Below are 57,267 nucleotides of genomic sequence, written 5' to 3'. Positions count from 1 at the left end.
CGTCTCTTGTACATCATGTACCCGCACTATCTGCGCACCCTGAGTCACCGCATACAAGGCCGCAGCCAGGCTACCGGCTAACCGCTCTTCGACTGGTCGGTCGAGCAGTTGACCTATCATAGACTTACGCGACATTCCTACCAGCAGGGGCAAATCGAAGCGGGCTAATTCGGCCAAGCGCCCTAAAAGTTGATAATTCTGCACCAGTGTCTTACCAAAGCCAAATCCTGGATCCAAAATAAGGTGTTCACGCGGAATTCCTCCCTCCAGACAAGCCCCTATGCGCTGTTCAAAGAAGCTACAGATATCTCCGACGAGATCATCATAATGAGGTTCCAGTTGCATGGTGCGTGGCTGTCCCTGCATATGCATCAGACAAACCGGCACCTGAGCAGCTGCCGCGCACGCTAATGCACCAGGTTCCAGCAGCGCTCGCACATCGTTGATAAGATGTGCCCCAGCGGCCACGCTCTCCCGCATCACAGCGGGTTTTGAGGTGTCCACCGAGATCCAGACATCCAGTTCGGCAGCAATCCGCTCTATGACCGGGATCACCCGAGCCATCTCCTCTTCACAACTAACATCGGCGGCACCCGGACGCGTTGATTCCCCCCCCACATCGATCAGCGTGGCGCCAGCCTGCGCCATGGCGGCGGCATGGGTTAAGGCTTGTTCCAACTGGCAGAAACGGGAACCATCCGAGAAAGAGTCTGGAGTAATATTCAGGATCCCCATCACCTGCGGGGTTGAAAGGTCCAGAGTGCGTCCCTTGCTACACAACATCATAGGAATTCGCTCCAAAGAAAAACCCCGAGACCAGCTCGGGGTTTGTGTCACAACACGAATTAATGCATTTGATTAGACGAGTCCGGCTCTACACCTTGACGAGCCTCGGAAGAGGTATCATCAGGAGTACTCTTGGTGTCATCACTCCGCTCATCGACCCGCGGTGGAGTCTGATCCGCTGAGGGGTTGTCATCCAGTGGCGTTTCGACTGGTGCTCTTACCTCACGGCGGGCCATCAGATCATCAATCTGCTTGGCATCTATGGTCTCGTACTTCATCAGGGCATCCTTCATGGCATGAAGAATGTCCATGTTCTCCATCAGAACATGTTTGGCCCTGTCGTAGTTGCGATTGATGATGTGCTTGATCTCGGCATCGATGACGCGAGCCGTATCTTCCGACATATGTTTAGCCTTGGCCATAGAGCGACCGAGGAAGACTTCCCCCTCCTCTTCGGCATAGAGCATGGGCCCCATCTGCTCGGACATACCCCATTGGGTCACCATTTTACGCGCTAGGTCAGTAGCCCGCTCAATATCGTTAGAGGCACCCGTGGTCATTTTCTCACGACCATAGATGATCTCTTCAGCCAAGCGCCCACCATACAGACTGGAGATCATCGATTCCAGATACTGCTTGGAATGGCTCCAACGCTCCTGCTCCGGCAGGTACATGGTCACCCCCAAGGCACGGCCACGGGGAATGATAGAGACCTTATAGACAGGATCGTGCTCCGGCACCATGCGGCCAACAATGGCATGACCCGCCTCATGATAGGCCGTCATCTCCTTCTCGCTCTCCGACATGACCATAGACTTGCGCTCAGCGCCCATCATGATCTTGTCCTTGGCCTTCTCAAACTCGTTCATGCCCACCAGGCGCTTGTTGCCCCGAGCTGCAAACAACGCGGCTTCGTTAACCAGGTTGGCCAAATCCGCCCCGGAGAAACCCGGTGTACCCCGAGCAATGACAGAGGCATCCACATCATCGCCCAAGGGAACCTTACGCATGTGGACTTTGAGGATCTGCTCCCGACCACGAACATCGGGTAAGCCGACGACCACCTGACGATCGAAGCGGCCAGGCCGCAACAGGGCCGGATCCAGCACATCGGGACGGTTGGTCGCAGCAATGACGATGATCGCTTCGTGACCTTCGAAACCATCCATTTCCACCAGCATCTGGTTGAGGGTCTGTTCACGCTCATCATGCCCGCCCCCCAGACCCGCACCACGTTGGCGACCTACGGCGTCGATTTCATCGATGAAGATGATGCAGGGTGCAGATTTCTTGGCTTGCTCGAACATGTCTCGCACCCGAGAGGCGCCGACACCCACAAACATTTCCACAAAATCAGAACCCGAGATGGAGAAGAATGGCACCTTGGCTTCACCGGCAATGGCCTTGGCCAGCAGGGTTTTACCCGTACCTGGCTGCCCCACCATCAGTATGCCCTTAGGGATTTTGCCACCTAACTTCTGGAAGCGGGAGGGATCCTTAAGGTAATCCACCAGCTCCTTGACCTCTTCTTTGGCCTCGTCGCAACCGGCGACATCGGCAAAGGTGGTCTTGATCTGATCCTCGCCCATCAGGCGAGCGCGGCTCTTGCCAAAGGACATAGCGCCCTTGCCACCACCACCTTGCATCTGGCGCATAAAGAAGACCCAGACGCCGATGAGCAACAGCATGGGGAACCAGGAGATGAAGATTGAGGCCAGCAGACTTGGCTCTTCCGGCTTCTCACCCAGCACGCGCACATTGTGGTTAAGCAGATCATTGATCAGCTGGTTATCCTGCACCGGTATTATGGTGAGGAACTTATCGCCATTACGCTTGACGCCATTGATGGTCTTGCCATCGATGCGAACTTCGCGTATCTGCTCCTGGGAGACATCTTTGACAAAACTGGAGTAGTCCAGCTGTCGGCTTGAGCTGTCGCCTGGGCTGAAGCTTTGGAACAGCGACATCAGCACCACTGCGATGACCAGCCAAAGGATCAGGTTTTTCGCCATATCACTCAAATCTATAACCTCGCAATTTGATGGCTAGGGTTCGAAAGCAGGTTACTACAGTTTAAAACCTGTAGCCACAATGTAGACTTCTCGTGAACGAGCTCGTGATGAATCAGGTTTGCGTACCTTGACCACCTTGAACTGCTCCCGAATAGCCTTGAGATACTCTTCTGACCCCACGCCCTGAAATACCTTCACCACTATGCTGCCGTTGGGTGCCAATACCTGGCTACACATCTCGAGTGCCAGCTCCACCAAGTACATGGAACGAGGTTGGTCCACCGCCAGGTTTCCCGACATGTTAGGCGCCATATCTGACATCACCACATCGACTTTGGCATCGCCAACACGTTCCAACAGCGCGGCCAGTACGGCCTCATCCCGAAAGTCACCTTGCAAAAAGTCGACGCCGGCTATGGGATCCATGGGCAGAAGATCACAGGCAATGACTCGCCCCTTATCCCCCACCTGCTCCACGGCAAACTGTGACCAGCCACCGGGGGCGGCCCCCAAATCGACGACCGTCATGCCGGGTTTGATCAACTTATCTTTTAACTGGATCTCGTCAATCTTGAAGACGGCACGGGAACGCAGCCCCAACTTCTGTGCTTTTTGCACATATTTGTCTTCAAAATGCTCTTTCAACCAGCGAGTAGAGCTGGGTGTACGCTTCTTTTTACTCATGATCAATTATTACTCTAACCATAAAGGCTATTAGTATTAGTCAGAATATGGGGGTAGAATATGCCCCTTTCAATCCTGACCAATGAAGAAATAGCCATGAATCTGACGACCAAACAGAAGCAATATCTGAAAGGTGTGGCCCATAGCCTCAAGCCCGTGGTACTGCTGGGCCAGCATGGTCTGACGGAAGGCGTGTTGGCCGAGATCGATGCCGCCCTGGCTCACCATGAACTGATCAAGGTGAGAGTGGCGGGTGAAGATCGTGAAACCAAACAGCTGATCGCTCAAGCCATTGTGCGCGAAACCCGCGCGGCACAGGTACAAATGATGGGTAATACCCTGACCCTGTTCCGCCAGGCTGAAGAGAGTAAATTCAACCTGCCGCGTAAATAAGCACTACCGTAAATAAGCACTACCACTTGTTTTAAAAGGGGGCCTTGGCCCCCTTTTGCTGTTGATGTTGCACAGACTAGAGGTATTTCACCTCAAGGATCTCATATTCGACATCACCAGCCGGGGTTTTGATCAACGCAACATCATCAACTTCTTTACCGATCAGCCCGCGAGCAATCGGTGAGTTCACCGAAATCAGCCCCTGTTTGAAATCCGCCTCATCGTCGCCGACGATGCGATAGGTGATCTCTTCCTCAGTATCCCCTTTCAGGGCCGTCACAGTAGCACCGAACACCACGCGCCCCGTATTGGGCAACTTGGTCACATCGATGACCTGAGCCTGAGATAGTTTACCTTCAATATCCTGAATGCGCCCTTCACAAAAACTTTGCTGCTCACGGGCCGCATGGTACTCGGCATTTTCCTTCAGATCGCCGTGGGCTCGAGCCTCGGCAATCGCTTCGATAATCTTGGGACGCAAGTCGCTCTTGAGATATTCCAACTCTTCACGCAGCTTTTCAGCGCCGCGAACCGTCATTGGGGTTTGATTCATACGCTAACCCTTGTCGCAATAGCATGATCTGGAAAAAATAAAGTCTGCCCGAGACCAGCTCAGGCAGACATTCACCAACCTTTTACTCATTCTAATATGAATGGCGCAGGAGGTCATCCCCTATGGGGATTGAGGCATCAACTGGTCAAATCATCGAAGAAGCGTTTAACGCCATCGAAGAAACCCTGTGCCTTGGGTTTATGCAGCTTGATCTCGGCCCCGTTCAGTGACTCATCCAACTGCCGCAACAGCTCTTTTTGCGGCTCGCTGAGATTGACTGGTGTCTCGACCACCGCCTTGCAGATGAGATCCCCCTCGGCCCCGGAGCGTAGGGAGCGCACCCCTTTGCCCCGCATGCGGAACATGCTGCCAGTCTGGGTTTCTGACGGAATCTTCAGCATCACGCGCCCTTCCAGCGTCGGCACCTCGACCTCGCCACCGAGTGCGGCTGAGGTAAAGCTGATCGGCACTTCGCAAAAGAGATTGTTGCCATCACGTACGAAGATGGGGTGATCTTTGACGTGCACCTGCACATAGAGATCCCCAGCCGGAGCACCATACTCTCCGGCCTCCCCTTCGCCCGCCAGACGGATGCGATCGCCTGTATCCACGCCAGCCGGGATCTTGACCGACAGGGTCTTGGTCTTCTGATAGCGCCCTTCACCATGGCACTTGCGGCAGGGATCTTTGATGATCTTGCCCTTGCCCCGGCAGTGGGGACAGGCCTGGCTCACGGCGAAGAAGCCCTGGCGCATCTGCACCTGACCTGTGCCATGACACGTCGGGCAGGTCTGGGGCTGAGTTCCGGCCTTAGCGCCTGAACCATGGCACTCATCGCAGCCAACCAGGGTGGGCACCTTGATCTCCTTGCTGACCCCACGAACTGCCTCCTCGAGGGAGAGCTCCATGTTGTAGCGCAGATCGGCGCCCCGGGCCGCACGTTGTTGCCGGCGACCCCCACCGAAGATGTCACCGAATACATCGCCAAAGATGTCACCAAAGTCAGCGTTGCCCGCACCGCCACCAAATCCGCCGCCACCCATGCTGGGATCAACGCCGGCATGGCCAAACTTGTCGTAAGCGGCCCGTTTTTGCGGGTCAGTCAGGATCTCGTAAGCCTCCTTGACCTCTTTGAACTTATCTTCCGCTTGGGGATCTTCCCGGTTACGGTCTGGGTGGAACTTCATCGCCAGGCGTTTGTACGCCTTCTTGATTTCGCGCTCATCCGCGCTACGTTCTACACCCAGTACTTCATAAAAATCGCGTTTTGACATGATTTCTCAAATCCGAGTCTGGTGAATACACAGACGGGCGTTGGTTGCCCAACGCCCGTTTTTGGCTACCGAACAACCCGGCAACTATTACTTTTTGTCGTCTTTAACTTCTTCAAACTCGGCATCGACCACATCATCCTGGCCCTTGCCAGAGGAGTGCTGCTGAGCACCCTCACCCTGGGCATGAGCCTGGTGTTGGGCCTGCTGCTGGGCGATCTCCATCAGCTTCTGTGCCACGCTCATCAGCTCCTGCTGCTTGGCTTCGATAGCTGACTTGTCGTCTCCCTTCAGGGCATCTTCCAACGCCTTGATGGCCGCTTCGATATTGTGCTTCTCATCGCTGGGTAGGGCTTCACCCGCATCGGTGATCTGCTTACGGGTAGCATGGATCAGGGCATCGGCCTGATTGCGAGCATGGACCAGCTCTTCGAACTTCTTGTCCTCAGCGGCGTTGGCTTCGGCTTCACGCACCATGCGCTCGATTTCGGCATCAGAGAGACCGGAAGAGGCCTGGATGGTGATCTTCTGCTCCTTGCCAGTATCTTTATCCTTGGCCGAGACGTGGAGAATACCATCCGCATCGATGTCAAACGTCACTTCTACCTGGGGCAGACCACGCGGCGCCGGACGGATACCTTCCAGATTAAACTGACCCAGAGACTTGTTGTCGCTGGCGCGCTTACGCTCACCCTGCAACACATGGATAGTCACCGCAGACTGATTGTCATCAGCCGTGGAGAAGACCTGGGACTTCTTGGTCGGAATGGTAGTGTTCTTCTCGATGAGCGCTGTCATCACGCTGCCCATGGTTTCAATACCCAAGGAGAGCGGGGTAACGTCCAGCAAAAGTACGTCATGCTTCTCACCCGCCAAGACACCACCCTGAATAGCAGCGCCCATGGCTACCGCTTCGTCGGGGTTAACATCTTTACGCGGCTCTTTACCGAAGAACTCGGAGACCACCTTCTGCACCATAGGCATACGGGTCTGACCACCCACCAAGATCACATCGTCAATCTCGGAGACCGACAGACCAGAATCCTTAAGGGCGATACGGACTGGTTCGAGCGAATCCTTAACCATGTCTTCTACCAGGGACTCCAGCTTGGAGCGAGTCACCTTGATGTTCATGTGCTTGGGACCGGTCTGATCGGCCGTAATATAGGGCAGATTGATATCGGTCTGCTGGGTAGAGGAGAGTTCGATCTTGGCCTTTTCTGCAGAGTCTTTCAGACGTTGCAGCGCCAGCATGTCGTTACGCAGGTCAATGCCTTGCTCACGCTTGAACTCGTCCACCAGATAGTTGATCAGACGGTTGTCAAAGTCTTCACCACCCAGGTGAGTGTTACCATTGGTGGCCAACACTTCAAAGGTCGTCTCACCCTCGACTTCATCAATTTCGATGATAGAGATATCGAAGGTACCCCCACCCAGATCGTAAACGGCAACCTTGCGCTCACCCTTAACCTTGTTGACGCCATAGGCAAACGCCGCGGCAGTCGGTTCGTTGATGATACGCTTGACTTCCAGACCGGCGATACGGCCAGCATCCTTGGTCGCCTGACGCTGAGCATCGGTGAAATAGGCAGGCACTGTGATAACCGCTTCGGTCACCGGCTCGCCCAGGAAATCTTCTGCGGTTTTCTTCATCTTCTTCAGCACTTCGGCTGAAATTTGCGGCGGGGCCATCTTCTTGCCCTTCACCTCAACCCAAGCATCACCGTTGTCGGCGCGGGTAATGCCATAAGGCATGATCTTCAGATCGCGCTGCACTTCTTCATCTTCGAAGCGGCGACCGATCAGGCGCTTGATGGCAAACAGGGTGTTCTTGGGGTTAGTAACGGCTTGGCGCTTGGCTGGTTGACCGACCAGGATTTCACCGTCATCAGCATATGCAATGATGGACGGAGTTGTACGGTCGCCTTCGGCGTTTTCAATCACGCGCGCGTGGTCACCATCGAGAATGGCAACACAAGAGTTGGTCGTACCCAGGTCAATACCAATGATTCTACCCATTTTAAATCTCCGTAAATCTGCAAAAAAATTGCGGCTAACTTCTCTTCTTAACCTGCTAAGTGGGGATGTAGTGCCACGCTTTCAACTGCTGCGGCTCATTTTTTTCATCCCGCCTCATGGCGTTATTCACGATATGGGGCTCTTATCTGCGGCCTTCAAGAGGCTGAGTACAAAAAACCCACCAAATTTTGGTGGGCTTGGTCAAAACAGCTCTGAAACTCAGGCCTGCACATCAATGCTCGGCGCCTTGGCCACCATCACCATGGCAGGGCGAATGACACGACCATTGAGTTCATACCCTTTTTGCATCACGGCCAGGACTGTGTTGGGCGCCACACTGGCGTTTTCCAGCATGCTCATGGCTTGATGGCGATTCGGATCGAAACTTTCACCTTGTGGATCGATGGCTGCCACCCCAAATTTACCCACAGTATTGAGCATGGAGCGCAACGTCAGCTCCACCCCTTCCAGCGTCGGCTTCAACACTTCATTCTCACGATCAGAGAGTTCCAGCGCACGTTCCAGGCTGTCGATCACCGGCAGCAATTCACTGGCAAACTTCTCCAGGGCAAACTTGTGGGCCTTCTCCACATCCATGGCGGCACGGCGGCGCAAGTTTTCCATTTCGGCAGCCACGCGCAGGGCCCGATCTCGTTCCTCTTGCGCCTTGGCCTCAGCCTCGCTCAGCTTTTGCTCTAATTCGGCCACACTCACCTCGGCTGCAGGCTCGGCCTGCTCAATTAGCATCTCGTCTGCACCCGGCTCTAGGGGCTGTTCAATAGGTTGTTCTTGGTTACTCATGACATCTCCGACACAGCAGTTCTTTACTTGCTGCTTATTATGGGGATGATGTGACAGCTTTCAAGAGCTCATCTTGTTGACGTGTGTTCGCAAGCCCGTGGGCAAAAGAGCGCAAGCCCGAGTTAGCACTCATCTCCATTAGCGTTATACTGCCCCCTCCCTTTGGTATGAGGACACTGGATGTCAACCCACTTTGCGACGGTTGCGCTGATTGGCAAGCCCAATCACCCTGGCACCAATCAGACCCTGAAGATACTGAATGACTTTCTGACCTCGCTCGGGATAGACACGCTAGTGGAAAGCCGTGTCGCGCAACAGTTAGGGGTTTCCCCAGCTCAGGCGCTCGACCTGGTCGATTTGGGCAAGGCCGCCGACTTGGCCATAGTGGTCGGTGGCGATGGCAATATGCTGGGTGCCGCCCGGGTACTGGCTCGCTACGATGTTCCGGTACTGGGTGTCAACCGCGGCAATCTTGGCTTTCTCACCGACCTCTCCCCCCAGGATTTTGAAGCGCCGCTGACCGAGGTGCTCAATGGCCACTACCAGACCGAACAGCGCTTTCTACTCAATACCAGCGTCTATCGCTATGGTGAGCTCAAGGCCTCCAATACGGCGCTGAACGAAGCGGTGCTGCACCCCGGCAAGATAGCGCACATGATCGATTTCGCTGTCCATATCGACGATGTCTTTATGTATAGCCAGCGGGCCGATGGCATCATAGTAGCCACACCCACGGGCTCCACCGCCTATGCGCTCTCGGCTGGCGGCCCCATCCTTACCCCGCAACTCAACGCCATCGCCCTGGTCCCCATGTTCCCCCATACCCTGAGCTGCCGCCCTATCGTCATCGATGCCGACAGCGAGGTGAAATTAGTGGTCTCGCCTGACAACATAGACGATCAGCTGCAGATCAGCTGCGATGGCCATGTCACCCTGGCCGTCCACCCTGGCGATGAGATCATCATTCGCAAATGCCAGTACAAGCTCAGGCTCATTCACCCCACAGGTCACAGCTATTTCAACGTATTGCGCAGCAAGTTGGGCTGGGGCAGCAAACTCTTCTAAAAAAATCGTATCGAACAATTATTCCGCACTTTACTGTATTGATAACCAGTATATACTGGTTATCAATACAGTATTTTTGGTGAGGGATATTCCATGCTGCTTCAGCTCTCAATACAGAATTTTGCCATCGTTAAATTCCTGGAACTGGAACTGCAAGGTGGCATGACCTGCATCACGGGTGAAACCGGCGCGGGTAAGTCGATTGCCATTGATGCCCTGGGTCTGTGCCTGGGTGAGCGCGCCGAAGCTAGCATGGTGCGTCCTGGCGCCGACAAGAGCGAACTCAGTGCCCGTTTCTTGCTGGCTGGCAACCCCACAGCCCGCCTCTGGCTCGAACAGCATGAGTTGGCCGATGAGGAGGAGTGCCTGCTGCGCCGGGTGATCACAGCCGAGGGACGCTCCCGCGCGTATATCAATGGCACGCCGGTTCCCTTAAGCCAGCTCAAGGCTCTAGGCCAACAGCTCATCAATATCCATGGCCAGCACGCTCATCAGTTACTACTTAAGCCTGAATACCAGCTCACCCTGCTGGACGCCTATGCTGGCCACCATGAGCTGCTCAGTAGCACGCGCGAGCAGTACCAACTCTGGCGCCAACTGCAAAATGAGATCCAGCGCTTACAGCAAGACAAGAGCCAACGCGAGGCCCGCCGCCAGTTGCTGGAGTACCAGGTTGAAGAGCTGGACTCATTTGCCCTGCAGCCTGGAGAATTTGCCGAGATAGAGCAGGAGCATACCCGGCTCGCCAACAGCGGTGAAATCGTCAGCGACTGCCAGATCTGCCTGGATCTGCTCTACGACAACGAAGAGGTGACGGCCGCCACCCTGTTAAAGAGTGCGGCCAGCCGTCTTGAAACCCTGTGTAGCCTGGATGAGAGCCTGCAGCCGGTGGCCCAGATGCTGCAAGAAGCGCTCATTCAGGTACAAGAGAGCCAGCACGAGCTGCGCAACTACCTGGAGCGGCTCGAAGTGGATCCCGAACGCTTCAACTGGCTCGAACAGCGGATCTCCCGAGCCATGGAACTGGCCCGCAAACACCACGTTAAAGCCACAGAGCTGGCAAACTGTCATCACAGCTTGCGTCAAGAGCTGGATGCCATCAGTGGCGACGATGCCCGTCTGGATGAGCTACAACAGCAACTCGGGCAGACCCGTGAAGGGTTTCAGCAGGCGGCCCAACGTCTGAGTGCCAGCCGCGCCCGTCATGCCAGTGAACTCTCCGGCCTCATCACCCAGAAGATCCAGAGCCTCTCCATGCCCGATGGCCAACTGCAGATTGCCGTGCATGCCCCCCAAGATGGCACCCCCTCCCCCCTGGGGCTCGATCAACTGGAGTTTCTTGTCACCACCAACCCGGGTCAGCCACTACAACCGCTGGCCAAGGTGGCCTCAGGTGGCGAGTTGTCACGGATCAGCCTGGCCATCCAGGTCATCACAGCCGAGCGGATCGCCACCCCGACCCTGATCTTTGATGAAGTGGATGTGGGCATCAGTGGCCCGACGGCGGCGGTTGTCGGCAAGCTACTGCGGGAACTGGGTAAAGCCACCCAGGTAATGGTGGTCACCCATCTGCCTCAGGTGGCAGGTCACGGTCACCAGCATCTGTTTGTCAGCAAGCAGAGCGATGGCAAGAGTACAGAGACCTGCATGGTGCCATTGACCCCCCAAGGCCGCCTGGATGAGCTGGCCCGTTTACTGGGCGGTGATCACATCACCAGCAACACCCTGGCCAATGCACGGGAACTATTGATCGCATAGGAGGCCAGACACACCAACCGACTTGCAAACAGGAAAGTGCGCCAATCAGTGACGGCGCACTTTTACTTCCCTGCCGTTCCCCGCTATCATCACCCCTGCTTATTGAATTGGATGAAGAATTGGCTCATGCGCAATAAATCCCTGGTGTTTGCCGCCATGACGGCCGCAATGCTGCTTTCCAGCGGCTGTGTCTATAGAATGGATATACCGCAAGGTAACTTTGTTGAACAAAAGCAGGTAGAACAACTGCGCTCAGGCATGAGTCGCGAACAAGTCGAGTATGTGCTGGGTAGCCCCATGCTGGTCGATCAGTTTGATAACAGTACCTGGCATTACCTCTACTACTTCAGACAAGGCTGGAATGATGCCGAGCGTAAAGAACTGCAAGCGCACTTCATGAATGATAAATTGGTCTCTATCAGCGGTGATTTCCCCGCACCTCACGTTTTTAACCGCGGCCTTTAATCTGCAATGCTTTCCGTAAAAAAAAGAGACCCCAGCCTGGGGTCTCTTTTTTTAATTCTCATCAATCCGGCAACTAGCCACTCTTGCGCTCTGGATTGACTCGGCCACCGGTCACTTTATCAGCTCGACCCTCATCCTTGGCTTTATCAGCACGCTTGCGCCGCATCTCGCGAGGATCGGCTGTCAGCGGACGGTAAATCTCAATCCGTTCACCACCGTGCAGCGGCGTATCCAGAGGCACCAAGCGGCTAAAAATCCCCACTTTGAGCTTATCCAGCTCCAATTCAGGGCAGCGATCCAAAATCCCCGACTGGACTATGGCCATGGCCAGGGTCATACCTGGCTCCACTCTCAATGGCACCACATGCTGCTTGAGCGGTAGGGCATAGACCACTTCAACTTTTGCGCTATCAACCACCGTAAACCTCCTTGGCGCGACAGGTAAACGCCTGGACCATAGAGCCCACCAGCTCCTTGAATATCCGGCCAAAGGCCATCTCGACCAATACCGAGCTGAACTCAAACTCCAGCGCCAACTCAACTTTGCAGGCCCGTTCATCCAAGGGCGTAAACTGCCAAATTCCACTCAAATGACGAAACGGCCCATCGATAAGCTGCATATCAATGACCCGGTTGGTCGATAGTGCGTTGCGCGTCGTAAACGCCTTGTGAATCCCCGCCTTGGCGACGACCACTGACGCGACCATCTCCTGATCGGAGTGACTGACCACGCGACTATCGACGCACCCAGGTAAAAACTTCGGATAGCTGGCCACATCATTGACCAATGAATACATCTGCTCGGCACTGAACATCACCAGAGCGCTGCGATTGATCTGAGCCATTGTCTCTCCTTTTCTGTTGAGGCGATTCTAGCATCCAAGACAAAAACCGCATCCGAAATCTAGCCCATCTCCCAACCACCGTGCGTCATGGTTTTACAGGGCCGCTCACCCACGTATAATGGTCGGCTTGATGTAGAGGAAGGTTTACCCGCATGAGTAAAAATAAAAGTAAAGGCACCGGGTCCGGCGGCACCATAGCCCTCAACAAGAAGGCTCGGCACGAATATTTTATTGAAGACAAATACGAGGCGGGTCTGGAGCTGCAGGGCTGGGAAGTCAAATCCCTGCGCGCCGGCAAGGCCAATATCAGCGATGGCTATGTGATAGTCCGTGATGGTCAGGTCTTCTTGTTTGGCGCTAGCTTTACCCCACTGAGCCTGGCCTCTACCCATGTGGTCTGTGACCCGACGCGAACCCGTAAAGCCCTGCTGCATAAGAGCCAAATTGAGCGGCTGATCGGTTTGGTCGAGCGTCAAGGTTATACCCTGATCCCGCTGGCGCTGTATTGGAAAAATGCCTGGGTCAAGATCGAGATCGGCCTGGCCAAGGGTAAAAAAGAACACGACAAGCGTGATGACCTCAAAGAACGCGAATGGCAACGCGACAAAGAGCGCATGATGAAGAACAAGGGGCGTTAAGCCCCAGAAAACTTGGACTTTGTTTCTAGTTTGGCGTACTATCAAATTACACATTGGGGCTGATTCTGGATTCGACGGGACACTCGAAACCCAAGGTGCATGCCGAGGTGCGGTAGGCCTCGTTAATAAACCGCAAAAAATAGTCGCAAACGACGAAACCTACGCTTTAGCAGCTTAATACCCTGCACGAAGCCCTTCTACCCTAGCTTGCCTATGTCCTAGGGGATTGGAAGGTCATCTTTCATAGGATCGCGTGGAAGTCCTGCCTGGGGCGGAAGCGTTAAAACCAATCAGGCTAGTCATTCGGTGGCGTGTCGGTCCGCAGCTGGATGGCGAATGTAAAGACTCGACTAAGCATGTAGTACTGAGGATGTAGGTTTTTCGGACGCGGGTTCAAATCCCGCCAGCTCCACCAATACGGAAGGCCCTGAGAAATCAGGGCCTTTTTCTTTGGTTCGGCGGGAAGTGTCACACTGAGGTGTGTCGAGACGCTCAATTGCTGACGCACTCCCGTAACTATAATTTGGCGGGTGGGATATACCCTATGAATGGTGACAAGTTCATTCCGATCCTGCAAAGCCGCGTCCCTGGACTCCTCGCCATCTATGCCTTTGGCAGCCAGGTACAAGGTTCAGCCGGTCCAGAAAGTGACCTCGACCTCGCGGTCCTGGTCGCCGGTTACGCCGATCCATTCACCCTGTTTTCGCTCGCCAGTGAGCTGGCGGAATTGGCGGGTTGCCCGGTTGATCTGCTCGACTTGCGGGCAGCATCGACTGTCATGCAGTATCAGGTCATTACCACAGGAGAACGTTGGTGGGCGCGCGATCTTCAGGCTGCGTTGTTTGAAACCGCCATTCTCAGTGAAAAAACTGCACTGGACAGCGCCCGAGCCGGATTGCTGGATGATATTCAACGAAGGGGAAGCGTGTATGGTGGATGACGTACTGATCAATAAGGCTGCGACCATTGAACGTTGCGTTGCGCGCGCTCGCGAAGAGTACGATGCTAACCCATCCAGTTTTGCCACCGACTATACCCGGCAAGATGCCGCTATTCTCAACATCCAACGCGCCTGCGAAGCCGCACTCGACATGGGGCAGCACCTCATTCGCCGCGAACGCCTCGGCGTGCCGCAAAGTGCCCGTGACGTATTCACTCTGCTGGCCCAAGCCGGTTGGATTGCGGCCCCTCTAGCCGATAACCTCAAACGCATGGTGGGCTTTCGCAATATCGCCGTACATGACTATCAGGCCCTGCAATTGCCGATAACCGTCAGCATCATCGAAAAACATCTTCACGAATTTCTGCTCTACAGCAAGGCGCTGCTACAACGAGATGCCGTAAATCAGCAGGCTGGCCATCCGTTATCGCCCTCCGCCTGAAATTAGCCGAACCCATTAGCCGAGCACTATCCCGCATAGTGTCTGGCTAGCCTGGCGCTACGGGCAGAGTGATAAACTAAGTTCAGGCTGGGACAGCCTGTCGCCGAGCCATCCCATACACAAACGCCACCTCAAGGGTGGCGTTTAACTGTGTCACTATCTCAATCTGAACGGCTCAGAGCGCCAGACGGAGGATCTGCTTGACGTCATCCGGTGTGATATCGCTGTGTTCGCCCAGCGCCACATGGCCGTGCTCGGTCAGCTTGGCGGCAACCTTCTCGATCACCTCCTCGCCCAGACCGTAGGCCGAGAGCCGCACCGGGTTGCCCATGGCAGTGAAGAAGGCTTCGGTCTGCGCTATCGCGGCCCGGGCTTTTTGCTCTTCACTGCCGTCACGCACATCGAACACCCGCTCGGCGTACTGGGCCAGCTTGGCCTGCTTGGCGGCGAACTTGTGCTTCCACACTGCAGTCTGAACTATGGCCAGGGTCTGGGCATGGTCCAGTCCGCACAGAGCCGTAAGCTCGTGACCAATCATGTGGGTCGCCCAGTCGGTCGGCACACCCGTGCTCAGGGTACCGTTGAGCGCCATGGTCGCGGTCCACATCAGGTTGGCTCGCACGTCATAATCCAGGGGATTAGCCAGCGCCGCCGGCCCCTCTTCGATCAGGGTGCGCAGCAGCCCTTCGGCAAAGCGATCCTGCACCTTGGCCTTAACCGGATAGGTGGTGTACTGCTCCAGAGTATGCACGAAGGCATCGACCACGCCGTTGGCGATCTGGCGCGCCGGTAGCGTATAGGTAGTCACCGGATCCAGGATAGAGAAGCGCGGCTGCACAAACGGCGAGAAGAAGAAGAGCTTGTCCTGGGTCGCCGCCTTGGTGATCACAGCCCCGTTGTTCATCTCAGAGCCGGTAGCGGCCAGCGTCAGTACGGTACCCAGCGGCACCGCATCGCCGATCTGGCTGCCGTAGGTTTGCAGAATTTCCCAAGCATCCCCCGGATAACGGGCCGCAGCGGCAATAAACTTGCTGCCGTCGATCACCGAGCCGCCGCCCACCGCCAGTATGTAGTCGATACCCTCGGCCTTGACCACCTCGACCGCCTGCATCAGGGTCTCGAAATGGGGGTTAGCCTCGATGCCGCCAAATTCCGAATAGCTGCGGCCCGCCAGTGCAGCATGGACCTGGTCCAGCACGCCGTTCTTCTTGATGCTGCCGCCACCATAGGTGATGAGCACCTTGGCATCGCTGGGGATCTCCTCGGCCAGCTTGGCAATCTGCCCTTGACCGAAGTGAATGCGCGTCGGGTTGAAATAGGTAAAGTTGTTCATCGTATGCCCTTGTCTCGTCTGAGGTGCCGATAGGAATACACGGCGGCGCCAGAAGCATGCCGTGGATGACGACTATCATAATAGTTGCTAGATTAGCTGCCGGTAAGCCGCATTTATGGCAAATGCTTGCCTATTCCTGCCAACTTCATGGCAACCATACAGCAAGGAGAGATGGGAATGTCATTAGCCGCTGCCATGCAAGGCTACGTCGAGCAGATGGGACTGCAGCAACTGGAAGGATCCATCGCCACCCGGCTGCCGGGGGTGCGCTTTTTTCGCACCTCACGAGGCAATCCACGCCAGCCTCTCACCTATCAATCGGGCCTGCTCATCATGGGGCAAGGCAACAAGATCATTCATCTGGGGGAGCAGCAGGTGGCCTATGGTCCCGACTCCTATCTGGTGGTCGGCGTACCCCTGCCGCTGGAGTGCGAGGCGCACTGCAGCCCCGAGCAGCCGATCCTCGGGCTGGCAGTCGATATCAATGCCCAGTCACTGCATCAACTGGTAGAGCGGCTGTTTCCACCCGAGGCACCGATGGAGCCCTGCCGTGCCATTGAGTGCGGCCTCTCCAGCGTCAGCCTGTCATCGCCCTTGCTAAGTGCCTGCGAACGTCTGCTCGGCGCCCTGGCTGACGAAGCCGAAGCCACCATTCTCGGCCCCGGTATACTGCAGGAGATCCTCTATCGCGTACTGACCGGCCCCAACGGTTATGTGCTGCTGGAGCTGGCCCGTCACGATGGCCACTATGCCCGCATCGCCCGGGTGCTGGGGCACATTCATCGCGACTATGCCGCCCCGCTAACGGTGGAGGGACTAGCCACCGAGGCGCACATGAGCGTCTCGTCGTTCCACCGCGCCTTTCGTCAGGTGACGCGGGTGTCACCGCTGCAGTACATGAAGCAAATTCGCCTCAACCGGGCACGGGAGCTGATCCAGCGAGAAGGGCGCGGCATAGCCGAGGCCGCCGCCCTGGTCGGCTATAACAGCCCCTCCCAATTCAGCCGTGAATACAAACGCCATTTTCAGAATAACCCGCGTTCAGATCAGAGCGGCGGTTAAGCCCAGCCACCAGCTCCTTAACAATAGCCGTCACCACAAGTATCAAAAATTCTGCCGCAGCACTCAGCTACTCTCACCACCCACTTAAGCGGGAAACCATGGGGGGGATTTGTCGGCGCGATTGGACTCGAGTTAATTAGGTTTCATATGGCCAATATCTCATCTATCCTAATCAAGCAGCGCACTCAGCGATAAAAGTATTTGCGCCCTCCTCTGCCAAGCCACTGTTGCGTAGACATGCCAGCGTTCGTAGCCATGCCAATGTTAAGTGGCTTTCAACATGACGTTCATTAACTCAAGGTAAGTGACGATGAAAACCATTCTATCCCTGGCTTGTATCCTCTTCGCCATGACAGCTTCTGCGGCCGATTGTCAAAAGACGGCGCGCGGCAGGACTATATGCGCCAATGGCGAGCAAGCCGCCAGCTATAACTCCCGCACAAACACGGCTCATAAAACCGAACAGAATAGCGCTGGTGTCAATACGACACAGACCAGCAAAGGGGGCGAGGCGAAAACCAAGAATGGCAAGGGCGTTGTCCAAGGTGCTAACGGCACCACGTGTATAAAAACGGCAAACAAGCAAACCTGCAATTAATAGCCGAGGACGGTATCGGCTATGGGTAACACCGGAATACGCCTTACCGATACGTCTGCGCTCATAGCCAAGGCCCTGACCATTCAGGGCCTTGTGCTTTAGTGTCGACACCCTCCACCCAGGTCAGGTCAGGTCAGGTCAGGTCAGGTCAGGTAGTAACGCCAGGCACGTACCGGCTCGGAATAACCGATGCGCTGACAAAAGGGCGCCAAGTCATGATTGACCTGCTCCAGGCTCACTGCTGGCTCACCCTCCTGCTCACACCAGGTCACAAACTCCTGGCTGTTGAAGATGAAGTGATCCCCATGCTGATCGGCGTGGGACTCGATAATCGCAACCGCATGTTCCATATCCATAATGGGCCTCTGGCATGAGTGACCGGTTACCCCAAGTATAGCGGCCTGCCGCGCAACTGGCCCCAGCATCAGGGTTCACCTCACCAAGGTTTGCGCGCCAGGTAAGAACCAGGCTCGATTTGACAGAACCTGGTGGGTTGACAGGGGGCGCGCCACTCCGCCCCTACGGCTTGGGCTGGGCCAGTTGGTAGTAACTTACGCTCAATTTGAGAGTAGAGACCTTGGCAAAACCCTTGATGCCCACATAACTCTGCACGCCAGCAGGCAGGGTGCAGCTCTCACGACTGCTGGCCGAGAAGGGGCGACAGTCGTACTGGCTGGCCGAGGGTTTACTCCCCTTGCGCACATAGAGATCCGCATCACCAGTCCCCGATAGGGTAATGGTCAAGCTGTTCCCCTCTGAGTTGAACGGCCCGTAGTAGAGCCACTTGCCCTTGGCGACCGTAGCGGAGAACTCCTGCGTCTTGCGCTCGAGTTTCGGTGGAGTGGAGCTATCACCGCACTGCACCCCGACTGCCTTGAAAGCCGCCGCGACGGCTTTTTCATCGAGCTTATCATCCACGGCCGCATGGGCTACCCCGCACGCCGCCTCGTTGAAACTGCTCTGCGCCGTCCAGTAGTGCTGATTGGCACGGGCAAACACCACGAAGGCCTGGCGGATACTCCAGCCGGGCGTCGTCGCCAGCAGATAGAAGGCCCGGTTGAAAACCCCGGAGGAGTAGTGCACATCCATACCCGGCCGGAACTTGCTCGCCTGCTCGATACTGACCCCATCCAGGCTAGGCCTCTCCAGATAGCGCAGGGCGCCCTGCCCCTTGAGGATGGTGCTCCCCACCTGCCAATCCACCTGACACGCCCCCTGGCTGTCCATTTGGTGCAGACACTCGGCAGCCTCACCCGCCATGTCAGAGAAGGCCTCATTGATGCCTCCCGATTGGCCAGAATAGTTGAGGCCGGCATTCTGCTCGGTAAAGCCGTGACTCACCTCATGGCTGACCACATCCAGCGCCACCAGCGGGTAGAAGCTGCGTGCGCCATCGCCAAAGGTCATGGCTTGACCATCCCAAAAAGCATTCTCATAATTGCGTAAATAGTGAACCTTTAAGGTCAGTGGCTGCTTAAGCGGCGCCACGCCCAGCCACTCCTGATAGAGACGATAAACTTCATGGCCAAAGGCATGGGCATCATTAAGTGGCGAATAGGCGCCATTGATGGCGAGCCCCGGGCTCTCCCAGCAGCTGAAGTGGTAAGGCTCACTCCCGTTGCTGCCATGCTGTAAGTCTATGGTGGTCACTTGCGCCGATTGCAGGCGACAATCGCTCCCTTGGGCCATCACCTGCAACCCAGGGAAACGCTCACCGTAGCGATAGAGACCCGTCTTCAGATTGCCCCCCGGTCCTGTGGCCAAAGTCTCATGGGTCAGCCCATCATACTGCGCAATCAGCTCGCCGCTGTTGGCGTCCAGCAGCACCACTGGACGGATTGGCCCCTGGCTGCCATGGGAGAGAAAGGTCACCAGATAGGCCAATCTCTCAGCTTGCCCATCCAGCGTCACCACCAACTCGCTGCTTATGCGGCTCACCCGCTTGGCATCCGGATAGAGCGCCCTGGCCTGTTGCTCGGCCTGCTTGGGATCATAGGCTGGCTGCACGCTGGCTAGCGTGATCTGCTCAGCGACTCGTCCTGTCACCGCCGGAATGCGTGGGTTACGCCTCTGGTGCTCGACTATTTCGCCCCCCAACACCCGGACACCACGATAGTATTGCCACTTGCGTAGATGATCGGCACTCGCCGCCACCAACCCAGCCTGGGAGGGGCGCGCCCGAAACTCCATCTCGGCGCTTGCCAACTGGGCCAGTGAATGTGTTGACCAATTCAGATAGGAGGCATCGCGCCATTGCGCGGCCTGAGCAACAGATGACCAAACGGGAGAAATGAGTATGCCTAGCAACGAAAGGTGAAAATAACGATGTGAGTTATGCAACATGAGTAATCCTTGATAAATAAAACAGTGTCACCAACCCGGAATAGGTTGGCAGTTCACTATTATCGAATTACTTTTATTTGCCCTTGCGGTTAATGACAGTGATGTAATATCTAACCATAGGCAATGCTAAAAATAGCAGGCGATGCATTATGGGTAAATAAAAAAGCCCGGATCTTATTCCGGGCTTGGTCACGACCTAACTTACGGTTTGGTATAATAAGTGACAGAGAGCTTATAAGTGGAGGTACCACTAAAGCCTAGCACCCCGACATAGATATCTGAGCTTGGCAGTAAACTGCAACGCTCGGCACTATCTCGCTCAAAGGGACGGCAATCATATGTCGTCTCGGTCGGCTTGGCGCCGCGTCGCACATACAGATCCGAATTACCTACCCCCGTTAGCTGGGCAATCAAAGAGCGGTTCACACTCTTGAAGGGGCCATAGTAGTGCCACATACCCTGTACCAGATCACCTGAGTACTCTTTGACCACTGGGGTGACAAAACCAACACATTTTGCACCGACCTGAGCCAGAGTATCCCGGATCACCTTTTTCTCAGCACCCGAACCATATCCCAGTTCTGAAGCCGCATACTCTACACCACAAGCGGCGTCATTAAAGTCGCTCGTGCTGGTCCAGTAGTTTTGGTTAGCCTTGGCAAATACCTGGAAGGTCTTCTTCACCCCCCAACCCGGCTGCGAGGAAAGCAGGTAAAACGCCTTGTTATAGACGCCTGAGGAGTAGTGAACATCCATATACGCATTGAAATCAGCGGCGTTATCAATTGAGATGCCATCCTGCGGCGGATTATCCATATAACGCAGGGCGCCCTGCCCCTTAAATATGGTAGCGCCAACCTGATAATCCACTGTGCAACTACCATCGGCCTTGGCGGTCCGATAACACTCGGCGGCTTCACCGGCAATATCAGAGAAGGATTCGTTAAGCCCGCCCGATTGTCCCCAATACTGCAACCCAGAGTTCTGCTCGGTGAAACCATGGCTGACTTCGTGACTGACTATATCCAAAGAGACCAGCGGGTAGAACCTAGTCTCCCCATCACCGAAGGTCATGCTGGTACCGTCCCAGAAGGCATTTTCATAGCCGTTGCCATAGTGAACCTTCATCAACAGCTGGAAGGTCAAAGGCGTCGTCTTCAGCCAATCCTTGTACATATTGAACACGATATTGCCGAAGTAGTGGGCATCATTAAGCGGTGAGTAAGCACCATTGATCGCCTGGTAGTTATTTCGGACACAGGTAAAGGAAAAGGCGTTACTGCCCTCAGTGCCATGATCCAAATTGACCGTTCTGACATTCGGCGTTTCCAGGCTGCACGTTGTACCATTTTTGGTCACATCCAACTTGGGATATTGGGTCCCGTAGATATAGCGACCCGTTTTAGTATTTCCCCCTGGTCCTGTACCAATCTGTACATGGGTCAAACCATCGAAGTTACGCAATACCACTCCAGTCTGGGCATCCAGCAAGATATTGGGGCGCTTCGGACCCTCTTTGGTGTCGGCAAAAAAGGTCACCAGGTAAGCCAGCGTCTCTTTTGCCCCCTGAACATCGATGACCAGTTCAGTTTTTGCCCGCTTAACGTTAACGGCATCAGGATAGAGATCCAGTGCGGTCTGCAGCGCCGTCTCTTTGTTCAAACGCGGAGTAAGCTTACTCAGGCTCAACCCTTCAACTACTGAGCCTGTCACGGCAGGAACCGAGGTCGCCGGTTTGGCGTGTTCGATCAGTTCTGCGCCCAGTACACGGATCCCTTTGTAATACTGGTATTTTCGCAGGTGGGCTGTGGTGGCAAGCGTTTGAGTTGGATTCTTCGGAAGAAAGCGATTCGCGCTCCCTTGAACACTCTGCTTGGCGCCGGATACCAGGGTTGACGTGCTGGCATCAACCCAAGTTGCGGCGGATGCGGCTAAAGACATCAGTGTTCCAGTCAACCCCAGTGCTACGGAAACTAACACTGATAACGTTTGCTTTTTATGTGATCTCACAATTATCCCTCCATGACATTATATTTTATGTTCGGTATTAGGTAACACCTGACTAGGGAATAAATAACCCCCATCGCCTTTGCAAGGTCGAATTAAATAAAAACCAGTCAAAACAGCTATAGGTGTCACCTAGCGCCACACGCTATAGCATTCTCATTAATTTAACAGTGCAAGATATAACAGGCTTCCGATTGAAAAGAAGAATACACCATGATGCATGACAAGCATTATTTAACTACTAATTAGTTATCAAAAACATCAATAAACACAACTTATTGATTATTAAGTAAATATTTAAATATCAACCAAGTCACCGACTATTAATTCATCACTTAAAATAATTTTTTGTTAAATTTTTAAATAAAAAACAGAATAATTTACTGTGGAAATTGAGTTTTTGATTTTCCCGTCAAATCTGACAGTGTCATCTGTTTCAAAATAAAAAAGCACCCGATAGATACCTCCTGGTGCTTTATTATCCTAAATAGACAAGGTGTTGTGATTACATTTTACGCATGTTGATATTCATGATCTGGATGCGATAGGCAATCTGACGCGGGGTCATGCCCAGCAGGCGGGCGGCATTCCAGGGCCCCAAAGAGGCGTCGCGCCATTGTGCGGCTGAGGCTGGGATTGGATGGCACAGAGTAATGAACTCAGCATTGTGGTAGCGAATAAACAGCGTGGTGTTTGCAACATGAGTGATCGTTGGCAAATTAGTTAGCGTTGTGGCCAAGAAAATGGCCAGGCATAAACCCGCCTGGCCATTTAATATCAGGGTTGATAATGACTCACGGCCAACTTAAAACTCGACGTGCCGCTAAAGCCACGCACCGCCACATAAATATTATCCGCGGCAGGGACAGAACAACGCTCTGTACTGTCCCGAGAGAAGGGACGGCAATCAAAGCTCTCCTCACTAGGAAAGGCTCCATTCAGGACATACAGATCGGCATTGCCTGTGCCACTCATCTCGGCCACCAGAGGCCCGGTAACACTGGTAAACGGGCCATAAAAAACCCACTCACCTTGACGCAAATTGGCCGAATAGGTATCCACCTGCGCGGTTAGCGGACAGCTGACCCCCACTTGCTGAAAGCTGTTGCGTACCGCCTCGATACTGAGTCCCAGATCCGCCGCCGCATATTGCACGCCACAAGCCCCGGAGTTGAAATCAGTGGTACTTAGCCAATAGTTTTGGTTCGCCTTGGCAAACACCTTGAAGGCGTTTTTTACTCCCCAACCAGGCTCATTGGCCAACAAATAGAAGGCCTTGTTATAAACCCCTGAAGAGTAATGCACATCCAGCTCATCATTATAATCGGCCGCCTGATCGATGGAGAGACCATCTTGTGGTGGATTACTCATGTAACGCAGTGCACCTTGCCCCTTCATGATGGTCGCCCCAACCAAAAAGTCCACCTCACAGCTGCCATCCGGCTTGCTGGAGCGATAACACTCGGCAGCCTCACCCGCTATGTCGGAGAAAGCCTCATTGATCCCGCCGGACTGGCCCCAATATTCCAGCCCTGAGTTCTGCTCGGTAAAACCATGACTCACCTCATGACTCACCACATCCAGCGCCACCAGCGGATAAAACTGGGAGCCCCCGTCGCCAAAGGTCATGCTACTGCCATCCCAGAAGGCATTGCTGTAGCGGTTACCATAATGGACCTTCATTTGCAGCCGGAAGCTCAAGGGGGCGGTATTGAGCCACTCTTGATACATTTTGTAGACCAGATTACCGAAGAAGTGGGCATCATTGAGCGGTGAGTAAGCGCCATTGATGGCCTGGTAGTTGTTTTTAGAGCAGGTGAAGCTAAACGCCTGACTGCCCGCGGTGCCGTGATTAAGATCTATGGTCTTTACATTCGGGGTTGCCAGTGTGCAGGTACTGCCCTTCTTGGTCAGATCCAATTTAGGATACTGAGTTCCATAAAGATAACGTCCAGTCTTGCGATTTCCGCCCGGCCCGGTGCCAATCTCGACATGGGTCAAACCATCATACTCCTGCAACACGACACCACTCTGCGCATCCAATAACAGGAATGGACGCTTAGGGCCGTCAGGCGTGTGAACCATAAAGTTCACCAGGTAAGCCAGTTTTTCTTGGGGACCTGGTACGCTGATCACCAGCTCGACCTTAGCCCCCTCGACTCGATCCGCATCAGGGTAATGATCCAGCGCCGTCTGCAAGGCCAACTCTTTGCTCAAGCGCGGTGTCAGCTGCTTCAGCGTCAAGCCCTCGACAACCAAACCGGTCACGGGCGGCACTGTGGCTGCGGGTTTGGCGTGTTCAATGATCTCGGCCCCCAATACCCGGACCCCCTTGTAATATTGCCATTTGCGCAAGTGCGGTGAACGCTGCAGGCTCTGCTGCGGATGGCGCGGCAAGAAACGATTATTGCCAGAGCTCAACGCACTCTGTCTGGCTTGCAACACGCTAGCAGAGGCTCCCGCCTCCACCCAGGTAGCCGCAGGCGCCGTCAGCGCGAAGAGGGAGCAGGAGAGCGCCAGCGTGGTAGTTAATATGGTTGTTGTGGTGTGCGCCTTAGAATTATTCATTATTAATATCCTTCCCTGAAATTAATCGAAATTCATCTACCAATAATCAAACCCTGCCGATTCGAATTAACTCCCCTTGAATAAAAATATTTTAATTTGGCGCAATGGAATATAAGTCCATTGACCAACCACACAGACACAGGCTCCTTGTTTCAGTGTGCACACCCTCACGCTAATACTATTAGCTCGCGGTTAAAAGCATTAATTAGCAAGAACAAAACCCTGACATTCATGTGGCAACATTTTATTCCAATGTGACAATCACATGGCATAGATAACAAAAAAATGGGCAGTTAATATCAATCTATTGATTTTTAATGAATTAAAAACCAATGCGCCGCACACGCCCAAAGCGTGATAACGGTCACATCTGATATATGGCCTCACGATTCCCGTCGGCTAAACAGAACATCTGACCAGCAGGCCCGGTGCCACACCCAAAAACCTGCCACAAATGACAGGCAGCCGTGCATAAAAAAACGCCTTCTTTTGAGGAAGGCGATTTAGGAGTTGCTGTTGGTGCGATAGCGAAGTGCACCGGCCGAGCCGACCGTCACATCTTGCGCATGTTGATATTCATGATCTGGATGCGATAGGCAATCTGACGCGGGGTCATGCCCAGCAGGCGGGCGGCCTTGGCCTGCACCCAACCACAGCGCTCCAGGGCGGCAATCAGACGCTGACGCTCATCCAGTTGCGGATCGTTAAAGTCCATCTCGGTGCTGGCCTGACGTGCCACGGTTGTGCCGCTGCTGGCGGGCATCCGTGGCTCCTGATTATTGTTGTTGAACACCACCACGTCTCTGTCTATGAGCCCGGACTCGGACATGATGGAGGCGCGCTCCAAACAGTTCTCCAGCTCCCGGACGTTGCCCGGCCAGTCGTGGCCCAGCAGCAGACGCAATGCGCCATCGCTGATCTTGATCTCGCGTCCCTGCTTGTGGGAGAGCTTGCTGACCAGGAAACGGGCCAGCTCAGGAATATCTTCCAGCCGCTCACGCAGCGCGGGCAGTTGAATCGGCATCACATTGAGTCGGTAGTAGAGATCCTCACGGAAGCGCCCCTGCCGCACCTCATCTTCCAGGCTGCGGTTGGTGGCGGCCACGATGCGGACATCCACCGAAATCGTCTCGCTGCCGCCGACCCGCTCCATTTCGCCCTCTTGCAGTATGCGCAACAACTTGGCCTGGAAGGGCGCACTGATCTCGCCGATTTCATCCAGGAACAGGGTGCCCCCATCGGCCAGTTCGAAGCGCCCCTTGCGCATCTTCACCGCCCCGGTAAACGCCCCCTTCTCGTGACCGAACAGTTCACTCTCCAGCAAGGAGTCAGGCAGGGCGGCACAGTTGAGCTTGACGAAGGGGCCGGAGGCGCGAGGTGAGTTGTAGTGGATAGCGTTGGCAATCAGCTCCTTACCGGTACCACTCTCGCCACGCACCAGCACTGTGGTATCCCACTTGGCAACCTGGCGAATGGAGTCGAAGATCTGCCGCATGACCACCGTCTGGCCCACCATGTTGTCAAAGCCATATTGACTGCGCACCTTACGCCGCAAACTGTCCCGCTCGGTGCGGATCGCCTCATGAGCCTGGTGCGCCTGGCCCACCAGACGCACTGTCTGGGCCGTCAGATTCGCCACCATCTCGAGAAACCGAGTGCGGGCCGGTAGCCCCTCTTCGTCAGCCGACAGGGGCTGGGCCGCCAGCACGCCTATGGGGCGACTGTCGGCGCCGGGAATGGGCACACAGATGAAGGGCAAGCCATAGTCATAGAGATTCAGGCGGTCGAGAAAGCGCGGATCATCGGCCACGCGCGGTATCACCAAGGAGTGGCCCTGATGCATGACAGTGCCAAGAATGCCCTCCCCCATGCGATAGCGCACCCCACGCACATCCTTGATCACCTCGGCATCGATGCCATGCATGGCCTGGACAAACAGGGCGCTGCGATCATGGTCAAACAGGGAGACCATGCCATATTGCATCTGGGCGTGATCGTGCAGGCTCTGCAGCATGGCGCCCAGGGTCTGCTCCAGATCCAGGGAGCGACTGAGCACCACGCTGATCTGATGCAGGGCGTTGAGCTGCTGCTGCATGGTCAAACTACGATTGGCGGTCTGGGGCGCCGCAGCGGAAGTGAAGTTGCTCATTTAAATAGCCTCCTGGCAATGCAGCAACGGAAGACGCAGGCGGATGCAACACCCACCCAACTCACTCTGGGTCACCTCGATCACACCCTTGTGATCCGTGATGATGCTCTGCACCAAGCTGAGTTCGATCCCCCCAGAACACTCGGCAGAGAGGGCGGTGAAGGGTTGTAACAATTTATGGGAAGCCAGAGCCTCCGGCGCGGGACCATTATCGTCCACACTCAGACTCAACTCATGGCTCTGAACCTTGACCTCCAGCCGCACCCTCCCGCGTTCTGCCCCCCCCCGCTCGATCCCCACCAATAGGCAGGCTCGTTCCAGCAGCAGGCAGAGGGCGGTCAGCAAGCGCAGCCTTTGCCCGGCCAGCTCGATGTCAAATTCGGGAATATCGATCTGCAAAGAGAGCTGGCCGCTACGACTGCGCGGCAGGAAAAGATCCTGCAGATCCCGCAGTACCTCCTGCAGCAGGAAGTGGGAGCGCTTGACCACCTGCAAGCGCGGCCGGCAGGCATCCAGACGACGCATGGCCTGCGTCCCCTCGTCCAGCGCCACCTTCATGGCCAACTGGTTACGCGGCTCGCTATCCGGCGTCAGGCGCAACGCCGCCCGCAGCAGGTTGAGCGGGGCCTGCATCTGCACCAGCGCCGCATCCAGGGTCTCACTCACGGCCGCCAGCATCTTCTGCTCTTCAATCTCGCCACGCAGGTGGGCCAGGCGCATCTGCTCTATCTGCTCCCGACGCTCGGTGAGATCGGCAATGATGAGCAGGGTGCAAGGGCGCTTGCCCTCACCAAAGTAGTGGCTCGCCTCTTCGTTGAGCTCCAGCAGGGATTCACTGATCACACTGAACCAGCGCTGCTGTCCACGGATCACCACGGGACGCCACTGCTCAGGAGTCAAGGTAGTTCCGGTGAACTCGGTGCCAAAACCCAGCACAGAGAAGGGCTCCGCCCCCTTCAGATCGGTGCGCAACGTCTTGTAGACCAGATTATCCAATACCACCTGGTTCTCTTCATTCAGCACGGCCACAGCCCAGGGCGCAGCGTTGAGTACAGCTTCGATCAGTGCCATCTGGTTGTGTACCCGCTGCTCCAGGGCAAAGCGGGCGCTGATGTCACGGTGCATCCCCAGGAAGTGAGTGATCTGGCCATCGCCGCCTATGACAGGCGTGACCGTCACCTCGGCCAAATAGACGGAGCCATCCTTGCGCTTGTTCAGCAACCGCCCCACCCAGGGGCGACGATCCTGCAGCTGCTTCCATAACTCTTCATAACGGGCCCGGGGCGTCTGCTGGCTGGAGAGAATGTTGTGGTTGCGCCCCTTGAGCTCACCACGGCGGTAACCGGTCAGGCGGCAGAACGCCAGGTTGCAATAGAGGATGTGCGCCTTGGGATCGGTGATGGAGATGGCAATGGAGGATTGCTCCACTACCTCCAAAAAGAGCTCTAGGGGCAGGATCTGCAGCGCGTGTTGGAGCGCCTGGTGATCGAGGCTCAATTCGCTGGCCGGCTCGGTCTGCAGGGCTGTCATCTGGCTCATGGAAACTCCTCGGATGGCCTGCGGTGAGGCTTGGTCTCAACCGCTGTGTGCTATCTGACAATTTGTCTGCTCTGTCGCTCATGACGGAGCTAAATGTCAGTCTCAGATGAGCAAAAGCAATTCCTGTGCCCACCCACAGCCGCCCCCGCAGCAAGCCGCCATTTTTGTCATGTTTCGCGCCAAAACCATGCAAATAGAGGGGGTTTGTCTGGCCTTTGTCGCGGCCATTGTCGGATTTGTTAGCCGGTTTATGCCCACTATCGCCCACATCGCACCAAGATGGGGCTTGCGCGCAGCAAGTGCGTGACCATGGCATAAAAATCGCAGCACTGGTGGCAGTTAACATTGCACAAGGAATGCGCTGTCATGAAAGAACTGCTGTTGATCGCCCTGGCCAATGGCTTGGTCAATAACGTGGTGCTATCCCGATTTCTGGGCTTATGCTCCTTCATGGGGGTGTCGAACAAGGTTGAATCGGCTATGGGTATGGCCATGGCGACCACCTTCGTCCTCACCATGTCCACCTGTGTGGGCTGGCTACTGGAACATCTGATACTGCAACCCCTGCACCTGGAGTATCTGCGACTCCTCGCGTTTATCCTGGTGATCGCCTCCCTGGTGCAGCTTACCGAGTTGTTTGTTGCCAAGCAGAGCCCAGCCCTGCACCGGACTCTGGGGATCTTCCTGCCGCTTATTACCACCAACTGTGCCGTACTGGGGATAGCCCTGCTGACGGTGCAAGAGAAGCTCTCTCTTCTGGAAACCCTGGTCTACGGCCTGAGTTCTGCGTTGGGCTATTCATTGGTGATTATCCTCTTTGCTGGCCTGCGCCAGAGACTGGATAGCGCGGAAGTCCCGGCCCTGTTCCAAGGCGCCCCCATCAGTTTTATCACAGCAGGCACTCTGGCAATGGCCTTTGCCGGATTTGCTGGCCTAGCTGGCTAAGGAGAAAAGAGATGCTAACCCTGTTTGCAATCCCCATCTTGGCAGCCGTGATTGGCTATGCTCTCGGCTTTGCCGCCATCCATCTTAAGGTTGAAGGCAATCCGATAGTCGAAGAGATAGCGGCGCTGTTACCCAATGGCCAATGTGGCCAGTGTGGCTTTCCTGGCTGCGGCCAGGCGGCGCTCGCCATGGCTGAAGGAAATGCGGCGCCTAACTGCTGTCCACCTGGCGGGCAGGCGCTGGGGGAAAAGATTGCAGCCATTCTGGGCGTCTCGCTTGATGCGGGCGCCAGCCGCGGACCCATGCTGGCCGCCATCGACATGGCGGGCTGTGATGGCTGTGGTCGCTGCTTCAAGGCCTGCTCCTACGATGCGATTGTCGGCACCACACGGCAGATGCATGGCGTGATAGCCGATGCCTGTACCGGGTGTGGCGCCTGCGTCTCAGTCTGTCCTCACAATGGTATCGCGCTCTACCCCGACCCTCAGTATGCCGCGAATGGTCCGGCTAAACCGCAAGCCAACCGCCAGCAAGGAGTCCACCATGCTTAAGGCCAAGATCCGCCCACATGGCGGCATTCACCCCGACAGTCACAAGCTGTTATCCAGCGAGGTGAGCATCCGTCCTTTGGCTAACCCCAAACGCCTCATTCTTCCTCTGCGCCAACATGCGGGCGCCCCGGCCACGCCGGTCGTGACCCTGGGCGACCGGGTCAGCGCCTATCAGCTGGTAGCCAAAGCCAACGGACGCTTCTCCATGCCCATCCACTCCCCGCTCAGTGGTGAAGTGAGTGGCGTCACGGAGCAGAGCATCATCATCAAGGTTGACGCTGAACAACAGGGCAGTGCGACCCCGCTGAATCGGGATATCAGCCTGCTGGATCGGCAAGCCATGATCGATCTGGTGGCCCAGGCGGGTATTGTCGGTATGGGCGGCGCCATGTTCCCGACCGCCGACAAGTTGAAGCTCTCTTTGCAACACGACATCACCACGCTCATCATCAATGGCAGTGAGTGCGAGCCCTACCTGACCTGTGATGATCGCCTGATGCGCGAGCAGGGGGAACTGATCCTGGGCGGGCTGCGCTACATGATGCAGATGACGGGGGCAACACAAGCCTATATTGGCATTGAAGCCAACAAGCCCGAGGCACTGGAGCGTATGGACGCCCTCTGTGCCGATGAGTCCAATATTGATGTGGTGGAGCTGCCTGCCCTCTACCCAATGGGGTCAGAGAAACAGTTGATTGAAGCCGTCACCGGTCTGCAGGTACCCAGCGGTAAACTCTCTGCCGAGCTGGGCATCTTGGTGCAGAACGTGGCCACCTGTATCGCCGTATTTTCCACTCTGCGCTTTGGTCGCCCCCTCACCCACAGGGTCATTACTGTCAGCGGTGAAGCTATAGAGCAGCCAGGCAATGTATTGGCGCCTATTGGTATGCCTGTCTCCGAGATCATAGCCCAGTGTGGCGGCTTGAAGAGCACTCCCAGCCGCATTGTGCTGGGTGGCCCCATGATGGGGCGCGCCATCACCGATGTGCACTCCCCCGTCACCAAGGGCACCAGTGGCATTCTGCTGCTGACCGAGTCCGAAGTGCCCGAGGCAAAACCCAGCGCCTGTGTACGTTGTGGTCGCTGTGTCGGCGCCTGTCCCATGGGCCTGACGCCACTGGAGATGGTCAATGAGCTCAAACGGGATCAGTTTGACAATGCCAGTCAAATGGGGCTGAGCGATTGTCTGCTGTGTGGTTCTTGCGCCTATGTCTGCCCAGCCGCTATCCCCCTGACTGAATATTTCGACTGGGGCAAGCAAGTCCTCAATCGCAGACGACTCGAAGCACAAAAAACCAAGCGGACCTGTGCCAACAGCGCCGCCCGCAAAGAGCGAATGGAACGGGAGGCTGCCGAACGTGAAGCAGCCAAAGCTGCCAAAGCCGCTGCATCACCCCGTCGCTCTTCTCGCCGCTCAGAACAGGAGGCATCATGAACCTGCGCGCACCCCATGCCCATGAAGGGCTCTCGATTTCCACCTTGATGTTCAAGGTCAACCTGGCTCTGCTGCCTGCCGCGCTACTGGGCGCCTTGCAGTTCGGCTTCCCGGCCATCTTGCTGATGCTGACCTGCGTGTTCAGCGCCCTGTTGTGTGAAGGAATGGCTCATAAGCTCAACCCCAACGCCAGCGGTAAAGTTAACGATGGGGCGGCCCTGCTCACTGGCCTGCTCCTGGCCATGAGCTTACCCCCCCACGCCCCCCTGTGGATGGGCGCCTTAGGCAGCGCCATCGCCGTGCTGTTTGGCAAGCAGCTCTATGGTGGTCTGGGTCAGAACCTCTTCAATCCGGCCATGTTAGCCCGGGTGGTGCTGCTCATCTCCTTCCCGGTGGAGATGACCCAGTGGATCAAGCCCAGCGCCTTCTATGAAGGCCAGTGGTACAAGGTGGCCGATGGCATCTCGGGTGCCACCACACTGGGCGCCATCAAGGAGGGGGAGACCATGGCGTTTGATCTGCTGCACCATCTGTTAGGTGCCAGCAGCGGTAGCCTGGGTGAAACCTCGGCCCTGCTGCTGATTCTGGGTGGCCTCTGGCTGATCCAGCAGAATGTCTTCACCTGGCACGTCCCTGTTGCATCATTGCTGGGCTGCCTACTGCCCGGCACACTCCTGTGGTGCTTTGCTCCCGAGTCCACACCACTCCCCTTGGCCCAATTGACAAGCGGCGGACTCTTATTGGGAGCGTTTTTTATTGCCACCGATCCGGTGACCAGCCCGACCAGTAGCTTGGGAAAAGTGATCTTCGGGGCGGGTTTTGGCTTCCTGGTCTTCGTCATTCGTTCGTTCGGGAATTTTCCGGAAGGGGTCGCCTTCGCCATTCTCATCATGAATGCGGCGACGCCCCTCATTGATACCTATACCCGTCAAAGCGTCTATGGCTACCAGAGTGAGAAGAAGGAGGAGCAGGCATGAGTGCGCTATCCCGGTTAGCCAAAATAAACTGGCGTGAACACCCCGGCTGCCAAGCTGCGCTGCTTGGCATCTTTGCCCTGTTGGTATGCGGCAGCGTCGCCCTGAGCAGCGACTTGACGGCTGGCAGCATTGCCGCCGCCCAGCAAGCTGATACCCAGCGCATGTTGGCGCAAGTACTGCCTGGCAGTTTATACGATACCTCACCCGCCAAAGAGGAGTTAACCCTCACCCTGGATGGGCAAGCCGTACACCTGTTTCGCGCCCGCCGCGAAGGGAAAGTCTCGGCCATCGCCCTGTTTGCCGAGAGCCGGGGTTACGCTGGCCCTATCAAACTACTGCTAGGCCTGGATGCTCAGGGCACCCTCACGGGTGTACGCGTGGTCAGTCATACGGAAACACCTGGTCTGGGAGACAAAATAGAGCTCGCCAAGACTAAATGGATCCTGGGTTTCAATGGCAAGTCACTCAGTGAGCCCACTGAACATGGCTGGAAAGTGAAAAAAGATGGCGGAGAATTTGACTCCTTTACCGGTGCCACCATCACCCCTCGAGCCGTGGTCAAAGGAGTCTTTGAAACCTTACAACTCTTTGCCAAGCACAAGGATCAACTGCTGGACAGTGCGGACACAAACCGCCAGGAGGATAAATGATGTTAAACGAATACAAAAATCTGATGGCCGATGGCCTGTGGCGTAACAACGTTATCTTTACCCAGTTGTTGGCCCTCTGCCCCTTGATGGCCGTCACCTCCACTGCCACCAATGGCTTGGGTATGGGACTGATCACGGCGGCGGTACTGGTTGCCTCCAACCTCCTGGTTTCACTCATTCGCAACATAGTGCCCAACCAGATCCGCATCCCCATCTTCACCCTGCTGATTGCGGCATTGGTAACATTGGTGGATCAGGCGATGAATGCCTGGATGCATGAATTGCATCGGGTATTGGGGCTCTTTATCGCTCTGATAGTGGTGAACTGCGCCATTTTGGGCCGGGCCGAGGCGTATGCCATGAAGAACAAACCCCTGGCTGCCACTGTGGATGGGTTAGCCACAGGCCTGGGGTTCACGCTAGGGTTGGTCATAGTCGGCGGCTGTCGAGAGATATTGGGCAGTGGCACCCTATTCACCGGAGCCTCGCAGCTGCTGGGGCCGCACTTTACCTTCATGGAGTTGACCATACTGCCGGGCTACCGTGGATTTTTGCTGATGCTATTACCTCCGGGAGGTTTCATCATTATGGGATTACTGCTCGCAGGTCAGCGTCTACTGCAACGGCTGGGTCAACGCAATAAAGCCAGCCAACCTGTCACCAACAGCACAACGGGAGAGTGTCATCCATGAAGATCAGTGTCGCCCACGCCCGGGGCGCCAAGGGCCATTGGTTCGAGCTTGATTTACCTGAGCCCGTAACCGCCCTCGCCGCGCTTCAAGCCTCACCGCTGTTCCAGCTCTACCCGGATCTTGACCCGACCCAGCACAAGATGGGCATTTTCGGCAAGAGTTGTTCACCCGATACCGCACTCAAGGCCGGAGACAGAGTCGAAATCTATATCCCGATCCAGCGAGTGATCGGTGACGATGATGACGATGACGAGTGATATGTGAATTGAAGAGCCCGGCCCCGTGCCGGGTTTTTTATTCGGCCCAGCCAGCGTGGCTGTCATGCCACAATTGACCGAGCCATACCCCTACTTCAGGTACTGTTTTTGCAAACTACCCAGTGCAGTGCAAAATAGTGATGTGTTGTGGCGACAAACGCGACAAGCCTGCGACAAAAGAAACGCAATGACGATAAATGCAACAAAACGATGAGCAGGCCTGGGATAGTGGAATGCCTGATATCTCGATAGACACTGATCCGACACTTGGCAATGAGATGACCGCACCCCAGGCATATCGCATAATCTGGGCCGCGACTAAATCAAGGATGAGCAAATGATGAAAACAAAACAAATGGGTTGGCCATTGATCTCCGCACTACTGCTGATGGGTGGCGCCCTGTTATTTCCGACCCTGGCGCACGCGGCTGAGAGCGGCGGCATGCTCAGCCTGGCCGGGATCAGGCTCGAATTTATTCTCTTTGCCGCCACCCTGCTGGGTGTGGCGCTGTTTCACAACTACACCATGTGGGTCTCATTGACCGGGCTGGCCGCCATTTTACTGAGCAAATACCTCTGGCTGGATGACTTCTCTTTCGCCCACCACATTCTGGGCGGAAATGGCCATGAAGGGGAGTGGCGGGTATTGCTTAACCTGCTGGGGCTGTTGTTCGGCTTTGCCATTCTGGCCAAGCACTTTGAAGAGTCGGATCTGCCACAGATCCTGCCCAAATATCTACCTGATGACTGGAAGGGGGGCTTTGTACTGCTGGTGATGATCTTTGTTATCAGTGCCTTCCTCGACAACATTGCCGCCGCCATGATAGGCGGGGCCATTGCCTTCGTGGTGTTTAACAAGCGGGTACACATAGGCTACCTGGCCGCCATAGTCGCCGCCAGCAACGCCGGGGGCTCAGGCTCTGTGGTCGGCGATACCACCACGACCCTGATGTGGATAGATGGGGTCAACCCATTGGATGTGCTGCATGCCTATGTGGCTGCCGGGGTAGCCCTGGTATTGTTTGGCGTCGTGGCCGCTTTCCAGCAGGATAAGTACCAGCGCATCGTCAAGGATGCCGCTATCGATGTGGCTATCGTCTGGCCCAAGCTCGCGGTCGTCGGGCTGATCCTGGTGCTGGCCATTGCCACCAACTACTACTTCGACTTCCCCGCGCTGGGAGTCTGGGTTGCCATTCTGGGCAGCGCCCTGGTGGTTAAAACGCCCTGGAGTGAACTCAAGAATGCCACAGGCGGGACCATATTCCTGATGGGGCTGGTCACCTGCGCCTCCTTGATGCCGGTGGATGAACTCCCCCCCGCCTCCTGGACCACCACCTTCTTCTTGGGCTTTGTCTCGGCGGTGTTTGACAACATTCCGCTGACCAAACTCTGCCTGGAGCAGGGCGGTTATGACTGGGGCGTACTGGCCTATGCGGTAGGCTTCGGCGGCTCCATGCTCTGGTTTGGCTCGTCAGCCGGGGTGGCCCTCTCCAACATGTACCCGGAGGCTCGCTCTGCCGTCAACTGGCTGCGCCATGGCTGGCATGTGGCCGCGGCTTATGTGATCGGCTTCTTCGTGATGCTGGCTGTGGCTGGTTGGTCGCCCCATGCGCCACACAGAGCAGAAAGCGGCACGGTCGTAGAGCAAACCCAGCCTGCCCCCAACAAAGCAGCCTCTTGAGTCCTCATCGGAACAGGGTGAGACCGACATAAAGAGAACAACGTAAAGGGCCCCATGGCCCACCAACATAAAGGCCCGCCGGGCCTTTATGTTTTTTACGCAGCAGGCCCCCTTGAACCAAAAACGCCAAGGCTCACATCAGATTAACCGATCAACTGGCATGGCTCGGTAGCAACAGAGATGACAAGCCATTCACCCGACAGGTAACCTGACGAAACTGAAGTTTGAATGGATAGAGCATCATGCCGATAGAACACGCCAAGAGGTGGCTGGAAACCCTATTGCTGTTCGGGTTTCTCTTATTTCCCGCTCAAGCCCTGGCCACCGACAGTAGCATGCCGACCCTGGGCGGCGTCCGGCTGGAGTTTATGCTCTTCGCCGCCACCCTGCTGGGGGTCGCCCTGCTACACCACTACACTATGTGGGTGTCGCTGGTGGGGCTCACCGCCATAGTGGCGAGCAAATACCTCTGGCTCCATGACTTCTCCCTAGCCCAGCATCTACTGGGTGGACAGGGTGCAGAGGGCGAGTGGCGGGTACTGCTAAACCTGCTGGGACTGCTGTTTGGTTTTGCCATTCTGGCCAAGCACTTTGATGAATCGCAACTCCCCAGAATCTTGCCAAAATACCTACCCGACGACTGGAAAGGGGGTTTTGCCCTGCTGGTAATGATCTTCGTCATCAGCTCCTTTCTCGACAATATTGCCGCCGCCATGATAGGCGGAGCCATCGCCTTCGTGGTGTTCAATAAACGGGTGCATATCGGCTACCTGGCCGCCATAGTCGCCGCCAGTAATGCCGGTGGCTCAGGCTCTGTGGTCGGCGACACCACCACCACGCTCATGTGGATAGATGGGGTCAACCCAGTGAACGTACTGGGCGCCTATGTGGCCGCAGGCGTAGCCCTGCTGCTATTTGGTGTCATCGCCTCCTTGCAGCAAGATAAATATCAACGCATCGTCAAGGATGCACCGAGCCATGTGGTCGTCGCCTGGCCCAAGCTCGGGGTCGTGGCCCTGATCTTGGTGCTCACCATCCTCACCAACTACGCCTTCGACTTCCCGGCCCTGGGTGTCTGGGTCGCCATCCTGCTCGGGGCCCTGGTGGTCAAGACGCCTTGGGGTGAACTCAAACATGCCACTGCCGGGACTATCTTCCTGATGGGGCTGGTCACCGCCGCCTCCTTGATGCCGGTAGATGAACTGCCGCCCGCCTCCTGGCTCTCCACCTTTATCCTGGGGTTCGTTTCAGCGGTATTCGACAACATTCCCCTCACCAAGCTCTGCCTGGAGCAGGGGGGGTATGATTGGGGCATGCTGGCCTATGCGGTGGGCTTTGGCGGCTCCATGCTCTGGTTTGGCTCCTCCGCCGGGGTGGCGCTCGCCAACATGTACCCGGAGGCGCGTTCCGCCGTGAACTGGCTGCGTCATGGCTGGCATGTGGCCGTCGCCTATGTAGTGGGATTCTTCGTGATGTTGGCCGTGATGGGGTGGAACCCCCAGCCGCCGCACAAGGCAGCGCCCCACCAGCGCCCACTGCCGAGCCAAGTCATAGCCCCGGCAAGCCAAGAGTAGGCGTAGGGCTAACGCTCACTTCGCTTGTTCGGGCGTGTCACCCGGACATCCAGGATCCGCCGCCAGAGCGGGATCGGCTAACGCAGTGACGGGGTCTGGCGCGATCTTGAGATGCGCCTGACTCAGCCAACGGTGTAACAGAGAGGCCCGCCGGGCCTTTCTCTTTTTGATCCGCCATCTGACCAGACGCTGCATGGCAAGCTCTCCTAATCACTTGAGTCTTGGGTGATCTGTGCTTGGCTAGGCTCCGCCGCCCCCTCGGCCCTGGCAACCGCCGACCCCTCGGCCCTGGCAACCATAGGTAAGACATGATGCTGATAGAACCACCCCAAGCCCACCAAGCATAAGCCCAGCCCCAGAAATGAGACAGCCCGGTACAAGCCCTCTAGGTCGCTCATATCCCACAAGAAGATCTTGAGTACCGCCAGCGCCAAGACCAGCAAGGCCGCCTGCCGCACCCGCGCCTGACGCAGCCAACTCCCCACTAGCATCAGGAGTATGGCCGCCACCAACCAGACGGCCGAGTAGGTATACTGCTCGGCATTATAGACCAGGGGAGCATTGAGCCAGTTGCCATGCCATAACTGCCGCACACACAAGGTCAGCCAGAGCAGACCCAGCAGCAGGGAGAAACCGGCCAACCCCAGTTGCAACCAGCGCGGCACGCGCCAGGGCAGGCACAGAGCCTGGATGGCCAACCCGGCGGGCACACCCCAGGCCAGGAGCGTCAGATTGAATACCGGCCAGCTGCCTACCGTTTGGGCTTGCCACACCGGATTGTAGGCCAGGCTCGAGCCCAGCAGCGTCATGGCCAGCATCATACTCAGCAACAGAGGCGAGGCCAGGGCATAGACGCGCTGCAAGGTGCCATGCAAGCGCGCCTTATAACCATAGATGAGCCCCAACGCGCCCCAGGTGACACTGCTCAAGGCGGTATCCGCCAGACCATAGGGCGCGTCGAAGGGGTGCCCGTCAGAGAGCCAGTAGCGCCCCTCCAGCGTCAACCACAGGGTCAAGAGTTGCAAGGCACCCGCCTCCAGCCAAGCCTGGGTCTGCAGCCCGGAGCGCAGCGGTAACCAGCGAGCCGCGGCAAAGAAGCAGAGCACGGGAAGGCCATAACCATACAGGCTCCAGTGGATACCAAAGCTGCCCAGCAGCGGATAATCCAGCAGCCAAGGGTTAAGCGAGAGGCGACAGACCACCACAATCGCCAGCAACTTGAGCAACCAGTGAGGAATACAATCGGCCTCGCGGCGTGCCAGATAAGCCAGCCCCGCCAGCTGCAAGGCCAGCAGAGGCGTCAGGCTCGTCTCACTGCAATAACTGATGAAGGCCAGGGCCAAGGCTCCCTGCCCACCCGCCAGAAAGGCCACCCGCACAGCGACGTGAAAATGCGTACGCCACATGGCCAGTCCGCTGGCAACCACAAACCCGAGCAAGGCTTGCACAGGCCAGACGATAGCGCTGGGCTGCCAGAAACCGGTGGTCGGCGCACGCAGATAGAGCAGAGTCAGCGTCATCAGCGGCGCAGCCACCAGCAGAGAAGCCCACAGGCCACGGCGATAGAGTCGGGGCAAAGCCCACAAGCTGAGTCCCGCCTGCAGTAAAGCGATCCCCAGCGTCCAGCGCCACAACGAGGCAAACGACTCGGCGGGCAAGGCCGGTAACACGCCCCCCTCACCCAGCCAAGCAGGAGCATGTAATGCCAACGCCAACAGCCCAGTGACTGTCGCCCCCCAAGCCAGCAGATCCAGGGCCGCGATACGCAACGCCAACCAGGTGAGCCCCAGCACGCCCAACGCCAAAGCCAGCCAGGCCTGCGCGCTGTAGTCAAAATAATCGAGCAGCAGGAGCAGCAGCGCACACCCCAGCAGCGCCACCCAGTGGACATCCTTGATGAGGCTGGAACAACGGCGCCAACTCAGGGGCCAGCGCAGATCCCGACCGCGCAACTGCCAGCCCAAGCCAGGCAACGCCATGAAGGCATAGAGAGAGAGCAACAGATAGGTGAGCATAAAGCCCTGTTCATCCCGATAGAGGGTGAAGAGCCCCACCAGCAGCCAGAGGAAATGACCCAAGAGGGTGCCCCACCACAACCAGCGTCGCTGCACCCAATATTGCAGCCCCAACGCCGCCAGAGAGATGAGCGCCACATAGATGAGCAACCCCATGAGTGAACCCGCCGACGTGCTGACCAGCACAGGCACCAGATAGCCCCCCAGCAGCCCCAGTACCGCCAACAGCGGCCCCTGGCGCAAGGAGAGGGCCAGGGCCAAAAAGGAGACACCGGCCAACAGCACAAATGCCCAACCAGGCGCCAACAACTGGTATCGCTCAAAAGCAGTCAACAAGGCGGCATACAGGGCGATCACCCCGCCCCCCGACAACGCCGCAGGCACATAGTCGGCTTGTGGGCTTATCCCATCACAGGGCAGGGCAGCATCTTTGTGCCGCAACCATTCGCTGGCCAGCAGTAAGAGCAGGCCGAGGACGCCCCCGGCGATCACGCGTCCCTGGGGGCCCAGCACACTGTGCTCCACCCCGAATTTGACCAGAAATACGCCGCCCAACGCCAGAGCGAGCCCACCCACCCACACCATCCAGCGTGAGGCCCAGGCACTCTCCACACTCTCTACGGCAGTCACGGGTGGCAAAGGGGCAACCACGACCGCGGGGCGCAGTGGCGACTCCCGGTGCGACTGCGCAGCCAGAGTGGCCGCCTCCTGACGCGGTGGCTGCTCAGGACGAAGCGCCGTCACCTTGGGCATGGACTCCGGCATAAGTTCCGGCATCGGCTCTTGCGTTGACGTTGAAGTAGGAGCTGGCCCCCCGGAGGGCACCACGGTCAGCTCGGGCCTTTGCGCGGTCAGAGATGCGCCCTGGGCTGAGGTCGAAGCGTCAACCCCGGGGGCTCGCACCAGACTCGCCTCCAGCTTGCTCAACCGGACAGAGAGCAACCACAGTTGCTGCTGCACCAGGCCAAGACGTGCCAGCGCCAACAACCCGCCCAGCGACCCCAGCAGCAGCACCAGCCCCAGCAGGCCCGCCAACCACAGCCATCCATCCATGTTCCGATCCTTAGTGCCATATGGCCCAGCTTCATGCCGTCATTATCAGCACCCTAGTCAAGCCCACAGGCAACTGCAAGCCTGGCGCGTCGAAGCTGAGTGGCTCACGCCATTATTGTTGGCCAGGCCGTCGAGGCTAACGCACCAGAGCCGACACTCTGCCACCCATTGTCAGACAACCGACAAGCCCAGCCAGCAGCTCATAGGAATAATGTCATTATAAAACAGCTGGTTAAATAAAAGCTGTCGATAGCACTCTTCTTGCAGCAACAGAGACAGCCTCATCATGTGCAAGGAGAGAGAACATGGCCAAAGTCGGCATTTTTTTTGGAAGCGATACCGGCAAGACCCGCAAGGTTGCCAAACTGATCCATGACGCCTTCGCCAGCGAAGACGTTGCTGCCCCCATCAACATCAATAAAGCCAGCATAGATGATCTGCTGGCCTATGACTGCCTGATCCTGGGCACCCCGACCCTGGGCGATGGCGAACTGCCAGGCCTGGATTGTGACTGCCAGGGTGAAAGCTGGGCCGAGTTTGTTCCCGACCTGGAAGGGGCCGATCTGGCAGGCAAGACTGTTGCCCTGTTTGGCTTGGGCGATCAGAAGGGCTACCCGGATGCCTTCGTCAACGCCCTGGGCGAGCTGTTTGATATTGTCAGCAACGCTGGCGCCAACATGGTGGGCTACTGGCCCAACAGCGGCTACGAGTTTGCCGACTCCTCCGCTTTGGATGGCGATGACTTCGTCGGCCTGGTCGTTGATCAGGACAACCAGGCAAGCCTGACCGCTGAACGGGTGACCGCTTGGGTCAGCAGCATCAAACCCCTGATGGGTCTCTAATCCTGACGGCTTCTCCCGCTGGTTCTGGCCAGCGGGAAGCTGGACTCTTCAGCCGCTTTTGCCGCCTGCCCTCTCCTGCCCCGGCTTCACTCTTGACGTTTCCCTGCGTGGCACGCCTCGTTGGCTAATACTTATTGCCATGACAAATGGTGAATATGCCAACTCGCTAACTGACTTATCTCGATGAAAGGGCCAGTATAGGTCCCATTTCCAGCTGGGCTGGTCGGTGAGCATGAGGAATGGGCGAACATGATAACAAGCGACAAGATACTCAATGAATTGAACCGGGTGGTACTGGGCAAGAGTACCGAAATCCGCCTGGCACTCTGCTGCCTGCTGGCTCGGGGCCATCTGCTGATCGAGGATCTGCCCGGCATGGGGAAAACCAGTCTGGCCCACGCCCTGGCCTCCTGCCTGGGGCTCAGCTACCAGCGGGTGCAATTTACCTCCGACATGCTGCCCGCCGACCTGCTGGGCCTCTCCATCTTCGACAAGGATCAGCAGCAATTTGTCTTCCACCCTGGCCCCATCTTCACCCAGGTGCTGCTAGCCGATGAGATCAACCGTGGCAGCCCACGTACCCAGAGTGCCCTGCTCGAAGCCATGGCCGAACAACAGGTCTCGCTGGATGGCATCACCCGGCCACTGCCTGATCCCTTCTTCGTCATCGCCACGCAAAACCCCCAGGATCAGTCCGGCACCTTCGCCCTGCCAGAGTCCCAACTGGATCGCTTCCTGATGCGCATCGAGCTGGGCTACCCGGATGCCGCCGCCGAGCGCCAGATGTTGCTGCGCACCAGCTATCCCCAAGTCACACCGCAACTGGATCAAGCACAACTGCTGGCCCTACAGCAGCAAGTGGCCCAAGTCCAGGCCAGTGATGGGGTGCTCGACTACCTGCTTGCCCTGGTCAACGAGACCCGCCGCCCTGGCGTGGTGCCCAACCCCCTCTCCCCCCGCGCCACTCAAGGCCTGCTCGCCGCAGGCAAGGCCTGGGCCTACCTGGCCGGGCGCGATTACCTGCTGCCCGATGATCTGCAGGCGGTATTCTCCCCCGTGGCCGAGCACAGACTGCGCAGTGGTCAGGGACAATTTGGCACTCAAAGCAGCCTGAGCCGGGCGCTGCTGGAACGAGTGGATCCCATCCGATGAACAGACTGCGCACCCTCTGGCGACAACGGGTAGCGCACTGGCTGGCGCGACGCATTCCGCCTGCGCCCAGCCTGACCCTGGGCTACCGCACGCTGTTTATATTGCCCACCCCCCTGGGCTATCAATATCTGCTACTAGTCGCCACGCTGTTTGTCTTGGGTACCAACTACCAGAATAACCTGATCCTGGCGCTCGCTTATCTGTTGCTCAGCCTGTTCCTCACCACCCTGCTCTACTGCCACCAGAATCTGGTCGGCCTGGAGCTCAAGGCCCTGCCGGCCACACCGCGTTTTGTGGGGGAGAGCGCCAGTTTCGAGGTAGCCCTCAGCACCCAGACGCCGCGCTACGCCCTGCAGTTGATGCCGCATAGAGCCTCTGTCAGCCACGGTTGGTTTAGCCGCCAGCTGCGCAAACAACCCGAGCGGCGGCAAAGACCGCGCCTTCTCCTCCACGAGCAACTGCCGCTGCTCACGGAGCAAGGAAAGCTCTGTGTCACCCTGCACCCCTGGCGACGGGGCTGGCTGCAGGCCGGACGGCTGGAGATCAGCAGCCGTTACCCGTTGGGACTGTTCAAATGCTGGTCTCTAGTGGATCTGCAGCTGGCGACCCTCATCTACCCCAGCCCCCAAGCCTGCCATATGCAGCCTCTGGTCTCGGATCCGGGTGATAAGAGAGGGCAAAATGGCAACAAGGCCCATGACGACATTCCTCACCTGCAAACCCGCGCCCATAGCCACAACGTGGAGGAGTTGAGTGGTCTGCGCCCCCATAAGCCGGGGGAAGCCATGAGCCTCATCGCCTGGAAACAGGTAGCCCAGGGCCGAGGCATGGTGAGCAAGGAGTTTGCGACCGAAGAGCGAGCCGCCTGCTGGCTCAGCCTGGCTCAGGCGCCGGGACACTCGCTAGAAGAGCAGCTCAGCGCCCTGTGCTATCAAGTACAGGAGCTCAGCAAGCAGGGACAACTATTCGGTCTACGCCTGAGTGAGGTACGTCTGGCCCCGGGCACAGGCGCCGACCATCAACGTCAAGCCCTGCAGCATCTGGCCACCTACCGGAGTGAACCCTATGTGGGCTAAGCCCCCCTCATGCCTGCTCTGGCGCCCAGTGAGAGATCTCCATGACCCTAGCTAAATCCGGCCTGACCACCCCCAGAGCGGCGGATGCCCTCGCCCAGCTCTCCCCGCGCAGCATCAGTCGGCTCACCCTGCTGTGGCTGACATTAAGCTACCTGCTACTGGTGATCCCCCTCTACTCCCAGCTCAACCCGCTCATCTACCTGGGCGCCCTGCTCGCCATCGGCTGGCGCTATACCAGCCATCTGCGCGGCTACCAGCCGCCCCGGCGCTGGCTGCTCAACACCATAGCCATAGTCGCGGGGGCGTTTATCATCCCACTCTGGTGGTATGGCAACCTGCTGCAGGCCATGATCAACCTGCTGGTGCTGGCCATCTCGTTGAAGTTTTTGGAATTTCATGAGAAACGGGACATCAGTGTCCATATCCTGGCCCTGCTGTTTCTCAGCGGTGTGCTGTTTGTATTCGAGCAGCAGATGGCCATGGCAGCCTACCAACTGGTGATCCAGTTGCTCTGCATCGCCACCCTGCTCTCCCTCTACCTGCCGGGGCTCTGGCGCCAGCAGGTGCGAATGGCGGGCAAGCTACTGCTGCAGAGCCTGCCGCTGATGCTGGTGCTGTTTATTATCATGCCGCGCCTGGCGCCCATGTGGCGCATGCCCGATGCCAAGATGGCCAGCACCGGGCTCAGCGAGAAGGTCGCCCCTGAGGATATCAGCCGCCTGGTGCGCTCCAGCGATCGGGTGTTCCGCGCCACCTTCTCCGGCACTGTCCCAGCCGCGCGCTACTGGCGGGTCATGGTTCATGAGTGGTTCGATGGTCACATCTGGAGCACCAGCCCGGCACTCAGCTCCTGGTTCAACGCCGTCAAGCAGAGCAGCGGTCGGGCCGGCCCCCGGAGCCAACAACCCGACTGGCAGGGCACACCCCAGCCCTATACCCTGCTGCTGGAGCCCAACTCCGAGCACTGGATCTATGCCCTGGAGCGCTCTACGGGTCCAGAGCAAGAGGTCCTGCTCACCCCCTATCAAGGGCTCTATGCCCGCACACCGACACTTCAGGCCAGGCAACTGACCCTGAGCTACTATCCGGAGCCAGGTACGCCAGGCAGGCTCTCGGGACTGGAGCGCAAACTCAATCTGTTGTTGCCGAAGCAGGGTAACCCCCGTAGCCGGGCGCTAGCCCAGCAGTGGCGCCGCGAGAGTAAAAGCGATCGCGAGCTGGCCCAACGCGCCATGGACTTTTTCCGCACTCAGGGCTTGGTCTATACGTTAGAGCCGCCACCCCTGCAGGGCGACAGCATAGATCAGCTGCTGTTTGCTACGAAACAGGGCTTCTGCGCCCACTACGCCAGCGCCTTCGCCTTTTTGATGCGCGCCGCCGGCATCCCCGCGCGCCTGGCCACCGGCTATCTGGGCGGAGAGTATGACGCCGCGGGCAAGTTTGTCTCTGTCTACCAGTTTGATGCCCACGCCTGGGTAGAGATCTGGCTGGATGGTCAATGGCAGCGTTTCGACCCGACCCTGATGGTAACCCCGGATCGGCTGAATTTAGGGCTCGATCAGGTAACAGACACCAACTTTCTGGCCGCTGATCCCTTTAGCCTGACCCGCTATCGCGGCATTCCCCTGCTCAACGAGTTACGGCTGGTGGTGGCGCTGGTGGATTTTCGCTGGAGTGTCTGGGTGCTCAATTTCAGCCCGGAGCAGCAACAGAAGTTGCTGGCGGGTTGGTGGGGCAATCAAAGCGGGGGACGCCTGCTGACCCTGCTCTGCGGCCTGCTGTTCGCCGCCCTGCTTGCCTGGCTCATCCACCGGCTCTTCCGCCCACAAGCCCGCCGCGATCCGCTGCTGCGCGCCTACCTCTTGGCCTGTCGCCGCCTAGCGCAACAAGGGTATCCTCGTCGCCCCCACGAAACAGCCCAGCAGTATGAGCAACGGCTCGCCAGTGAGGGCTATGCCGCCGCCGCCGTGATGACGGAGATCACCACCCTGTTTGTCACGGCCCACTACCACCAGCGCCACACGGCACAGACGCGTTCCCGGGTCGCCAACACCATCTTGCGTCTGAGCCGGCAATTACGAACCTAAACGCTTGAGCGCGCTTAATGGGCTGCGCTGCAGGGCTCGGTCGACTCGGCCAGCTCCTGCTGCTGCAGCCAGCTTAACCACTGCTTCTGCAGTTGGCTCTTGGCCCGCTCATGATGTGCGGCAATGATACGCGGCAGCGCCTGATCCAGAGGCACGGGCGCCGCCTCCTGGATGCCACAACAGATCAATAGATGAAAGCCCATGGGACTGCTGAGTATGGTACTGAGCTGCCCCTCGGGCAGGCGAAACAGCGCCGCATCCAGCTCGGGGTAGAGCTGACCCGCCGCCACCCAACCAATCTCACCGCCATGCAAGGCCGACGGGCACTCGGAATGGCGCTCGGCCAGCTCGGCAAAACGCAGCGGAGCCATCAGCAACTGATTGCGCAGACTCTCGATACGACGACGCGCCACCAACAACTGATTGTCGATCAGATCCTCATTGATGGTGATGAGAATGTGCCGCACCCGACGCCGCTCCGGCCGTAAAAACTGGCGAGGGTGATCCAGATACCAGGCCCGAGCCGCCTCGTCACTGATGGTGGGCACAGCCGACACCACGCGCTCCAGCACCGCCTCCATCAACAGCTCACACTGCAACGCCTGAGTAAACTCCTCCAGGCTCAGCTCAACTTGACGCAAGGAGGCCAGCCAGCTCTCCTCATCCTCATAGCCCGCACGCACCTGAGCCAGGCGCGCGCTGAGTGCCTCATCCGTCACCTGGATCTCGGCCTGCTTGGCATAGGAGAGGATCCTGGCCTCCAGGGTCAGTTGCCGCGGCAACTGCTGGGCTAGCACCTCGGTTTCTTCTTCTGTCAGCTCCCAGGGGGGGCGCTGATAGTTCTGCAACGCCAGCTTCAGGCGCACATAGTTGATCGCATTTAGCATGCCGCCTCCAGCTCTGGCACCAGAGGTTGCAAGGGCATGGGGGAGCAGGGCCAGCGCAGGGCACTCTCGGGCACCAGCAGCAGACGCTCACCAAACAGCACCTCATAGTTGACGTGAGTCGGCTCCCGCACCACGGCCAGGATCTGGCCACTCTGCCCCTGATCGATAGCCACCTCACCGCGCAACGCCAAGGGGCAGGCGGCATGGATAAAGTCGCCAAATTCGAACTCGTTCTCCACCCAGGGTTCACTGGCCAGAACCAGCTCCTGCTCACGGCAACCGACCGTGATATCCAGATCCAGAAAGTGAACCTGGTAGATCATCTGATCCTGCAAGAAGACCCCAAACTCGCGCACAAAGCCGACACTACCCCGGCGCACCAGCTGCTCACCCCGACGCTTACCGGGAAAGGTGCCGTCATTACGTATGGTGCGGACTACCCGCACCTCGGTGCCAAATTCATAACTGGGTTTCATGACTGAACCTCCTGTAGTGCCGAAAGCGAAATATTTCTGGGCTTCATGGCTGAACCTCCTGTAATGCCGACAACGGAATGAAGCAGGGCTCCAGGCGTTGATAGATCTGCAGGCTGGAATGGATCCTGGCCTCCTGCTGATGAAACTGCTGATAACTCTCGGTCAGCAACTGTTGCGCCAGGGCAAACCTATCCGCCTCAGGCAGGCTGACACTGAGGCTCATGCGCTGTAACCGGGTATGAAACTGGTGCATGATATGCAGACGGCTGACACGCACCTGCTCGGGATCAAAGGCCACGGCAAAGTGGTGCAGAAACTCCTCGGCCGTCTCCAACTCATCGACTTCGGGTAAACTTGTAAACCACTCCATGGCGACTCCTAAAGTACTGCGGTGGGAATACCAAATACGGATTGATAGAGGCAGAGCAGCTCGCTCTCACTCGGGTTGCGTTTATTCTGTTCGGCAAACAGCCGGATGGCCGCCAGCAGCGGCGGGATCTCGGTCTCCGCCAGATGAAAGCCCAGGGCGGCAAAGACCGAACGCACGCCGTTGCGGCCGGAGTGTTTACCCAGCACCAGCTTGTGCTCGCGGCCAAGCAACGCCGGATCCACCCCCTGATAGTTGCGGGGATCCTTGAGCAGGCCATCCACATGCAGCCCCGATTCATGGGTGAATACCCACTCACCAATCAGCGACTTCTGCCCCGGGATCAGCCGCCCTGAGGCCTTGGCCACCAACTGGCACAGGGTCGGTAACTGGTGTGGATCGACCCCCGTCTCCATACCCAGACACTGCCGCAGCGCCATGCTCACCTCCTCCAGTGGCGCATTGCCCGCCCGCTCGCCTAAGCCTGCGACCGTGGTATTGGCGTGAGTCGCCCCCGCCCGGATCGCCGCCAGGGTATTAGCGGTAGCCAGCCCCAGATCGTCATGGGCATGGATCTCCAACTGACCCTGCCAGTGCAGACGCAATGCACTCACACGCTCGAAGGTTGTAAAGGGGTCCAGCAGTCCCAGAGTATCGGCATAACGCAGTCGCTCGGCGCCACTGTGTGCGGCCACCTGGGCCACCTGGGCCAGGGCCTCTATATCCGTGCGCGAGGCATCCTCACACCCCACACAGACGCGCAGGCCGGAGGCACGAGCCAAGCCAATGGCCGCGGCCAGGCGCCCCAAGGCGACCTCGCGGGAGAGGCCCAACTTGCAACTGAGCATCTGATCCGAGGTTGGCATGGAGATGTCGATCCAGCCGGTGCCCAGGGTGGAAGCCAGGCGGATCTCTTGAACATTCATCCGCGACCAGACCATCAGGCGCTCGGCAGGCAGTTGGCTGACCAGCAGGCGTATGGTGTCACACTCCTCCGCCCCCATGGCCGGCACCCCCACCTCCAGCTCGGGCACCCCGGCCGCCAACAGGGCTCGGGCAATGGAGAGCTTCTCCTCACGGGTGAACGCTACCCCGGCCGTCTGCTCTCCATCCCGCAGTGTGGTGTCATTGATGACGATAAAAGTCATGCTCTGCTCCTTAGGCTGCCAGCATGGCTGCGGGCATTTAGCTATGCAGAAGTAGAGCAAGGGTCATTCCACAATATTAGTTGTTTAATATCAGTAGGTTAAAATTTCAAACCACAAGAGTTGCAGGTCAACTGACACTCATTGTCTGCAATGCGACAAACATTGCCTGTCGGCCACAGGCTGATAGACTGGCGCTATCTCTCTCTCAGCCGCGCGGTTCGCCCGGGGGAGAGTCGTTTCATCACGCAGCAACCCACCTTGAGGTAGATATGTTCAGAGTGCAAAAGTGGGGACACCAGTGTCTGGTGTGGGTAGAGATCATAGGCCTGGTGATCGTCGCCATCGCCACCATGGTGGCCGTGGGTCATCTCGTGCTGGCCATGTTCGAGGCCGGCGTGGTCACCCTGGCCGATCTGTTGCTGCTGTTTATCTATCTGGAAGTACTGGCCATGGTGTCCATGTACCTGAAGGAGGGCAAACTGCCGATCCGGGTACCAATCTACATCGCTATTGTGGCCCTGGCCCGTTACCTGATTCTGGACATGAAAGAGATGGACTCCCTGCGCCTGCTGGGCGTGGCCGGTACCGTCTTGATGCTGGCCATCAGTGTCTTCATCATCCGCTATGGCCACAACCGCTTCCCCTACCAGAAGGAGGAGTAAACACCCGACGCTGGCGCCTACTCAGGCGCCAGCCAGGCCGATTTAAAATCAAACCAGCCCAGATTATTGAGCCGGATCCCTCGGGCCTGGGCCGGCCCCTGCAGCCGTAACCAGTGATGGAACAGGGGCTGCAACCAGCCTGAGTCGACAATCTGCTGCACCAGCTGCTCGGAACTGAGCACCTCACTGCGCCAGGCTTTATGCCACTGTGCCAACTGCAACTGATCGCCTCCCGATATCCCCTGCCGCAGCAAGGAGGTACCCAGCAGCCAAGCCCCCACACTCCAAACGAGCGGTGCCGCAAAGTTGACCGAGCCCAGCCAGAGATCGACCTCAGCCTCCCCTCGGGACCAGCAGGCATAATCCAGCTCCAGCAACTCTAACGTCACCCCCTGCTCAGCCAGCAGGCTGGCCATCACCCGAGCCAACAACCGATACTCAGGTTGCTGCTCGTAATAGGCCAGTCGCAGCTTAGGCGCCGCCTCACCAACCCGAAACCAGTGGGTGGGACGCGACTCCATCTGCACACTCCGAGTGGAGGTATGCAACCAGATGGGCAGCAGACTGCCTGCCGGGGCCCAATAGCGCCGCACCGCCAAGGGAACCTGCTGCATCAGGGCGTAAGGATCCAGCACCTGCTGTAACCAGCTCCGCTTGTCGGCCTCCTGCCAATGGGGGGAGCGGCCATCGCACAATAAAAAATAGCCCCCCTGCTCCAGCACCATCTCTGCCGTTGCCGCGCCAGGGGCCGGACTCTCGGACTGGGGTAAGGAGGCCAACTGCACATCCCAGCCTGAAGCCGAGGCCAGGGGATCATCGGCACTGCGCAGATCCAGCCCGCATACCTGCCGCTCTCCCAATTCCAGTTGCTCGGCGAGATCGGGCCACATCCAGATATCCACCTCATCCAGCAGGGCCCGAAAACCAAAATAGCCGTCGAAGGCCTGCAGTTGCAGCTGCCAGGCATCATTGGCTGCCACCCGATAGGGGCCCGTGCCTATGGGCCTGGAAGCAAAATCACTCTGCGCTCCATGGTCAGCAGGCAAGATCATGGCGGCGCTATCGGCCAACAACCAGGGTAAGCGGGGATCCGGGGCGCTCAGGTGGATGAGCAGAGTGCGGGCCCCCTCGGCCTCGACCCGTTGCAGATGTTGATAGAGGGGCAACTGGGCGCAACGTTGCAAGGAGAGCTGCACATCATTGATCTCCAGCTCCCGACCATCGTGAAACAGCACGGCCGGGCGCAGATAAAAACGCCAGCACAAGGGGTCCAGTTGCTGCCAGTGGTGAGCCAGGTCAGCCTCCACTTCCCCGTTTTCCTCATTTATCCGCGTCAGACCGTTGAAGATCTGCCGCACCAGATGCACCTCGGAGCGGCGCAGGGGGCTGCCAGGATAGAGATTGGGCATGGGACGATAATATGGAACGCGCAACACCTGCCGATCGGCCCGACTCTGATGACCCAACCTGGCCCGCAGCAGAGGTGCCAACAATCGGGTCTCCTCCCCCAGCAAGGCGACCGCCTGGGCAATATGGCCCGCGCCCAGCAGCTGATCGGCTCTATCACTCAGTAGTTGCTGCTGGCTGTAGAGCAGTTGCAGCCGGGAGCGGCGGCCTCGGCCCGGCTCGGAGTGCCACCGGATCCAGCCCTGAGCCTGCATCTGATTGAGCAGATTACGCATATGGCGCCGGGTGCAGCAGAGCCTGGTGGCCAACTCCTGCAGGGTACAACTGAGCTCGCTACTACCCAGTTGCTGCAGTAGCTTGAGGTACTGCTGCTCGAGACGATGTCCGGACATAAAGGGGAAGCCTGAATTATTGAAGTCAGCAATTTTTCATTCCCTATATTTAGCCCACTATGGACTTACCGACAAGCTTTCGATGAGCAAGGCCAACAGGCCGCGCAGAAGCTGAGGTAGTCACCAAGGAGATAAGCTATGTACCGTCCAACACCCGCCCAACTGGCTGGCTTTTTTCGCCGTTTCCTACTACAGAACAGCAAGACGTGCTGGGGTGACCTGCGCTGGGCCCAGCAAGAGCTGGAGCGTTTGATGCAATGGCAAACCATGGCGATGCCCGAGGCGCAATATAAGCAGCACTGGTAAAAAATCCGCCAGACTAACGCGATGAGGAGAGGTTATGCAGATCGAACATGTGGCCATCTGGTGCCAGGATCTGGAGCAGATGCGGCAGTTTTATGAAGAGTACTTTGGCGGACGAGCCAATCAGAAGTATGTCAATGCCCGGGGCTTTAACTCCTACTTTCTGCACTTTGAACAGGGCGCCCGGTTGGAGCTGATGCAATGGCCCCAAGTCAACCAGAGTAAGAATAGCGCCAGCAGTGAGTATCTCGGCCTGGGTCACCTGGCCTTTTCCCTGGGCAGCAGGGAGGCGGTGGATAGGCTGACAACTCGCCTGGTGCAGGATGGTTTCGAACGGCTGAGTGGCCCTCGCGTCACAGGCGATGGCTATTACGAAAGCTGCCTGCTCGATCCTGAGCTCAATCGCATCGAGCTTTGTGCCTAAACCAAACCGCTGAAGCCAACCTGAACATGCCCCCTTGCAGCAAGGGGGCAACGGCGTCCAGCCTAGTTATAGGCCGGGGCAAACTCACCCAGTTCAGCCAACTGGGGCTTGTTCTGCACCCAGTAGGGGGAGAGGGAGCGCAGACGCTCAATCACAGGCGGCAGTTTCTCGATGACATAGTCGATCTCTTTTTGCCGGGTAAAACGCGACAGGGAGAAGCGCACACTGCCATGAGCGGCCGTATAGGGGATCCCCATGGCCCGCATCACATGGGAGGGTTCCAGCGAGCCGGAGGTACAGGCACTACCGCTGGAAGCGGCAATGCCCAACTGGTTGAGCATCAGGAGAATAGCCTCCCCCTCTATGTATTCGAACGCGATATTCAGGGTATTGGGGGTGCGGTTGTCCGGATCCCCGGTCACCAGCGAGCAGGGGATCCTGGCTAGCAACTCGGTTTGCAGCTCATCGCGCAGCTCCAGGGTATGCTTGCCCATCATGGGCATATGCAGCTCGGCCAGCTCACAGGCCACTCCTAAGCCGACAATCCCGGCGGCATTCTCGGTACCGGCGCGACGCCCCCGCTCCTGATGCCCCCCACGCAGCAAGGGGCGAAAGCGGGTACCGCGTTTGACATAGAGGGCACCTACACCTTTGGGGCCATGAAACTTATGGGCCGAGAAAGAGAGCAGATCAATGTCACTGCTGGCCAGATGGACAGGGATCTTGCCGATCACCTGGACCCCGTCACAGTGAAACAGTATCCCCTTCTCCTTGGCCATGCTGGCCATGCTCTGCACCGGGAAGAGGGTGCCCGTTTCGTTGTTGGCCCACATCACAGAGACCAGCGCCACCTTGTCGGAAAGCAGGCTCTGGTAGTGATCCAAGTCGAGCTGCCCCTTACCGTTGACCGGCAGACGATGAATGGTATAACCACGACGCTCCAGATGCTCGCACACTTCGAGTATGGCCGGGTGCTCTACCACAGTGGTGATGATCTCCTTGCGCTCGGGGAAGGCTTCCACTGCCGAGAGCAGCGCCGTAGAGTTGGCTTCGGTGGCGCAGGAGGTAAAGATAATTTCACTATCATGGGCGGCGCCCAGCAGGCTGGCGACCTGTTCCCGAGCCCGGGCCAGGGCGCGCCGCACCGGCTCACCGAAACCATGGATGGATGAGGGATTGCCGTAGTGCTCGGTAAAGAAGGGCATCATGGCCTCGAATACCATGGGATCGACGCGGCTGGTGGCATTGTTATCAAGGTAAATGGCTTTCATGCTGTAACTCCTGATCCTGGACCAGGGGCGCCATTGACGGCGGCCCCCATAAAGGTGATCACATCCCGATTCAGACGGGCGTCATCTCGGCTTGGGTCACGCTGACCACCTGGATGTAACGGCCCAGCTTCTCCATCATGCTCTGCTGGATCCAGGAGAGGGTCATGTCAGTCATCATGCAGCCCATGCAGTTGCCCGACAGCGCCACTTCCACCTTGCTGCCATGCACACTGATGAGGGTCACATCGCCGCCATCGGCCTGCAGCCGGGGGCGCATCTCCTCCAGTACGGTCACAATCGCCTGCCACTCCTCCCCCTTCTGAGAAAGGTCGATATTAGGCGCCACGGGGGAGCGCTCGGTCACCACGGCACTGATGCGCGCCTCGGCACAGGGCGCCTCGGCCAGCACCTTCTCCAGCACCTGCTCAATCTTTTCATGACAGGCGCTGCAACCCCCGCCCGCCTTGGTGTAGTGAATAACGTCAGAGAGGCTCTTGAGGCCATTCTCCTTGACGGCCCGCACTATCTTGCCTTCGTCCACGGCGAAGCACTTACAGATCAGCGCCCCCTCTTCGTGATCATCACACCACACTTCACCACGGAAGTTGGCGATGGCGGCCTCCAGCGCCTCGCGCCCCATGACGGAGCAGTGCATCTTCTCCGGCGGCAAGCCATCCAGATAATCGGCGATATCCTGGTTGCTGATCTCCCCCGCCTCGGCCAGACTCTTGCCGATAACCATCTCGGTCAACGCCGATGAGGAGGCAATGGCACTGCCGCAACCAAAGGTCTGGAAACCGGCATCTTCGATGATCTCGCTCTCCGGATTGACCTTGAGCATCAGGCGCAGGGCATCACCACAGCTGATGGATCCCACATCGCCGATGGCATTGGCTTCGGCCAATACCTTGGCATTGCGGGGGTTAAAGAAGTGATCCTTTACTTTCTCAGAATAATTCCACATGGGTAACTCCTCCCTTCGCCTTGCTCTGTGTCGTCATGACATCTGTTGTGATTGTTGGTCTTCCGGTGTGCAGCTGCCCTTGGCACACTGACACGAAGTGGGGGTCACCTTGATAAGCAGGCCCGATTCTCCCTGGCGTTCGCCTAGCGAGATATGCGCCTCTTGCAGCAGCGCCCAAGCCGGGGCATCAGCCAGCAACACCAAGCCGGATATCTCCATAGGCACATCCTCCGGACTTGGCTTGGCACGCCAACCGGCCTGCACCTTGATCCCCTGGCAGGCATCCCCGCTGGCGCTCAAACGCAATCCGGCGGCCGGGATGTTGAGGTTCAACTGCAGACGTTTTAGTACCGCTAACGCGCTGGGTTCGATTTCGAGCATGGGCGCTTCTCCTTGTGACTACCATCACAACAGAGCAAGAGCAGTGCCATAGAAAAAAACGTTTATTTTCAATGCAATAAAGACAAATATTGTCTTGGGAATGCAACAAAAAGGAGGGGATTTGTCGGCTTTGTTGCACAATTGACAGGCGGCAAAAACAAGCGCGCCCCGGACCAGCCGGGGCGCAAACTACACAGGAGTATTCGAATTACACTTTGTCGATCAGCAGTTGATGGCTGTCGAGCAGATGTTGCAGTACCTGATCGGCGGTAGAGCTGGCCGAGCCGGTCACATCCAGATAACTGGTACCTTGCAGTTCAATCTTTTGCACCACACCACTACCAATGTGCGCGGAGTCCTGTAGCAGCAAAGTCACATTATTATGGTCGGTGTTATCGACTTTGATGCTGTTGAGCAGGGTGCTCAAACTCTTGCTGCTGTCGTGATCCAGAATATCGCGCAGATCGAGAATATCACCGGGCACCTTGACCGCATTATTCTCCACCACGCGAACACTGAAGTCCTTAACCAGGTCGAAAGCAGGGTTACCCACCACACCTTGGTCGCCCGCATTCCAGACAAAGCTGTCTTGGCCCGTTCCGCCGGTGAGCGTATCGTTGCCCACACCGCCCAACAGCAGATCATCGCCATCGCCGCCGACCAGGATATCGTTCCCCAGACCACCGTAGAGCTTATCGCTGCCACCGCTACCGGAGAGGATATCGTCACCGCCCATACCGTTGAGTACATCCCGGGCGTCACTGCCGGTCACCTGCTCGACCAGATCAGAGCCGGTATACTGTTGACCCGTGCGCAACAACCAACCACCGTTACCGTCACTGATGATGTCCTGCAGCTCGGTCAGATCACGGTCGAAGAGACCAAACTCACCATCGCCCAGTACACTGTAGGTACTGTCGGCTGCACCGTGATGCTTGAACTCGATCTTCAGATCCGCATCCAACCCCTGATCCCAATAGAGCAGCTCCAGAGCATGAGTGCCACCTGAGATAGAGAAGTTTTCATAAACAGTCTGAGTTACCGGCTGATTTTGATCTACCGCCCCAACCAGCAAACCGCCGATCCGCAGCAGGTAGCCATCATCCCCAGTGATGCGAATATCGTAAGCGCCCCCTTGCAGAGACAACCAGCCGATACCCCGCACTATGGCATCAGTCGTGGTTCCCATGCCCCCGGTTTTCAGGTTATCCGAGGTATGACCGTCGTTGTTGGTTGCCACGGCTGTGCTGGCATCGCCCTTCAAGAAAGTGAACAGGTTGGCCGAGTTGGAAATCGCTTGGCCATTGGCATAGTAACCATGATTGGTCTCCCCCAATCCTTTACCCACCCCACCTTTGGTTCCCAAGGTGTAGTTGATATTGGTGATCTGGAAGGTAGCATCGGTGGCCATTGTGCCACTAAAGCCCGTAGAGCCAACTACTTGGCTTCCGTTACGGCCGTTAATGATGGTCGTCGCATCGCTCAGGCGATCCAGATTACCCAGCGTGGTATCATCACTATGCCGGTACCAACTATTGGCAACTGCGGTGCTGTCGTTATATCCGAAGTATTCACCATGCAAACCATTCTCACTGACCACCACGCTACTGTTGGTCAGTTGCACATCCTTGGTGCCCTGGATGTCTACCGTGATCACATGACTGGAACCATCCAGAGTCTGAACGGTGAAGGTCTCTTTCTTGACCTGCCCTTCAGTCAACGCCTGCACCGCGAGCTGATCATTGTTGACGGTATAGTGCCAGTTGCCCGCCGTATCTATGGTCAGTGATCCCAGAGTTCCGGAGCTGGCAGTAACCTTGCTCGGATCAAAGCCTGACTGACCCGTGTCGACATCCGTTGCCGTCAATTTACCGCCAGCAGTTAGCTGATTAGCCACGGTCACGGCCACATCTTCGATCACCACACCAGAGGAGCTGCCAGTGACAGTCGGCACATCATTGGTGCCGGTGATATGAATGACGAGCTGTGCCGTTTCACTCCCCCCCTTGGCATCACTGACCTGATAGTTAACCACCAGATCCTGCTTCTCCCCCTCAACTAGATGCTGATAAGCCGCATGACTGGGGTCAAAAGACCACGAGCCATCATTCGCCACGCTCAAACCGGCGGGCAGAGGCGCGGAGGTACTGAAGCTCAGGAAGTCACCATCATAATCCTTGGCCACCAGTTGCCCATTTACAGCGGCATCCCCTTCCTGCACAGAGACAGCCTGATCATTAGCCGTGATGGGTGATGCGGTAATATCGACCCTTCCGGTTGCTATGCCGCTATGCCCATCGTCCACCGTGTAGGTAAACAGCATCTTGGTCTGGGCACCCTGATCCAGCAACTGAGCCGGAGCCTGATACCTCAAGTGTTGCAACTCGGTGGAGGTGAGGAGCATGTTCAGCGTCAAGGCTGTTCCATCCGCCTTAAACAGGGTCCCCTCCGTCGGCAGAGAGGCAACCTTGATGGTCAAGGCATCCCCATCCGGATCGAAGGGTGCCTGCAGATTCAGGGACTTGCTTAACCCCTCATTCAATGCAATCGCAGTCACAGAAACCACGGGACCATCATTGTCAGGATTAACTGTGATATTCAAAGTCGAGCCGGCCTTAGCACCTTGCGGATCCTGGATCTCGTAACTCACCTGCGGCAACGTACCGTTGTAGTTGGGCAGCGGATCGAAGGTGTACTGGCCATTACTCTGCAACATGAAGTCACCGATATTCGCCAAGGTGACACTGCTGCCAGCCTGATGTTCTATGCCGTTGATCCAGAATCGCGTCACCACCAGACTGCTATGACTATTGTCCACATCCTTATCGTTATCCAGCACATTGCCCGTAGCCAGCAGATCTTCGGCGATCACCTTAGTATCCGGGTTAGCCTCAGGCTTATCGTTGCTACCCTTAATTTCCACGCTCAGCGTAGTCGTTGATGTTGAACCATCGGCATCACGAACAGTGTAGGTAAATAGCTCGGTTAGCTTATTGCTCACATTCAGCTCATCCACCGCTGGCTTGCTGTTGTCCAGCTCATAGTGATAACTACCGTTCGCCTGCATGGTCAAGGTGCCATAGCTACCAACCACTACCTGACCCACATTGCCATTGGCCACAGTCGACGTATCACCACCCACCTTGACACCCACCACACCACCACCGACAGTCCAACCATCGGCACTGACGAGATCGTTACCCGCAGCATCACTTATTACATTACCAAAGATGGAGTTAGGGCCATCTTCCACAATGGTGTTGCTATCAGGATTAGCCAGCGGCGCCGTATCGGTAATGGCAATATCCAGGCTGTCGGTGACTTTGC

General features: G+C 57.2%; 52 protein-coding genes and 1 other RNA gene (1 of these 53 only partly in view). 26 read left to right on the top strand and 27 right to left on the bottom strand.

Translation table 11 applies throughout. The features are described 5' to 3' along the window. The 3 genes in view from folP to rlmE are tightly spaced (at most 59 nt apart) and all read right to left on the bottom strand, a layout consistent with a single transcriptional unit that may run on beyond the window. On the bottom strand, positions 1-786 hold the 5' portion of the coding sequence (folP, locus tag ACZYTD_RS15215; RefSeq protein WP_463893301.1) for a dihydropteroate synthase. It extends 54 nt beyond the left edge of the window; 786 of the gene's 840 nt are visible here — the first part of the coding sequence; it begins with the start codon at positions 784-786; its stop codon lies off the left edge, out of view. Positions 787-845: 59 nt separating this feature from the next. Then, positions 846-2,807 (bottom strand): ATP-dependent zinc metalloprotease FtsH, encoded by a 1,962-nt coding sequence (gene ftsH / locus ACZYTD_RS15210; RefSeq protein ID WP_463893300.1) that lies wholly within the window; start codon positions 2,805-2,807, stop codon positions 846-848. 45 nt (positions 2,808-2,852) lie between these two features. Then, positions 2,853-3,482, bottom strand: coding sequence for a 23S rRNA (uridine(2552)-2'-O)-methyltransferase RlmE (gene rlmE / locus ACZYTD_RS15205; RefSeq protein WP_463893298.1), 630 nt, complete (start codon positions 3,480-3,482; stop codon positions 2,853-2,855). Between the two features lie 96 nt (positions 3,483-3,578). Between rlmE and yhbY the strand changes: the two genes are divergently transcribed. After that, positions 3,579-3,875 carry a ribosome assembly RNA-binding protein YhbY gene (gene yhbY / locus ACZYTD_RS15200; protein ID WP_463893329.1) on the top strand — a complete coding sequence of 99 codons (297 nt, stop codon included), beginning with the start codon at positions 3,579-3,581 and terminating at the stop codon, positions 3,873-3,875. Positions 3,876-3,951: 76 nt separating this feature from the next. On the opposite strand, the gene greA is transcribed toward yhbY, so the two are convergent. The 4 genes from greA to grpE form a co-directional block, all read right to left on the bottom strand. Then, positions 3,952-4,428, bottom strand: a complete 477-nt coding sequence (gene greA, locus ACZYTD_RS15195; RefSeq protein ID WP_463893297.1) for a transcription elongation factor GreA — start codon at positions 4,426-4,428, stop codon at positions 3,952-3,954. A gap of 137 nt (positions 4,429-4,565) precedes the next feature. Further along, positions 4,566-5,702, bottom strand: a complete 1,137-nt coding sequence (gene dnaJ, locus ACZYTD_RS15190) for a molecular chaperone DnaJ (RefSeq protein WP_463893295.1) — start codon at positions 5,700-5,702, stop codon at positions 4,566-4,568. Positions 5,703-5,789: 87 nt separating this feature from the next. Continuing rightward, positions 5,790-7,718, bottom strand: a complete 1,929-nt coding sequence (gene dnaK, locus ACZYTD_RS15185) for a molecular chaperone DnaK (protein WP_463893293.1) — start codon at positions 7,716-7,718, stop codon at positions 5,790-5,792. Between the two features lie 219 nt (positions 7,719-7,937). Further along, positions 7,938-8,519, bottom strand: coding sequence for a nucleotide exchange factor GrpE (gene grpE / locus ACZYTD_RS15180; protein ID WP_463893292.1), 582 nt, complete (start codon positions 8,517-8,519; stop codon positions 7,938-7,940). A gap of 180 nt (positions 8,520-8,699) precedes the next feature. On the opposite strand from grpE, the gene nadK reads away from it, so the two are divergent. The 3 genes from nadK (at position 8,700) to ACZYTD_RS15165 (ending at position 11,807) form a co-directional block, all read left to right on the top strand. Then, complete coding sequence (gene nadK, locus ACZYTD_RS15175; RefSeq protein ID WP_463893290.1) at positions 8,700-9,584, top strand: NAD(+) kinase; 885 nt, start codon at positions 8,700-8,702, stop codon at positions 9,582-9,584. Positions 9,585-9,677: 93 nt separating this feature from the next. Beyond that, on the top strand, positions 9,678-11,342 hold the full coding sequence (recN, locus tag ACZYTD_RS15170) for a DNA repair protein RecN (RefSeq protein ID WP_463893289.1): 1,665 nt from the start codon (positions 9,678-9,680) through the stop codon (positions 11,340-11,342). Between the two features lie 126 nt (positions 11,343-11,468). Then, entirely contained in the window at positions 11,469-11,807 is a 339-nt protein-coding gene (locus ACZYTD_RS15165; RefSeq protein WP_463893288.1) for an outer membrane protein assembly factor BamE, read from the top strand. A gap of 73 nt (positions 11,808-11,880) precedes the next feature. Here ACZYTD_RS15165 and ACZYTD_RS15160 read toward each other — a convergent pair whose 3' ends face one another. After that, the gene (locus tag ACZYTD_RS15160; protein WP_463893286.1) at positions 11,881-12,225 is read right to left on the bottom strand and encodes an RnfH family protein; all 345 of its coding nucleotides are present in this window, start codon (positions 12,223-12,225) and stop codon (positions 11,881-11,883) included. Further along, a complete protein-coding gene (locus ACZYTD_RS15155) occupies positions 12,218-12,652 on the bottom strand; it encodes an SRPBCC family protein (protein WP_463893285.1) in 435 nt (144 codons plus the stop codon). The genes ACZYTD_RS15160 and ACZYTD_RS15155 overlap by 8 nt, the downstream gene beginning before the upstream one ends. 152 nt (positions 12,653-12,804) lie before the next feature. On the opposite strand from ACZYTD_RS15155, the gene smpB reads away from it, so the two are divergent. From smpB to hepT, 4 genes are all read left to right on the top strand, one after another. After that, positions 12,805-13,290 (top strand): SsrA-binding protein SmpB, encoded by a 486-nt coding sequence (smpB, locus tag ACZYTD_RS15150; RefSeq protein WP_463893283.1) that lies wholly within the window; start codon positions 12,805-12,807, stop codon positions 13,288-13,290. Positions 13,291-13,345: 55 nt separating this feature from the next. Continuing rightward, positions 13,346-13,705, top strand: a transfer-messenger RNA (tmRNA) gene (gene ssrA, locus ACZYTD_RS15145). Between the two features lie 129 nt (positions 13,706-13,834). Next, the gene (mntA, locus tag ACZYTD_RS15140) at positions 13,835-14,230 is read left to right on the top strand and encodes a type VII toxin-antitoxin system MntA family adenylyltransferase antitoxin (protein WP_463893281.1); all 396 of its coding nucleotides are present in this window, start codon (positions 13,835-13,837) and stop codon (positions 14,228-14,230) included. Continuing rightward, positions 14,220-14,672: a type VII toxin-antitoxin system HepT family RNase toxin gene (hepT, locus tag ACZYTD_RS15135; RefSeq protein WP_463893280.1), complete on the top strand. Its 453-nt coding sequence runs from the start codon at positions 14,220-14,222 to the stop codon at positions 14,670-14,672. Before mntA ends, hepT begins: the two co-directional genes overlap by 11 nt. A gap of 175 nt (positions 14,673-14,847) precedes the next feature. On the opposite strand, the gene ACZYTD_RS15130 is transcribed toward hepT, so the two are convergent. Further along, a complete protein-coding gene (locus tag ACZYTD_RS15130; RefSeq protein ID WP_463893279.1) occupies positions 14,848-16,005 on the bottom strand; it encodes an iron-containing alcohol dehydrogenase in 1,158 nt (385 codons plus the stop codon). 177 nt (positions 16,006-16,182) lie between these two features. Between ACZYTD_RS15130 and ACZYTD_RS15125 the strand changes: the two genes are divergently transcribed. Both ACZYTD_RS15125 and ACZYTD_RS15120 read left to right on the top strand, forming a co-directional pair. Then, positions 16,183-17,067, top strand: a complete 885-nt coding sequence (locus tag ACZYTD_RS15125; RefSeq protein WP_463893277.1) for an AraC family transcriptional regulator — start codon at positions 16,183-16,185, stop codon at positions 17,065-17,067. A 310-nt stretch (positions 17,068-17,377) separates the two neighbouring features. Then, positions 17,378-17,665 (top strand): hypothetical protein, encoded by a 288-nt coding sequence (locus ACZYTD_RS15120; RefSeq protein WP_463893276.1) that lies wholly within the window; start codon positions 17,378-17,380, stop codon positions 17,663-17,665. Between the two features lie 143 nt (positions 17,666-17,808). Here the strand turns inward: ACZYTD_RS15120 and ACZYTD_RS15115 are convergent, their stop codons facing one another. From ACZYTD_RS15115 to nifL, 7 genes are all read right to left on the bottom strand, one after another. Beyond that, positions 17,809-18,021: a hypothetical protein gene (locus ACZYTD_RS15115; protein WP_463893275.1), complete on the bottom strand. Its 213-nt coding sequence runs from the start codon at positions 18,019-18,021 to the stop codon at positions 17,809-17,811. A gap of 163 nt (positions 18,022-18,184) precedes the next feature. Then, on the bottom strand, positions 18,185-20,008 hold the full coding sequence (locus ACZYTD_RS15110) for a M4 family metallopeptidase (RefSeq protein WP_463893274.1): 1,824 nt from the start codon (positions 20,006-20,008) through the stop codon (positions 18,185-18,187). Positions 20,009-20,209: 201 nt separating this feature from the next. Next, positions 20,210-21,949, bottom strand: coding sequence for a M4 family metallopeptidase (locus tag ACZYTD_RS15105; RefSeq protein WP_463893272.1), 1,740 nt, complete (start codon positions 21,947-21,949; stop codon positions 20,210-20,212). Between the two features lie 571 nt (positions 21,950-22,520). Further along, entirely contained in the window at positions 22,521-22,733 is a 213-nt protein-coding gene (locus ACZYTD_RS15100; protein ID WP_463893271.1) for a hypothetical protein, read from the bottom strand. 59 nt (positions 22,734-22,792) lie between these two features. Further along, a complete protein-coding gene (locus tag ACZYTD_RS15095) occupies positions 22,793-24,583 on the bottom strand; it encodes a M4 family metallopeptidase (protein ID WP_463893269.1) in 1,791 nt (596 codons plus the stop codon). Positions 24,584-25,136: 553 nt separating this feature from the next. Next, positions 25,137-26,732, bottom strand: a complete 1,596-nt coding sequence (nifA, locus tag ACZYTD_RS15090) for a nif-specific transcriptional activator NifA (protein WP_463893268.1) — start codon at positions 26,730-26,732, stop codon at positions 25,137-25,139. After that, positions 26,733-28,271, bottom strand: a complete 1,539-nt coding sequence (nifL, locus tag ACZYTD_RS15085) for a nitrogen fixation negative regulator NifL (RefSeq protein ID WP_463893266.1) — start codon at positions 28,269-28,271, stop codon at positions 26,733-26,735. It abuts the gene before it with no gap. Positions 28,272-28,637: 366 nt separating this feature from the next. On the opposite strand from nifL, the gene rsxA reads away from it, so the two are divergent. From rsxA to ACZYTD_RS15040, 9 genes are all read left to right on the top strand, one after another. After that, positions 28,638-29,216: an electron transport complex subunit RsxA gene (rsxA, locus tag ACZYTD_RS15080; RefSeq protein WP_463893265.1), complete on the top strand. Its 579-nt coding sequence runs from the start codon at positions 28,638-28,640 to the stop codon at positions 29,214-29,216. 11 nt (positions 29,217-29,227) lie between these two features. Further along, positions 29,228-29,767, top strand: a complete 540-nt coding sequence (locus tag ACZYTD_RS15075; protein WP_463893263.1) for an RnfABCDGE type electron transport complex subunit B — start codon at positions 29,228-29,230, stop codon at positions 29,765-29,767. Continuing rightward, the gene (gene rsxC, locus ACZYTD_RS15070) at positions 29,760-31,202 is read left to right on the top strand and encodes an electron transport complex subunit RsxC (RefSeq protein WP_463893261.1); all 1,443 of its coding nucleotides are present in this window, start codon (positions 29,760-29,762) and stop codon (positions 31,200-31,202) included. Before ACZYTD_RS15075 ends, rsxC begins: the two co-directional genes overlap by 8 nt. Next, complete coding sequence (locus ACZYTD_RS15065) at positions 31,199-32,179, top strand: RnfABCDGE type electron transport complex subunit D (protein WP_463893259.1); 981 nt, start codon at positions 31,199-31,201, stop codon at positions 32,177-32,179. The genes rsxC and ACZYTD_RS15065 overlap by 4 nt, the downstream gene beginning before the upstream one ends. Beyond that, the gene (gene rsxG, locus ACZYTD_RS15060) at positions 32,176-32,829 is read left to right on the top strand and encodes an electron transport complex subunit RsxG (RefSeq protein ID WP_463893257.1); all 654 of its coding nucleotides are present in this window, start codon (positions 32,176-32,178) and stop codon (positions 32,827-32,829) included. Before ACZYTD_RS15065 ends, rsxG begins: the two co-directional genes overlap by 4 nt. After that, a complete protein-coding gene (locus ACZYTD_RS15055; protein WP_463893255.1) occupies positions 32,826-33,521 on the top strand; it encodes an electron transport complex subunit E in 696 nt (231 codons plus the stop codon). The genes rsxG and ACZYTD_RS15055 overlap by 4 nt, the downstream gene beginning before the upstream one ends. Further along, positions 33,518-33,778 carry an RnfH family protein gene (locus ACZYTD_RS15050; RefSeq protein ID WP_463893253.1) on the top strand — a complete coding sequence of 87 codons (261 nt, stop codon included), beginning with the start codon at positions 33,518-33,520 and terminating at the stop codon, positions 33,776-33,778. Before ACZYTD_RS15055 ends, ACZYTD_RS15050 begins: the two co-directional genes overlap by 4 nt. 337 nt (positions 33,779-34,115) lie before the next feature. Next, entirely contained in the window at positions 34,116-35,459 is a 1,344-nt protein-coding gene (locus ACZYTD_RS15045; RefSeq protein WP_463893252.1) for a citrate transporter, read from the top strand. Between the two features lie 242 nt (positions 35,460-35,701). Then, positions 35,702-37,033 (top strand): citrate transporter, encoded by a 1,332-nt coding sequence (locus tag ACZYTD_RS15040; protein WP_463893250.1) that lies wholly within the window; start codon positions 35,702-35,704, stop codon positions 37,031-37,033. A 206-nt stretch (positions 37,034-37,239) separates the two neighbouring features. Here the strand turns inward: ACZYTD_RS15040 and ACZYTD_RS15035 are convergent, their stop codons facing one another. After that, complete coding sequence (locus ACZYTD_RS15035; RefSeq protein WP_463893248.1) at positions 37,240-40,101, bottom strand: DUF2339 domain-containing protein; 2,862 nt, start codon at positions 40,099-40,101, stop codon at positions 37,240-37,242. 305 nt (positions 40,102-40,406) lie between these two features. On the opposite strand from ACZYTD_RS15035, the gene ACZYTD_RS15030 reads away from it, so the two are divergent. The 4 genes from ACZYTD_RS15030 (at position 40,407) to ACZYTD_RS15015 (ending at position 45,258) form a co-directional block, all read left to right on the top strand. Next, entirely contained in the window at positions 40,407-40,943 is a 537-nt protein-coding gene (locus ACZYTD_RS15030) for a flavodoxin (protein WP_463893247.1), read from the top strand. 249 nt (positions 40,944-41,192) lie between these two features. Continuing rightward, entirely contained in the window at positions 41,193-42,095 is a 903-nt protein-coding gene (locus ACZYTD_RS15025; RefSeq protein ID WP_463893244.1) for an AAA family ATPase, read from the top strand. Further along, positions 42,092-43,171: a DUF58 domain-containing protein gene (locus ACZYTD_RS15020; protein WP_463893241.1), complete on the top strand. Its 1,080-nt coding sequence runs from the start codon at positions 42,092-42,094 to the stop codon at positions 43,169-43,171. Before ACZYTD_RS15025 ends, ACZYTD_RS15020 begins: the two co-directional genes overlap by 4 nt. A gap of 41 nt (positions 43,172-43,212) precedes the next feature. Continuing rightward, positions 43,213-45,258, top strand: a complete 2,046-nt coding sequence (locus ACZYTD_RS15015; protein WP_463893239.1) for a transglutaminase TgpA family protein — start codon at positions 43,213-43,215, stop codon at positions 45,256-45,258. A 14-nt stretch (positions 45,259-45,272) separates the two neighbouring features. Here ACZYTD_RS15015 and nifM read toward each other — a convergent pair whose 3' ends face one another. From nifM to nifV, 4 genes are read right to left on the bottom strand one after another with little or no spacing between them, the layout of a single operon-like run. Continuing rightward, positions 45,273-46,145, bottom strand: coding sequence for a nitrogen fixation protein NifM (gene nifM, locus ACZYTD_RS15010; RefSeq protein WP_463893236.1), 873 nt, complete (start codon positions 46,143-46,145; stop codon positions 45,273-45,275). Continuing rightward, positions 46,139-46,621 carry a nitrogen fixation protein NifZ gene (locus ACZYTD_RS15005; protein WP_463893234.1) on the bottom strand — a complete coding sequence of 161 codons (483 nt, stop codon included), beginning with the start codon at positions 46,619-46,621 and terminating at the stop codon, positions 46,139-46,141. The genes nifM and ACZYTD_RS15005 overlap by 7 nt, the downstream gene beginning before the upstream one ends. A gap of 43 nt (positions 46,622-46,664) precedes the next feature. Beyond that, positions 46,665-46,991, bottom strand: coding sequence for a nitrogenase-stabilizing/protective protein NifW (locus ACZYTD_RS15000; RefSeq protein WP_463893232.1), 327 nt, complete (start codon positions 46,989-46,991; stop codon positions 46,665-46,667). 8 nt (positions 46,992-46,999) lie between these two features. Beyond that, positions 47,000-48,136, bottom strand: a complete 1,137-nt coding sequence (gene nifV, locus ACZYTD_RS14995; protein ID WP_463893230.1) for a homocitrate synthase — start codon at positions 48,134-48,136, stop codon at positions 47,000-47,002. Between the two features lie 269 nt (positions 48,137-48,405). On the opposite strand from nifV, the gene ACZYTD_RS14990 reads away from it, so the two are divergent. Further along, positions 48,406-48,798: a phosphate-starvation-inducible protein PsiE gene (locus ACZYTD_RS14990; protein ID WP_463893228.1), complete on the top strand. Its 393-nt coding sequence runs from the start codon at positions 48,406-48,408 to the stop codon at positions 48,796-48,798. Positions 48,799-48,815: 17 nt separating this feature from the next. On the opposite strand, the gene ACZYTD_RS14985 is transcribed toward ACZYTD_RS14990, so the two are convergent. Then, positions 48,816-50,597, bottom strand: coding sequence for an SgrR family transcriptional regulator (locus ACZYTD_RS14985; protein ID WP_463893226.1), 1,782 nt, complete (start codon positions 50,595-50,597; stop codon positions 48,816-48,818). Between the two features lie 138 nt (positions 50,598-50,735). Between ACZYTD_RS14985 and ACZYTD_RS14980 the strand changes: the two genes are divergently transcribed. After that, the gene (locus ACZYTD_RS14980; protein ID WP_463893224.1) at positions 50,736-50,903 is read left to right on the top strand and encodes a hypothetical protein; all 168 of its coding nucleotides are present in this window, start codon (positions 50,736-50,738) and stop codon (positions 50,901-50,903) included. Between the two features lie 34 nt (positions 50,904-50,937). Beyond that, the gene (locus ACZYTD_RS14975) at positions 50,938-51,324 is read left to right on the top strand and encodes a VOC family protein (RefSeq protein WP_463893222.1); all 387 of its coding nucleotides are present in this window, start codon (positions 50,938-50,940) and stop codon (positions 51,322-51,324) included. Between the two features lie 62 nt (positions 51,325-51,386). Here ACZYTD_RS14975 and nifS read toward each other — a convergent pair whose 3' ends face one another. From nifS to ACZYTD_RS14955, 4 genes are all read right to left on the bottom strand, one after another. After that, on the bottom strand, positions 51,387-52,595 hold the full coding sequence (gene nifS, locus ACZYTD_RS14970; protein ID WP_463893220.1) for a cysteine desulfurase NifS: 1,209 nt from the start codon (positions 52,593-52,595) through the stop codon (positions 51,387-51,389). Positions 52,596-52,665: 70 nt separating this feature from the next. Beyond that, complete coding sequence (gene nifU / locus ACZYTD_RS14965; protein WP_463893218.1) at positions 52,666-53,559, bottom strand: Fe-S cluster assembly protein NifU; 894 nt, start codon at positions 53,557-53,559, stop codon at positions 52,666-52,668. Between the two features lie 33 nt (positions 53,560-53,592). Next, positions 53,593-53,940 carry a hypothetical protein gene (locus ACZYTD_RS14960; RefSeq protein WP_463893216.1) on the bottom strand — a complete coding sequence of 116 codons (348 nt, stop codon included), beginning with the start codon at positions 53,938-53,940 and terminating at the stop codon, positions 53,593-53,595. A 208-nt stretch (positions 53,941-54,148) separates the two neighbouring features. Next, the coding region (locus tag ACZYTD_RS14955; RefSeq protein ID WP_463893214.1) for a VCBS domain-containing protein at positions 54,149-57,267 on the bottom strand (3,119 nt) is incomplete at its 5' end.

The organism is Pseudaeromonas sp. HNCC25DJ180, assembly GCF_055413345.1.
The sequence above is the reverse complement of the archived record's forward strand: the minus strand, read 5'-3'. Positions and strand labels throughout refer to the sequence as shown.

Excerpts from the sequence above, each read along its gene's own strand:
- ACZYTD_RS15050 (WP_463893253.1), top strand. The coding sequence starts at position 33,518 with ATGAAGATCAGTGTCGCCCACGCCCGGGGCGCCAAGGGCCATTGGTTC.
- ACZYTD_RS14985 (WP_463893226.1), bottom strand. The coding sequence starts at position 50,597 with ATGTCCGGACATCGTCTCGAGCAGCAGTACCTCAAGCTACTGCAGCAA.
- ACZYTD_RS14975 (WP_463893222.1), top strand. The coding sequence starts at position 50,938 with ATGCAGATCGAACATGTGGCCATCTGGTGCCAGGATCTGGAGCAGATG.
- smpB (WP_463893283.1), top strand. The coding sequence starts at position 12,805 with ATGAGTAAAAATAAAAGTAAAGGCACCGGGTCCGGCGGCACCATAGCC.
- dnaJ (WP_463893295.1), bottom strand. The coding sequence starts at position 5,702 with ATGTCAAAACGCGATTTTTATGAAGTACTGGGTGTAGAACGTAGCGCG.
- rlmE (WP_463893298.1), bottom strand. The coding sequence starts at position 3,482 with ATGAGTAAAAAGAAGCGTACACCCAGCTCTACTCGCTGGTTGAAAGAG.
- rsxG (WP_463893257.1), top strand. The coding sequence starts at position 32,176 with ATGAGTGCGCTATCCCGGTTAGCCAAAATAAACTGGCGTGAACACCCC.
- nifL (WP_463893266.1), bottom strand. The coding sequence starts at position 28,271 with ATGAGCCAGATGACAGCCCTGCAGACCGAGCCGGCCAGCGAATTGAGC.
- nifV (WP_463893230.1), bottom strand. The coding sequence starts at position 48,136 with ATGACTTTTATCGTCATCAATGACACCACACTGCGGGATGGAGAGCAG.
- ACZYTD_RS15095 (WP_463893269.1), bottom strand. The coding sequence starts at position 24,583 with ATGAATAATTCTAAGGCGCACACCACAACAACCATATTAACTACCACG.
- nifS (WP_463893220.1), bottom strand. The coding sequence starts at position 52,595 with ATGAAAGCCATTTACCTTGATAACAATGCCACCAGCCGCGTCGATCCC.
- yhbY (WP_463893329.1), top strand. The coding sequence starts at position 3,579 with ATGAATCTGACGACCAAACAGAAGCAATATCTGAAAGGTGTGGCCCAT.
- nifA (WP_463893268.1), bottom strand. The coding sequence starts at position 26,732 with ATGAGCAACTTCACTTCCGCTGCGGCGCCCCAGACCGCCAATCGTAGT.
- ACZYTD_RS15005 (WP_463893234.1), bottom strand. The coding sequence starts at position 46,621 with ATGAAACCCAGTTATGAATTTGGCACCGAGGTGCGGGTAGTCCGCACC.
- ACZYTD_RS15075 (WP_463893263.1), top strand. The coding sequence starts at position 29,228 with ATGCTAACCCTGTTTGCAATCCCCATCTTGGCAGCCGTGATTGGCTAT.
- nadK (WP_463893290.1), top strand. The coding sequence starts at position 8,700 with ATGTCAACCCACTTTGCGACGGTTGCGCTGATTGGCAAGCCCAATCAC.
- hepT (WP_463893280.1), top strand. The coding sequence starts at position 14,220 with ATGGTGGATGACGTACTGATCAATAAGGCTGCGACCATTGAACGTTGC.
- ACZYTD_RS14980 (WP_463893224.1), top strand. The coding sequence starts at position 50,736 with ATGTACCGTCCAACACCCGCCCAACTGGCTGGCTTTTTTCGCCGTTTC.
- grpE (WP_463893292.1), bottom strand. The coding sequence starts at position 8,519 with ATGAGTAACCAAGAACAACCTATTGAACAGCCCCTAGAGCCGGGTGCA.
- ACZYTD_RS15015 (WP_463893239.1), top strand. The coding sequence starts at position 43,213 with ATGACCCTAGCTAAATCCGGCCTGACCACCCCCAGAGCGGCGGATGCC.
- nifU (WP_463893218.1), bottom strand. The coding sequence starts at position 53,559 with ATGTGGAATTATTCTGAGAAAGTAAAGGATCACTTCTTTAACCCCCGC.
- ACZYTD_RS15030 (WP_463893247.1), top strand. The coding sequence starts at position 40,407 with ATGGCCAAAGTCGGCATTTTTTTTGGAAGCGATACCGGCAAGACCCGC.
- ACZYTD_RS15165 (WP_463893288.1), top strand. The coding sequence starts at position 11,469 with ATGCGCAATAAATCCCTGGTGTTTGCCGCCATGACGGCCGCAATGCTG.
- ACZYTD_RS15105 (WP_463893272.1), bottom strand. The coding sequence starts at position 21,949 with ATGTCTTTAGCCGCATCCGCCGCAACTTGGGTTGATGCCAGCACGTCA.
- ACZYTD_RS15045 (WP_463893252.1), top strand. The coding sequence starts at position 34,116 with ATGATGAAAACAAAACAAATGGGTTGGCCATTGATCTCCGCACTACTG.
- rsxA (WP_463893265.1), top strand. The coding sequence starts at position 28,638 with ATGAAAGAACTGCTGTTGATCGCCCTGGCCAATGGCTTGGTCAATAAC.
- ACZYTD_RS14990 (WP_463893228.1), top strand. The coding sequence starts at position 48,406 with ATGTTCAGAGTGCAAAAGTGGGGACACCAGTGTCTGGTGTGGGTAGAG.
- ACZYTD_RS15035 (WP_463893248.1), bottom strand. The coding sequence starts at position 40,101 with ATGGATGGATGGCTGTGGTTGGCGGGCCTGCTGGGGCTGGTGCTGCTG.
- ACZYTD_RS15040 (WP_463893250.1), top strand. The coding sequence starts at position 35,702 with ATGCCGATAGAACACGCCAAGAGGTGGCTGGAAACCCTATTGCTGTTC.
- ACZYTD_RS15055 (WP_463893255.1), top strand. The coding sequence starts at position 32,826 with ATGATGTTAAACGAATACAAAAATCTGATGGCCGATGGCCTGTGGCGT.
- ACZYTD_RS15020 (WP_463893241.1), top strand. The coding sequence starts at position 42,092 with ATGAACAGACTGCGCACCCTCTGGCGACAACGGGTAGCGCACTGGCTG.
- ACZYTD_RS15115 (WP_463893275.1), bottom strand. The coding sequence starts at position 18,021 with ATGGATATGGAACATGCGGTTGCGATTATCGAGTCCCACGCCGATCAG.
- recN (WP_463893289.1), top strand. The coding sequence starts at position 9,678 with ATGCTGCTTCAGCTCTCAATACAGAATTTTGCCATCGTTAAATTCCTG.
- mntA (WP_463893281.1), top strand. The coding sequence starts at position 13,835 with ATGAATGGTGACAAGTTCATTCCGATCCTGCAAAGCCGCGTCCCTGGA.
- ACZYTD_RS15110 (WP_463893274.1), bottom strand. The coding sequence starts at position 20,008 with ATGTTGCATAACTCACATCGTTATTTTCACCTTTCGTTGCTAGGCATA.
- greA (WP_463893297.1), bottom strand. The coding sequence starts at position 4,428 with ATGAATCAAACCCCAATGACGGTTCGCGGCGCTGAAAAGCTGCGTGAA.
- ACZYTD_RS15120 (WP_463893276.1), top strand. The coding sequence starts at position 17,378 with ATGAAAACCATTCTATCCCTGGCTTGTATCCTCTTCGCCATGACAGCT.
- ACZYTD_RS15155 (WP_463893285.1), bottom strand. The coding sequence starts at position 12,652 with ATGGCTCAGATCAATCGCAGCGCTCTGGTGATGTTCAGTGCCGAGCAG.
- ACZYTD_RS15125 (WP_463893277.1), top strand. The coding sequence starts at position 16,183 with ATGTCATTAGCCGCTGCCATGCAAGGCTACGTCGAGCAGATGGGACTG.
- rsxC (WP_463893261.1), top strand. The coding sequence starts at position 29,760 with ATGCTTAAGGCCAAGATCCGCCCACATGGCGGCATTCACCCCGACAGT.
- ACZYTD_RS15000 (WP_463893232.1), bottom strand. The coding sequence starts at position 46,991 with ATGGAGTGGTTTACAAGTTTACCCGAAGTCGATGAGTTGGAGACGGCC.
- ACZYTD_RS15065 (WP_463893259.1), top strand. The coding sequence starts at position 31,199 with ATGAACCTGCGCGCACCCCATGCCCATGAAGGGCTCTCGATTTCCACC.
- nifM (WP_463893236.1), bottom strand. The coding sequence starts at position 46,145 with ATGCTAAATGCGATCAACTATGTGCGCCTGAAGCTGGCGTTGCAGAAC.
- ACZYTD_RS14960 (WP_463893216.1), bottom strand. The coding sequence starts at position 53,940 with ATGCTCGAAATCGAACCCAGCGCGTTAGCGGTACTAAAACGTCTGCAG.
- ACZYTD_RS15025 (WP_463893244.1), top strand. The coding sequence starts at position 41,193 with ATGATAACAAGCGACAAGATACTCAATGAATTGAACCGGGTGGTACTG.
- dnaK (WP_463893293.1), bottom strand. The coding sequence starts at position 7,718 with ATGGGTAGAATCATTGGTATTGACCTGGGTACGACCAACTCTTGTGTT.
- ACZYTD_RS15130 (WP_463893279.1), bottom strand. The coding sequence starts at position 16,005 with ATGAACAACTTTACCTATTTCAACCCGACGCGCATTCACTTCGGTCAA.